Consider the following 57,456-nt stretch of genomic DNA (forward strand, 5'->3'; position numbering starts at 1 on the left):
CGCTGTCCAGCGCGCAGCTGGACATGGCGCGCGCGCTGCAGTCCGAGACAGTGCGCATGAGCGCGCTGGTGGCGAACCTGCTGGACATGGCGCGCATCGAAAGCGGCCAGGTGCGCCTGAACCTGCAATGGCAGGCGCTGGAAGAGGTGGTCGGCAGCGCGCTGCGCGCCAGCGGCCCGCAATTGCAGGCCCACCGCGTGCAGACGCAGCTGGCGCCGGACTTGCCGCTGGTGCGCTACGACGCCGTGCTGATCGAGCGCGTGCTGTGCAACCTGCTGGAAAACGCGACCAAGTACACGCCGCCTGGAAGCAGCATCGTCATCGTTGGCCGGGTACATGGGCAGTTCCTGCAGGTGACGGTGGCCGACGATGGCCCGGGCTTGCCGCCCGGGCGCGAAGAAGCCATCTTCGAAAAATTCACGCGCGGCGAGCGCGAGTCGAACAAGCCGGGCGTGGGACTGGGGCTGGCCATCTGCCGCGCCATCGTCGAAGCGCACGGCGGCACCATCCACGCGCAGCCAGCCGCGTCGGCACAGGGCGCGGCCATGGTCTTTACCTTGCCGCTGGGCACGCCGCCGGCGCCGCCCGCGCCGGAGCCGGACGATGCAAACGATTTTGAAACAGGACAACCATCATGAACGAACCTTCCGCCACCGCCTTGCTGGTCGAGGATGAACCGCAAATCCGCCGTTTCGTGCGCTCCGCGCTGGAGGACGAGGGCTGGCAGATTTTCGAGTCGGCCACCATGCAGCGGGGTCTGATCGACGCGGGCACGCGCCGCCCCGACCTGATCGTGCTGGATCTGGGTCTGCCCGACGGTGATGGCATCGACTTCATCGCCGACATCCGCAAATGGTCGGCCGTGCCCATCATCGTGCTGTCGGCGCGGGTCGACGAGCAGGACAAGATACGCGCGCTCGATGCGGGCGCGGACGATTACCTGACCAAGCCGTTCGGCGTGGGCGAGCTGCTGGCGCGCGTGCGCGCCACCTTGCGCCGCCAGCGCCAGCCCGCCGCCAGCGATGACGGCGTGGTGCAGTTCGGCGACGTGCGCGTCGACCTGAAGGACCGCCTGGTGACGCGCAACAAGCAGCTGGTGCACATGACGCCGACGGAATTCCGTTTGCTGTCGGTGCTGGTGAAAAACGCGGGCAGGGTCGTCACCAATCCGCAACTGCTGCGCGAAGTGTGGGGGCCGTCGAACAGTGAAAACGGCCACTACCTGCGCATCTACATGGGGCATTTGCGGCAGAAGCTGGAAGCCGACCCGGCCCAGCCGCAGTACCTGCTGACGGAAACGGCCGTCGGCTACCGCTTGCTGCTGCCTCTCTAAACCGCTTAAACCGCTTTTCATCCCCTGTCTGAAAACAGGCGCCGCGCGCGCCAGGGGGACGCTTTACCCGAATTTTTGCAGCGGCGGGCCAGCTGCGCCATGTTGGCAAAGGCCCATACCACCCATGAAGAAGAAAAACCATGAATAAAATGTTACTTGCACTCGCCGTCGCCACCGCCTTTACCGGCAGCCTGGCCCACGCCGACGAGGCCAAGCCGGACAACGAGCTGAGTTTCAACGTGGCCGGCGTGTCCGACTACCGCTACCGCGGCATTTCGCAGACGCGCTTGAAGCCCGCGCTGCAGGGCGGCTTTGATTACGTCAACAATCCCACCGGCCTGTATGCGGGCGCGTGGGCCTCGACCATCAAGTGGACCAAGGACGCGGGCGGCAGCGGCGACGTGGAAGTGGACCTGTATGCGGGCAAGCGCGGGCAGTTGAACGCCGATATCGGCTACGACGTGGGCGTGCTCGCATATGTGTACGCGGACAATGGCTTGAAGCACGTCGCCGGCCTGGCCAACGCGGATACGCAGGAAGTCTACGGCCAGCTGTCGTATGGCCCGGCCTACATCAAGTACTCGCATGCCGTCTCCAACCTGTTCGGCATCGTCAACAGCAAGAACAGCGGCTACCTCGATATCGGCGCGAATATCGACCTGACGAATGGCTGGACCGGCAACCTGCATGCGGGCCATCAGAAGGTCAAAAACAATGATGCATCGAGCTACACGGACTGGAAAGTGGGCGTGACGCGCGACTTCGGTTTTGTTTCGGGCGCGCTGGCCGTGATCGGCACGAATGCCGGCAAGGCCGCCTATGCCTCGCCGGTCAACGGCAAGTTCATGGGCAAGACGGCGCTGTTGCTGACGGTCAGCAAGACGTTTTAATTGAAGGGAGGAGAGGCGGCGGCGTCGCCTTTCGCGTGCTGAAAATGGGGCCGGACCCGGCGGGTCTGGCCCCAGCCGTCGTTGCTATGCCGCGCGGTGGCTGCAGTCGAACACGGCGCAATACAGCTGTCCCAGGCCGACCACGCGGGCTGCCGGGATCCGCGCGGCCAGGGTGTGGGCGGCCGACGCTTGCGTGTCCGTTGCCAGCAAGACGCATAGACCGGGATTGAAGCTGCGCGCATGCGCGATGCGGCGCGTCAGGCCTGCCTGCGCGGCGGCGTCGATGCCGCCGTCCAGCGGCACCACCAGCACGCGCGCAGCGATCAGGGCCGAGCGGCTGCCCATGGAATCGCGGCCTTCGCTGTCGATGACGATGTCGTGGTAGCAGGTCACCAGGTGCTCGAGTTCCGGCTGCAGGCCCTTGGCGCTGATGGCGCGCGCCATCAGGCGCGGCCGCGTCACGCTGTTTTGCGTGACGCCGTCGTGCATGATCCTGGCCTGCGCCAGGGCTCCCTGGCGCGGATCGGCATCGAGCAGCAATACCTTGCGTCCGGCCAGCGCGCGCGAGGCAGCCAGGCGTCCGGCGACGATGGATTTTTCCATCCCGCCGCGTTCATCCGTGATGGCGATGATCATCGTGGCGTACCGCGGGCATGATGTTGGCAGGGGAGACCAGCTGCAGCAGGCAGCTTTCGCGCGCGGCCTGCCTTTCATCGGCCGTCCATGCGGGCAGCTCCATCAGCTGCTCCAGCGCATCGGCCAGCGCGGCCTGGCCGGCCTGGGACATGGGTGTCATCGGCAAGCGCAGCTCGTCGCGCACCTTGCCCTGCATGGCCAGCGCCGCCTTCACGGGGCCGGGGTTGGGTTCGGAAAACAGCAGGCGGATGACGGGCAGCATGGCCTTGAACAGGGCGCCTGCCGCGCCGTGGCGGCCCTGCTTGACGAGGTGGAACAGCTGCGCATACAGGTCGGGACGTACCTGGGCGGCGGCCGACATGGCGCCGTGGCCGCCCATGGACAGGCTGGCCAGCAGCAGCGCATCGTCGCCGCACAGCACGTCCAGGCGCGTGTCGAGCAGCAATTCGCCGAGCTGCTGCAGCGTGCCGCCCGCTTCCTTGATGGCGACGAAATGGGAGTCGCGCGCCAGCAGGGCAGCCGTCTGCGGCGCGATATTCACGCCCGTGCGGGCCGGCACGTTGTACAGCACGATGGACTGGTCGGTGGCGGCGGCGATGGCCTGGAAGTGGCGCACGATGCCGTCCTGCGACGGGCGCACATAGGCGGGGGCGGAGATCAGCAGGCCGGCCAGCGGATGGTCGTTATAGCGCTGCACGCTGGCGATGACGCCGTGCGTGTCGCTGCCGCCCACGCCCATCACGACGGGAAAGCGCGGACCGACGGCTTCGAGCACGCTATCTAGCAGCATGGTCTGTTCGGCGGCGCTCAGCATGGCCGCCTCGCCCGTGGTGCCGCACGCGACCAGACCGTCGATGCCGCTGGCGGCCAGCTCGCTGGCCAGCTGCTGCGCGGCGTCGACGTCGATCTGGCCATCGCGGAACGGCGTGACCATCGGCACCCAGATGCCCTGGAAGTGCGCGGTGATGCGGGAGGTGGACATCGCCTGCTCGCAGGCATACTGGTTCATAGCGATTTCCCCTGGCTGATGCGGCCAAATTCCGCCGCCGGCAGCAGGCGCATGACGGCATCCATCGTCAGGCGCAGGGCCGGCTCCGTCACGCATAGCCAGACTTTCATGCGCTCGGCATGGTCGACCGCTTCGACGCGCATGAACGAGAGCATGCCGCCGCAGGTCTTGACGACCAGCTGGCGCAGCTCGGCCAGGCAGGATTTGTCGACCGTGATGTGCATGAGGAAGGTGGGCAGGCGGGGATGGCGGTGGGGCAGCGCTTGATGCGCTGGAGGCATAGAGTGGCGTGAATGGGGATCCATGGCGGCTTTGCAGCGGTGGTTGAGGTACGTTCAAGATTAGCAGCGGGGCCGTAAAGATTCTCTAAAAAGCGGGGCCGCCGGCGTAAACGCGGCGTATGCGTTGGGTGCGCTCCTGTTGCGCGGATGCGCCGCACGTATGCTTTTGTTACAAAATTGAATCGTGCTTTCGGAGGCGGGGGTTTATATTGAAACCGTCCCCGCTTTGAGTCAGCCTTGCCATGTCAGACGAAAAAGATCCCCAGCAGCCCCCTTCCACCGATCCTGCACCGCCATCCCGGCCCGACCGGGTTGGCCGGGCATCCGACGACGAGCACCGCGCACGCGACGCCGCGCCGCGCTACCTGAAGGACAATGACACGCCGCTGGCGCTGGCCTGGCGGGTGATCTCGTCGCGCTACCGTTCCATGCGCGACAAGGCGAGCCGCGATTTCATGCGGCGCACCTTGCGCATCGGCATCTCGGCGCGCATCTTCCATCCCGAGCCGGGCGCCACGGGCCTGCGCAGCAAGAACCTGCAATACCTGGAAGAGTCGATCGCGCAGTGGGTCATGTCGCGCGACGTGCTGGTGTTCATGATTCCCACGGTCAATACCAGCGGCCTGCTACACCCGAGCAACATCACCTTGCGCCACTATGCGCGCCACCTGGACGGCCTGGTGCTGCAGGGCGGCGCCGACGTCTCGCCGCAGACCTATTCGGAGACGGCCACGCGGCCCGAATGGAGCGGCGACCGCGCGCGCGACCTGTACGAGCTGGAGCTGCTGCACGAATTCGTCGACGCGGGCAAGCCCGTGCTGGGCATTTGCCGTGGTTGTCAATTGATTAATGTCGGTTTCGGCGGCACGCTGTACCAGGACATCGCCTCGGACGTGGAAGGCGCCACCTCGCACGTCAACGACCTGTATGACCGCCACCGCCACAGCATCGTCTTCCCGAAAGGTTCGTCACTGGCCGGCCTGTTCCCGAAGACGGGCGAGGCGCTGGTCAACTCCATCCACCACCAGTCGGTCAAGGACCTGGGGCGCGACATCACGGTGGAAGCGTATTCGCAGGGAGACAATATCGTCGAGGCCATCCGCTACCAGCGGGCGCGCTTTGTCATGGGTCTGCAGTGGCACCCGGAATTCCATTCGGCGGGCGGCGTCGAGCTGCTCGACTGCACGCCCATCCTCGACAACTTCCTGCGCGCGGCGCGGGAAACGCGGTTTTGACGCCCATCCTGATGCGCCGCCGCGCCGTGCTGGCCGGCTTGCTGGCGCTGCCCCTGGCGCAGCTGCGCGCGGCGCCGCGCCCGCACGAGGCAGCGCTGCCGTTTGCCCTGACGTCGGCCGAGCGCGCCCGCACGCTGAAGGTGCGCGTGGCCCCTGCCGTTGCCGAACAGGTGCTCAAGGCGGCGCGCAAGGATGCGGCGCGGCCCGTGCATTTGATGGCGCAAGTGCGCACGGGCGGCTTGCTGAAGGGCGAGGGCGGGCGCGAACACAGCCAGCAGGCGCAGGAAGACTGGCGCCAGGCGCGCCTGCAGGCGCTGGCCTGGCGGCTGTCGGGCGACATGGCGCATTTCGAGAGCGCGCGCCGGCTGGTGCTGGCCTGGAGCAGTGGCTATCAGCCGTCGTTCAGTCCCGTCGACGAGACGGAGCTGGCCAGCCTCCTGATGGGCTTTGATTTGCTGCAGGAGCGCCTGAATGGCGTCGAGCGCGAGCAGGTGCAGGCATTTTTCCGCACCCTGGCGCACGGGTATCTGAGCGATCCGATCAAGGTGGGCGGGCCGTCGACGGCGCGCAACAACTGGCATAGCCACCGCATCAAGATCGGCACGGCCGCCGCTTACCTCACGGGCGAGGCGCTGCTGATCGCGCGCGCGAAAGAGCGTTTCCTGGCCCATGTGCCGCGCAATATCGGCGCCGGCGGCGTGCCGTTCGACTTCGAGCAGCGCGACGCCCTGCATTACACCACCTACAGCCTGGAACCGTTGCTGGCGACGGCGCTGATGGCGCAAGCCCATGGCGACGACTGGTATGGCGCGCCGCCGGCGCGGCGCCTGGCCGAGGCGCTGGCCTGGCTGGCACCGTATGCGCAGGGAAAAAAGACGCACGAGGAATTCGCGAAAAGCGCCGTGCCGTTCGACCGCAAGCGCGTGGCGGCCGGCGAAAAGGGCTTCACGGGGAACTGGGAACCCAAGGGCGCCGCCAATGTGTACCTGCTGGCGGCGCGCTTCGATCCCGCTTATCTGCCGCTGGCGCTGGAATTGCGCCCGCCGGCATGGGCGCTGGCGTTGTACGGCACTTAGTTGGAACTTCGCGTTAAAACTTCGTGCGCACGGTGAACATCACGCTGCGCGGTTCGCCGTAAAAGCCCGTCTGGAACAGGCCCAAACCCGTCATGTATTTCTTGTCCAGCAGGTTGTTCACGTTGAGGCTGGCCGTGACGTTCTTGCTGATTTCATAGCGGGCCAGCAGGTTGACCAGTGCGTAGCTGCCCTGCTTGATGCGCGAATAATCGTTGATGGCGGGATTCCAGATATTGCCGTAGTAGCTGCTTTGCCAGTTGATGCCGCCGCCGACGGTCAGCTTGTCCAGGCTTGCCGGCAGGCGCCACGTGCCCTGCACGCGCACCAGGTGGGCCGACTGCGTGGTTTGCAGCATGGTGGAAAACACGTCCTTGCCCTCCGCGTCGCGCACATGCGCATAGGTATAGCCGGCGCTCAGCTTCAAATCCCTGGCCACTTCGCCCGTCACTTCCATTTCCACGCCGCGGCTGGTGACGCCGTCGATGGCTCGATACGCTTCTTCGCCGTTGACTTCACCCACAGAGCTGGCCACGTTGCTTTGGCGGATCTGGAACAGGGACGCGCTGGCATTGACCTTGCCGTCAAGGTACTCCGCCTTCACGCCCGCTTCGAAACCCTTGCCGCGCACGGGGGCGAGGAAGTTGCGGTTGACGTCGCGGTTGCTCTGCGGCGCGAAGATGCTGGTGTAGCTGCCGAACACGGAATATGTCTTGTCGAGGTCATACACGATGCCCGCATACGGCGTGATGACCTTGTTTTCCTCGATGCGCGACTGGATGCGCGCCGTGCCGCTGTCGAAGAAGGTACGGTCCTGTTCCTGCCTGTAGTCGCTGACGCGCGCGCCGACGATGACGGACAGCGCGTCGACAGGATGCAGGCGCACGGCGCCATACAGGCCGCTCTGGCGCGTGCTGTCGTTGTCGTTGCCCAGGCGCTTGAAGGCCGGTTCCGCGTACTGGCCGCGCCAGTCGAAATAGCTGCCTTCGACTGGCGGATAGATGGATTCGTAGACGGGGCCATCCTGCTTCGCCGTCGATGAAGAATAGCCGACCATGGCTTCGTGCCGGCGGCCGAAGGCCGTGAACGGGCCGCTGGCGTCGACGTTGACGGTGGTCTGGCGGCGGTCGCCCTTGTATTTCCCCATGAAGAAATAGGCGCCTTCGCCCGTGGCGGGGTCGGGATTGCCGCCGCTGGCCGAGCCGAGCACGCTGTCATGCTTGCTGCGCAGCTGGTTGGCGCTCAATTTCACCTTCCACTCGTTGGCGAAGCTATGCTCCAGCGACGTAAACAACGTGGTGTTCTGCATGTCGCGGCGGCTCCAATCCGTGGCCGGGTTCCACGCGGTGGGGAAATCCGTGCGCGAGCCATCCGAGAACAGCACGGGAAAACCGGTCCAGGTCGAGCCGCGCGGCTTGTAATCCTGGTGCGTGAAACCGGCCGTCAGCAGGGTGACAGGCGTCAGGTCCGCCTCGATGATGCCGTAGGCGACCGATTTTTGCTGTTTATAGCGGTCCAGGTAGGAGTGTTTGTCCTGGTAGGCGCCCACCAGCCGGCCGCGCACCGTGCGGCTGTCGTTCAGGGGGCCGGAGACATCGACTTCGCCACGGTAGTTGTCCCACGAGCCGGCGCCCAGGGTGGCCGAGCCCTCGAAGCTGGCGGTGGGGCGCTTGCGCACCATGTTGACGGTGGCGGACGGGTCGCCCGAGCCGCTCATCAGGCCCGTCGCGCCTTTCAGCACTTCGATGCGGTCGTAGATGGCCATGTCGCTGTTCGTCGTGCCCCAGTCGTACACGCCGTCATAGATGGCCGATACGCCGTCGTACTGGAAATTGGTGACGGCGAAGCCGCGCGCCTGGAAGCTCCAGCGGTCGCTGTCATAGTTCTGCACGCTCACGCCATTGACGTTCTTCATGACGTCGGAGACGGCGTTGCTGTTCTGGTCATCCATCTGCTGGCGCGTGACGATGGTCAGCGATTGCGGCGTTTCGCGCTGCGTCAGGACCAGGCCCGTGGCGCCGCTGGCGGGGCCGCCCGTATAGCTGCCCGTGCCGGCCGTCACGGCGCTGCGTTCGGCCGCTGCCACCACGGTGACGCCGCTCATGACGGCCACGCCGCGGCTGTCCGCCGAAGGGGCGCCGGCGCTGGCGGGGATTTTCTGCAACAGGTAGCCGCCATTCGCCTGCGGCACGGCTTGCAGGCCGCTGCCGGCCAGCAGCGCGCGGAAACCGTCCTGCAGGCTGTAGCGGCCTTGCAGGCCGGCGCTGCGCAAGCCTTGCGTGGCCTCGCTGGAGAACGACAGCAGGATGGCGCTGTCGCTGCCGAAGCGCGTCAAGACATCGCCCAGCGAGCCTGCGGGAATGCTGTAGCTGCGCACTTGCTGCGTTTGCGCCTGGGCTGACGCCGGCAGGGCCAGGGCCATGCCGATCTGCGACAGGGCGCAGGCCAGTACGGTGCGGGTAAGGAGGGAACGCGAAGCGTGATGCATGTGAAAAAACCTTTCGTGGATGCGCAAGATGGGGACTGCCTACCTTCCAAGTCACGCGACCACGGCGAAACAGCTCAAATTCAAGAGAATATTTTTTAGCGTGCCGCCAGTTCGATGCGCACGACCTGATGGCCCCAGAAGCGCGTGACGGTATTGCGGCGCAACTGCAGGCTGGCGCAGACGGCGTCGAGGATGGCGTCCGTGTCGGCCAGCGGGTAGGAGCCGGAGACGCGCAAGCTGGCGATGCCGGGCGCACAGCTCAGCGGCTGCTCGCAGTAGCGCGTCAGCTCGGCGAGGAAATCGGCCAGGCGCATGTCGCGCGCCACCAGCATGCCACCGAGCCAGGCCCCGCCATAGGGAGCCAGCGCCTGGCGGTGGTATCCCGCGCTGTCGAAGTGGGCGCCCTCGCCGGGACGCAGCACCAGGCGCTGGCCGCCATCGTCGGCCAGCACGGCGACGGCCCCTTCGAGCACGCCGGCGCTGGCGTAGGCATCGTGCAGGCGCACCGTGAAACGCGTGCCCAGCGCCTGCAGGCCGCCATGCGGTGTGCTGACGAAGAACGGCCGTTGTGCCGCGTCCTTGCCGGTGGCGATGAAGATCTCGCCGGCCAGCAGCACGATGCGCCGCTGTTCGCCGCTGTAATCGATGTTGACGGCGCTGCTGGTGTTGAGGGTGAGCTGGGTGCCATCGCTCAGGGTCACGACGCGGCGCCGGTTGACGCCCGTGCGGTAGTCGGCCGTCCAGCTGCGCCATGGCGCATGGCGTTCGAATGCGTACAGCGAAGCGCCGCAGGCCAGCAGCAGGGCCAGGGTCTTGACGGCGTGGCGGCGCGGCGCATTCGCCTGCACGCAGGCGCGCAGCAGGGTCGCCTGCATGGCCGGCGGCAGATGCTCGTGCTGCAGTTGCAGCTGCTGCCACGCGTGCGTGGCGCTGCCGGCGCGCTGCAGGTGGCGTTTCACCGTGGCCAGCGAGATGCCGAGCTGGCGCGCGATGTCTTCCTGCGGCAGGTCGTCGAGCTGGCGCAGCAGGAAAGCGCGCTTGACGGGCGCCGGCAAGCCGTCGAGCATGCGGTCAAGTTCGAATACGGTGGCCAGCAGCAGTGCCCGTTCTTCGGGCGACGGTGCATGCAAAGGCGGCAGCTGTGCCAGCACGTCGAGGTAGGCCAGTTCCAGTTTCTGGCGCCGGTAGTGGTTGAACAGCACGCGCTGGGCAACGGTGGCGAGAAAGGCGCGCGGCTCGCGCGCGGCGACGGCGTCCTCCCGGTCGAGCAGGCGCATGAATGTGTCATGCGCCACGTCGGCCGCGCAGGCGGTGCTGCCCAGCTTCTTGCGCAGCCATCCCTGCAGCCAGCCGTGATGGTCGGCGTACAGTGTCGCGATGTCCTGGCGTTGTAGCGGCTCTGCCAGCGGCATCGCGTTCCCCTTGCATGGCCGGCCCGGCTGGATCGGTGGATTAAACAATAATAAGAATCATTCTCACTTATTGTAACAAGCGGGGCCGGCTGCTGTAAATGACGGGGACGCGGGGTGTGGTTTTTTGGCTTTGCGTGGTTGGGCGGGAAGTCAAAATGCCTGGCAACACCGTCGCGCGCGGAAGGGGGCGGGCAGGTCGGATTAGTCCGCAGTACGTCATCCGACAACATTGTTGGCGACGCCAGTCGGATTGCGCGGCGTGCCGCCGCTGATCCGAGCTACGTTTCCATGCTGGCCGGCGTCAGTAGTTCATGGGCTCGCCGCGAAAACATCTGATGGCCGAATCGACCATGCCCTCGGCGCTGCCCTGCAGGCTGTGCTGCTTGCGCAGGTATTGCGCATCGCTCCACTGCTTGGCCACGTCCGACAGGTGTTTCAGGGCTGGCGTGCTGCCCAGCGCCTCGGCGTGCGGTTCCATCTTGCGCAGGGTGGTCATGATGTCCTCGCGCAGCGACATCGTCTCATAGGTTTTCGGATGCGTGATGGCGCCGTCGAGGCCGAAGCGGCAGGCCTGGAAGCGGTTGTAGTTATACACGAGGTAATCGTCTTCCACCGGCGGCGTCTCGCGGCGTTCGAGCAGGTAGCGGCACAGCGCCTGCAGGTAGGCGGCCAGCGCGGCGGCCCGCTCCACCGTCAGCGGCGTGTCGCACACGCGCAGCTCGATGGTGCCGAATTCCGGCTTGGGGCGGATATCCCAGTAAAAGTCCTTCATGCTCTTGATGATGCCCGTGTTCTCCATCTTGGCGAAATACTCGTTGGAGAACTGGTCCCAGCTCAGGGTGAATGGCGCGCGTCCGCTCATGGGGAAGGCGAACACGGAGTTCAGGCGTGCCGAATCGAACAGCGTGTCGCGTCCCTGCACGTAGGGCGAGGAGGCCGACAGGGCGATGAAGTGTGGGATGTAGCGGTTCAGCGAGTGCAGCAAAAACATGGCGTCGTCGCCCGAGGCGCAGCCGATATGCACGTGCTGGCCGAAGATGGTGAACTGCTTGGCCAGGTAGCCGTACAGTTCCGAAATTTCCTGGAAGCGCGGCTTGGAAAAGATCTTTTGCGACGACCATTGCTGGAACGGGTGCGTGCCGCCGCCCGCGATGCCGATATTGAGCTTGTCGCCGGCCGTGATCAGCGTGTCGCGGATTTCCTGCAGCTGCTCCAGAAGGGGGCCATGATGCGTGTGCACGCTCGAGTTGATCTCGATCATGCTCTCGGTGATTTCCGGCGTGACGTTGCCGGGAAACGGTTTTTTATTCAGCAGGTGCAGCAGGTCGGGGCTGGCGGCCGTCAGGTCGTAGTCCGACAGGTTCACCAGCTGCAGTTCGAGTTCGACGCCGAAAGTCAGCGCGGCCGATTGGCCAAAGGGTTCCAGCGGCATTTAGCGCTCCTTGATTTCGTGGGTTTCTTTTGCCAGCATCAGCACGCGCTGCACGAGCACGGGGCCGACCAGTTCCAGGCCCAGGGTGACGGCGGCCAGGGCATTCAATTCGTCGCCGAAGTTCACGCCGTGCTGGCGCGCGTGTTCGAGCAGCAGGATGATGAAGACGGAGACGGGCGTCAGCGCCACGCCTGTCAGGATGCCCTTGCGCCAGGAAATGCCGCTGACATGCGAGAACGCGGCCACGCCGACGACTTTCGTCAGCAGGCGGCCGCCGACGACGGCCAGGGCCAGGCCGGCGCCGGCCGTCACGCTGCCCCATTCCAGGGTCGAGGCGGCATACACGAACAGCAGCACCGTCAGCAGTTCGCCCAGCGCGCCGAAATTGCGCTGCGCCTGGCTGAAGGCGACGCGGCGGTGGCGCGCCACCAGGCCGAAGGTCAGGGTGGCCAGCAGCGGCGACAGGCTGGTGGTGTAGGTCAGGGCGACGAGCAGCATCACGGACAGGGCGAAAGCCACCGTGGCATCCTGCGCCATGTTGCCCAGGCGGCGCAGCATGGCGGGCACGATGATGCCGAAGACGGTGCCGGCGGCCACGGAGGCGGCCAGCACGGCGGCGCTGCTGCTGGTCGCCTCGATCAGGTCGGTGGAGCTCTGGAACATCCAGAAACCGATGATGATGTTGAAGGTGAAGACGGCCAGCACGCAGTTGAGCGCCGTCAGGTGGACGATGCGTTCCGTGACCTGGCCCGAGCTGCGCTCCTCGTTGATGACGCGCATGATGGTGGCCGGCGAGGTGGACATGGCCAGCGACGCCAGCAGCAGCGCCGTCATCGATGTGGTGCCGAACTCGATGCCGATGAAGTACACGACGGCAAAGGTCAGCAGGGACTCGACGAGGCCCGTGACGGCGATCCACGGGTTGTTTTTCAGCCAGCGCAGGTTGATGCGGTAGCCGACTTCGAACAGGATCAGGCCGAAGGCCACGTCGGCCAGCACCAGCATGGGACCGGCGTCCGTCTGCGGCAGGATGCCGACCTGCGTCTGCGCCAGGATGAAGCCGATCACGCCGTAAAAACTGATGCGCGGCAGGCCCGTCCAGCGGTGGCCGAATTCGCCGACGACCCAGGCCAGGGTAATGGCGAACGGCCAGGACAGGTCGGCGGCGATCGAGATTAGACTTTGCATGCTCATTCCTTTGAAGTGTCGCTGGCACCGGCCGGCAGCATGGAGACTGGCGCGGCAACAGCATGGTGCAGCTTTGGTGCATTGTTTGCGCAGAGCGTTGCGCCGATTCTACCGGAGCAGAAGGCGCGCACGATGTGCGCAATCGAACAGTGCCGTGGTCATGGCGGCCACGCACGGGATGCGGCAGGGGCGGGGCATGGCAATGCCTATGGCGCGCCGCCCGCGGCGGAGAGGCTCCGCACGGTTGTTTCTACCGCAGTGTACGACATGGCGGCGGCATGCCGCCATGGACTTTTTGTTGCACGCTTTTATTTACTGAGCAAGCGCATGCCCCGTTCCAGTCCGTCGATCGATAGCGGGAACATGCGGTTGTTCATCAATTGCCGCATCACGCCGATGGACTGGCGGTACTGCCACAGGCCTTCCGACTCGGGATTGAGCCAGATGAATTTCGGGAAGGCGGCGGTAAAACGCGCCAGCCATGTCGATCCCGCTTCCTCGTTGTTGTATTCGACCGAGCCGCCCGGCTGCAGTATTTCATAGGGGCTCATGGTGGCGTCGCCGACAAAAATCAGCTTGGTGTCGGGCGGGTACTTGCGCAGCACGTCCCAGGTGGGGAAACGCTCGGCGTTGCGGCGCCGGTTGTTCTTCCACAGGTAGTCGTAGACGCAGTTATGGAAGTAAAAGAATTCCATGTTCTTGAATTCCGTCTTCGCCGCCGAGAACAGTTCCTCGGTACGCTCGATATGGTCGTCCATGCTGCCGCCCACGTCGAGCAGCATCAGCACCTTGATGCGGTTCTTGCGCTCGGGCCGCATCCTGATGTCGAGGTAGCCCGCGTTGTTGGCGGTGGCGGCGATGGTGGCGTCGAGCGCCAGCTCGTCTTCCGCGCCTTCGCGCGCGAACTTGCGCAGGCGGCGCAGCGCCACCTTGATGTTGCGCGTGCCCAGCTCGCGCTCGCCGTCGTAATCCTTGTAGCTGCGCGCTTCCCACACCTTCACGGCCGTGCGATTGCCGCCCTTGCCGCCGATGCGGATGCCCTCCGGGTTCGTGCCGCCGTTGCCGAACGGCGAGGTGCCGCCCGTGCCTATCCACTTGCTGCCGCCTTCGTGGCGTTCCTTCTGTTCCTTCAGCAGCTCGTTCAGGCGGTCCATCAGCTTGTCGTAGCCGAATTTTTCCAGCTGCGCCTTCTGCTCTTCGGACAATTCGCGCTGCATGCGTTTCAGCAGCCAGTCGAGCGGAATCGTCGCATTCGTCTCGAAGGCCGCATTGACGCCCTTGAAGTACTGCGCGAACGCGCGGTCGAACTTGTCGAAATGCGCTTCATCCTTGACCAGGGTCAGGCGCGACAGATAGTAGAAATCGTCCATCGAGGCGCCGATGACGTTCTTTTGCAGCGCCTCGAGCAGCGTCAGGAATTCCTTGATGGAGACGGGAATCTTTGCATCCTTGAGCGTGAAGAAGAAATCGATCAGCATGGCGCGCTTTCGCCATCCGCGCCGCCGTCGGCCCTGGGCAGCGCCGCGATGGGACGCTGCGCCAGCTTGTAGCGCAGGTGGGCGGCGATTTCCGGCCACTCGCCGCGCGCGATGCTGTACATGACCGTGTCGCGCACGGTGCCGTCGCGGCGCAGCGCATGGTGGCGCAGCACGCCATCCTTTTTCGCGCCCAGGCGTTCGATGGCCGTCTGCGAGGCGTGGTTGAAGTTGTCGGTGCGCAGTCCCACCAGCGCGCAATCGAGAGTCTCGAAGGCGTGCGCCAGCAACAGCAGCTTGCAGGTGGTATTGACGTGGCTGCGCTGGCAGCGCTTCGCATACCAGGTGTAGCCGATTTCCAGGCGGCCGATGGCGGGTACCACGTCGTGGTAGCTGGTAGTGCCGATCACGTCGCCGCTGGCCACGTCGATGACGGCAAAGGCGAAGCGCGCAGGGCGCATCTCGATGGCCTTGAAGATGTACTGGTCGACCTGGTCCGGTTCCGGCACGGACGTCACGCGCAGGTTCCATAATTCGCCATCCATGGCCGCGGCGCGCAGGCCGGGCGCGTGATGGGGCGCCAGCGCCTCGAGGCGGATGCCGTGCAGCTCCAGCGGAACGAAGACGTTTTCCGTGCTGATGTCTTTCACCTGCGCTCCTTAGCGGTTGGTGCGCGACATGAACATCAGGCGCTCGAACAGGTGCACATCCTGTTCGTTTTTCAGCAGCGCCCCGTGCAGGGGCGGCACGACGGCCTTGTTGTCCTTGCTGCGCAATGCTTCGGCGGGGATGTCCTCGGCCAGCAGCAGCTTGAGCCAGTCGAGGAATTCCGACGTCGACGGTTTTTTCTTCAGGCCCGGCACGTCGCGCACTTCATAGAAGGTTTGCAGCGCCTGCGCCAGCAATTCCTGTTTCAGGTGCGGATAGTGGACGGCGACAATCTGCTCCATCGTGTCCTTGTCCGGGAATTTGATGTAGTGGAAGAAGCAGCGGCGCAAGAAGGCGTCCGGCAATTCCTTCTCGTTGTTCGAGGTGATGATGACGAGCGGGCGATGGCGCGCCGTGACCATTTCGCGCGTTTCGTAGACATAGAATTCCATGCGGTCGAGTTCGCGCAGCAAATCGTTCGGGAATTCGATGTCGGCCTTGTCGATCTCGTCGATCAGCAGCACCACCGGTTCGGGCGCCGTGAACGCCTGCCACAGCACGCCCTTGACGATGTAGTTCTGGATGTCGCGCACGCGCTCGTCGCCGAGCTGAGAATCGCGCAGGCGCGAGACGGCGTCGTACTCGTACAGGCCCTGCTGCGCCTTGGTGGTCGATTTGATATGCCATTGCATCAGCGGCATGTTCAGCGCCGCCGCCACTTCCTCGGCCAGCATGGTCTTGCCCGTGCCGGGCTCGCCCTTGATCAGCAGTGGCCGCTGCAAGGTCAGTGCCGCATTCACGGCCAGTTTCAGGTCGGCGGTGGCGACATAGCTGTCGGAACCTTCGAAGCGGTGGCCTTGCTGTGGGTGCTGTGCTTGCATGAGCGGTCTGCCAAAGTATTGAAAGGGTGAGTATAAACAGAACTGGGGCGTACTGCCACGCAGGCGGCCTGTGCCCGCCCGCATACACTGGTCTTTTTGTAGGTGGACTTGCAAGAACATCTTGGTTAGAATCGGCAAGTAGCAGCTTAATTGTCAACCTTAATTGTCAATACATAAGATCAATAAAAACCAGCTCTGGCGTTTCTCCGATTACCTTTGTTCACTTTGCCACTATGAAAAAAATATTTGCACTTCTCGTGCTTGCCGGCATCGCAAATGCCGTCACAGCGGCTGACATTGTAGGAAACGCCAAGGCAGCCACTGCCAAGGTGGAAATGTGTATCGGTTGCCACGGCATTCCCGGTTACAAGGCAACTTTCCCTGAAGTGTTCCAGGTGCCGATGATCGGCGGCCAGTCGGCAAAATACATCGAAAATGCGCTGCAAGCGTACAAGAAGGGCGATCGCAAGCACCCCAGCATGAAGGGCATCGCCAGTAGCCTGTCGGACCAGGATATCGCCGACGTCGCCGCCTACTATGCGCAACAAGCCAAGCCGAACTGAGGACCAGCCAGATGAAAACATTATTCGCCGCCCTCGTTTGCGCCACCGTCTCGTTTTCCGCCGTTGCCGCCGGCAATATCAACACGGGCAAGGTCCTGGCGGAGAAATACAGCTGCGCCACCTGCCACGGCAAGGATTATGGCTCGCCCATCGACCCGTCGTATCCGAAACTGGCGGGCCAGCACAGGGATTACCTGGAACACGCGATGACGGCGTACAAGCGGGGCGACAAGGCCAACGGCCGCAACAACGCCATCATGACGGGCCAGGTCAAGCCGCTGAGCAACCAGGATATCAAGGACCTGGCCGCCTACTTCCACAGCCTGCCCGGCACCCTGGTGACGCACCGCTGAGCGGTGTCGCCGGCTCAGGCTTTCAGCCCGACCCGGCGCGCCAGCTTGTGCAGATTGCTGGCGTCCAGCCCCAGCTGGCGCGCCGCGGCGGCCCAGTTGTCCTGATGCAGGGCTAGCGCCTGGCGGATGGCCTGGCGCTGGCTCGCTTCCACGATTTGATGCATGCTGAGCAAAGGCGCCGCTGCCGTCGCGCACGCTGCCGGCGCAGGGGTCAGCGCACCCGCCGGCGCCTCCAGCGCATCGAGATCGAGCATATCCGTTTCCAGGGTGACGATGTCCTTGCGGTCCGCGCCGCGGATCACGGCTTTCAGCGCGGCACGGCTGATCACGTGCTCGAGCTCGCGCACATTGCCGGGCCAGCGGTAGTGGCGTAGCGCCTCTTCCGCCGCCGCCGACAGGCGCAGGCTGCGCAGGCCCAGGCGTGCACGGTTGAGTTCCAGGAAACCGCCCGCCAGCAGCAGCACGTCATTGCCCCGCTCGCGTAGCGGCGGAATCGGCACGGGATACACGGATAAACGGTGGTACAGGTCGGCCCGGAACGTGCCGTCGCGCACATGCTCGCGCAGACTGCGGTTGGTGGCGGCGATCACGCGCACGTTGACCCGGCGCGGCCGGTCCGCGCCCAGGCGCTGGATTTCCCCATTTTGCAAGGTGCGCAGCAGCTTGGCCTGGATGGACAGCGGCAATTCCCCCACTTCATCGAGGAACAGGGTGCCCCCTTCGGCCGCCTCGAAACGGCCGGGCCGGTCGCTGACAGCGCCGGAAAACGCGCCGCGCACATGGCCGAACAGTTCGCTTTCGGCCAGGGACTCGGGCAGGGCCGCGCAATTGACATGGATCAAGGGCTTGCCGGCGCGGCGCGACAGCCGGTGCAGCCGGTGCGCGCACAGTTCCTTGCCCACCCCCGTTTCCCCCAGCAGCAGCACGGGCAGTTCCGAATCGGCCACCACCTGCAGTTCGTGCAGCAATTGCGTGATGGCGCCGCTCTGGCCGACGAAATCGTGTTCCTCGCGCGGCGCCTGCGCATTGGCCTGCATGGCGCCGCCCGACAGGCGCAGGCCGCGTATTTCGGCCTCCAGGCGGGTGACGCGCACGGCCGCCTCGATGGCGCACGCCAGTTCGCCCAGCTCGCGCTGCGCGCGGACATCGAAGGCGCCCACCTGCAGGGCGTCGAGCGTGATCACGCCCCAGCGTTCGCCTTCCAGGTCGAGCGCCATGCCCATGCAATCGTGCACGGGCAGCGGCTCGCCGGCCCGCTCGGCGATCAGGCCGTCGTACGGATCGGGCAGGGCACTGTCGTGATGGAAGCACAGCACGCCGCGCCGCTGCAGGATGGCGGCCAGGCGCGGATGGTCCGTGACGGCGAAACGGCGTCCCAGCGCATCGCTGGCCAGGCCGGCCATGGCCACGGGCCGCAGGTGCTCGCCATCGAGCTTGAGCAAGGCCACGGCCTCGCAGCCGAAGTGCGCGCGCAGGCTGCCCACCAGCCGTTGCAGGCGCACGGCCACGGGCAGGTCGGCGACCAGGTCGGTGAGTAGCAGAAGGTGCATGGCGGAGGTGGTCATCATGACCATGGAGGGTACAACGGACCCTGCCCAGGCAGGGTCATAACGACCCTGCAATTTTCAAATCGTTGATTTAAAACAAGTTTTTCCTGGCACACGGTTTGCCTAGGTAAGAGTGCCGAACCGGCAGACAAGACCAAGGAAAGCTTGATGAAAACCACTCCCTCCCTCGGCGCCATCGCCGCCGCCATCTGTGTCCTGGCGCTGCCCCAGTCCGTACAGGCGCAGGCCAGCCTGCCTGCCAGCGCCGCCGCCACTGCCGCCAAACCCGCCGCCGCGACGCTCAAGCGTTATGAACTGCAGACCAATATCGTCGATGGCAAGATGGTGTTCATCGACGCCAAGGGCCAGGTCAATCCCGTGCTGGCGGCAAACGTGGGCGACACGGTCGAACTCGTGCTGAAAAGCGGCGAGGGCGCCGAACATGATTTGCTGATACCCGAGCTGAACGTGGCGTCCGCCAAATTCAGCGCCAATACGGGCAAGACCAGCGTGCGCTTCAAGGTCACGCGCGCCGGCACGTTTACGTATTACTGCTCGATTCCCGGCCACCGGCAGATCGGCATGGAAGGCAAGCTGGAAGTGAGCGGCGCCTCGCTGGCAGAAGCCGGAGCACCGAAGGCGGCTGGCGTGGGCGCCGCCAGCGAATCGGGCCAGGCCGCCGCGCTGGCCCTGTACACGCCGGCGCCATCGCCGATGCGCGGACCCGATCCATCCGCCATCAGCGTGGCGGCCAACCCCGCCTCGGTGCCCGCCGCCATCGGCGCGCGCGCGCCGCAGACCCTGAAATACCGCATGGAGACGGTGGAACTGCCGGGCAAGCTCGATGACGGCACCAGCTTTACCTACTGGACCTTCAACCGCCAGGTGCCCGGTCCCATGCTGCGCGCGAAGGTGGGCGACACGGTGGAGCTGACCCTGTTCAATGCGAAGGACAGCAAGATGATCCACTCGATCGACCTGCATGCGGTGACGGGCGGCCATGGCGGCGGCCAGCACACGCAGGTGGCGCCGGGGCAGGAAAAAACCGTCACCTTCAAGGCGCTCAATCCCGGCCTGTATGTGTACCACTGCGCCACGCCGCTGGTGCCGCAGCATATCGCGGCAGGCATGTACGGCATGATCCTCGTCGAACCGGAAGGCGGCCTGTCGAAGGTGGACCGCGAGTATTACGTGATGCAGGGCGAGATGTACACGGGCCGTCCGCACGGCGCGCCCGTGCACCAGGAACCGAACCTGGAAAAGATGGCCAACGAGCTGCCCGACTACTACGTCTTCAACGGAGAAGTGGGCGCCCTGAGCAAGACGCACAAATTGCAGGCGACAGTCGGCGAGACGGTGCGCATCTACTTCGGCGTCGGTGGCCCGAACAAGATTTCATCGTTCCACATCATCGGCGAAATCTTCGACAAGGTGTACAGCGAAGGCTCGATCAGCAGCCCGAAACACGACGTGCAAACCACCTTGGTGGCCCCCGGCGGCGCGACCATCGTCGAACTCAAGGTGCAGCACCCGGGCAGCTACCTGCTGGTCGACCATGCCCTGTCGCGCGCCGGCAAGGGCGCCGTCGGCGTGCTGGAAGTCACGGGCGAGCCCGTGCCCGGTGTCTACCACGCGGGCGCCCGCCAATAAACCCTATTCATCCTCAAGGAACCATTATGGACATGATCGAGTTATCCCTGGGCCAGCTGGCCCGCCGCATCCCTGGCGCCACGCGCCTGTTCGATGCGCACCGCCTGGACTTTTGCTGCGGCGGCAACAAGACCCTGCGCGCGGCGGCCGAGGCGGCCGGCGTGGACGTCACCCCCATCGTCGAGGAGCTGCGGCTGCTGCAAGGGCGGACGGACGCCAGCGGCGAGCGTGACTGGCAGGAGGCTACGGCCACGGAGCTGGTGCAGCACATCCTGGCGCACTACCACGCCGTGCACCGCGAGCAGCTGCCCGAACTGATACGCCTGGCGCGCAAGGTCGAGCAGGTGCATGGCGAGCGCGCCGACTGTCCGCATGGGCTGGCGGAACACCTGTCGACCATGGCGCAGGAGCTGGAAAGCCATATGCGCAAGGAGGAGGACGTGCTGTTCCCCATGATCGTGCGCGGCCAGGGTCCGCGGGCCGGCGCACCGATCAACGTGATGCGCATGGAGCACGACGACCATGGCGTGGCCTTGCGCGCGATGGAGGCGATGACGAACGATATCAGCGCGCCGGCCGGCGCCTGCACCACCTGGCGCGCGCTGTACACGGGGCTGCGCACCTTCCGCGAGGACCTGATGGCGCACATCCATACCGAAAACAACATCCTGTTCGAGCGCTTCGCGCCGGCCGTGGTGCACTGACAAAGGAAAGACCGCATGGGTCCCTATAAAAAACTCTGGTTCACCCTGATCGGCGTGCTGATCGTGACCTTTTCGCTGCTTGGTTATTATGGCGTCGAAGTCTACCGACAGGCGCCGCCGATTCCCGCGCAAGTGCTGGCGCAGGATGGCCGGCAGCTGTTCGACCGCGAAGGCATCCTCGATGGCCAGACGGCCTGGCAATCCGTGGGCGGCATGCAGCTGGGCTCCATCTGGGGCCACGGCGCCTACCAGGCGCCCGACTGGACGGCCGACTGGCTGCACCGCGAACTGACGGCCTGGCTGGAGCTGGCGGCGCAAGAGCAGCACGGCAAGGCTTACGCGCTGCTGGACGGCCCCGCGCAGGCGGCCCTGCGCGAAGCGCTGAAGCTCGAGTACCGCGGCAACCGGGTCGACGATGCGCAGGTGCTGCGCCTGTCGCCGCGCCGCGTGCAGGCGCTTGCCCGCACGGCGCACTACTACGACCAGCTGTTTTCCGACGCGCCGGACCTGCAAAAGAGCCGCGAGCATTTCGCCATGAAGGAAAACACCTTGCCCAGCGCCGAACGGCGCGCGCAGATGACGCAGTTCTTCTTCTGGACGGCCTGGGCCGCCGCCACCGAGCGTCCGGGCCAGAAGGTCACGTACACGAACAACTGGCCGCACGAACCGCTGATCGGCAACCAGCCCAGCGGCGAGAACCTCGTCTGGTCGGTCGCCAGCGTGGTGGTACTGCTGGCCGGCGTCGGCTTCCTCGTCTGGGGCTGGGCCTTCCTGCGCGACCATGACGAAGCGCTGCCGGCGGCCGGTCCGCGCGATCCGCTGACCACTTTCGCCCTCACGCCTTCGCAGCGGGGACTGGGCAAATACCTGTTCCTCGTCGTCGCCCTGTTCATCTTCCAGGTCTTCATCGGCGGCTTTACCGCGCACTATACGGTGGAAGGGCAGCAATTCTATGGCGTCGACGTGTCGCGCTGGTTCCCGTATGCGCTCACGCGCACCTGGCATATCCAGGCCGCGCTGTTCTGGATCGCCACGGGCTTCCTGGCCGCCGGCCTGTTCCTCGCGCCGCTGATCAATGGCGGCCAGGATCCGAAGTGGCAGCGCCTCGGCGTCGACGTGCTGTTCTGGGCGCTGGTCGTCGTCGTCGTCGGCTCCTTCATCGGCAATTACCTGGCGATTGCGCAAGTGATGCCGCCCGAGTGGAATTTCTGGCTCGGCCACCAGGGCTACGAATACGTGGACCTGGGTCGTTTGTGGCAGATCGGCAAGTATGTGGGCATCCTGCTGTGGCTGTTACTGATGCTGCGCGGCGTCGTGCCGGCCCTGCGCCAGAAGGGCGGCGACAAGAACCTACTGGCGCTGCTGACGGCTTCCGTGGGCGCCATCGGCCTGTTTTACGGCGCCGGCCTGTTCTACGGCGAGCGCACGCATTTATCGGTGATGGAGTACTGGCGCTGGTGGGTGGTGCACCTGTGGGTGGAGGGTTTCTTCGAAGTCTTCGCCACCACGGCGCTGGCCTTCATCTTCGCGACCCTGGGCCTGGTGTCGGCGCGCATGGCCACCACGGCCAGCCTGGCGTCGGCGTCGCTGTTCATGCTGGGCGGCATACCGGGCACTTTCCACCACCTGTATTTTGCCGGCACGACCACGCCCGTGATGGCCATCGGCGCCAGCTTCAGCGCGCTGGAAGTGGTGCCGCTGATCGTGCTGGGCCACGAAGCGTGGGAAAACTGGCGGCTGAAGGAACGCGCGCCGTGGATGGAAAACCTGCGCTGGCCGCTGATGTGCTTTGTCGCCGTCGCCTTCTGGAACATGCTGGGCGCGGGCGTGCTGGGCTTCATGATCAACCCGCCCGTGGCGCTGTATTACATCCAGGGCTTGAACACGACTCCCGTGCATGCGCATGCGGCACTGTTTGGCGTGTACGGCTTCCTGGCGCTGGGCTTTACCTTGCTCGTGCTGCGCTATCTGCGGCCGCACTGCCAGTTCAGCCCGGCGCTGATGAAGACGGCGTTCTGGGGCTTGAACGGGGGCCTGGCGCTGATGATCTTTACCAGCTTGTTGCCAATTGGCATTATCCAGTTCCACGCCAGCGTGACGGAAGGCCTCTGGTATGCGCGCAGCGAGGCATTCATGCAGCAGCCGCTGCTGCAGACGCTGCGCTGGGTGCGCACCTTTGGCGACGTGGTCTTCATCGTGGGCGCCATCGCCATGGCGCTGCAGGTGGTGCTGGGATTGCTGGGCAAGGCGCCGAAAGCACCCGTACTGCAGCCGCAGGCAGGGGGCGGCGCGGCCGCCATGAAATAGCGTTGCCTAGCGGCGGCGCACGCAGTCGATATAGGCGTCCGTGTCCGGTGGCAAGCCCGAACGCTGCGACGCCCAGATCATCTGGCCCAGGCACTCCATCACTTCGTGCTGGGCTGCATGGGCCGAATCGAGGCGCTGCGTCAGCTGCTGCACGGCCGGGCGGATGCCGCGCGGCTGGTCGACCTGCACCTGTTCCGTGATCGACAGGTGCATGGACAGGTGCAGGAAGGGATTGGCCTGCCCGCCCTCGACGGAATAGTCGCGCGCCAGCGCCGCTTCAACGTCGCTCAGCTCGTTTTCATATTCGGGATGCTCGAGGATCCAGTCGAGCGCGATCGCTTCCATGGGCGTGAGGATGTCGTGGGCGCGGTGCTTGCGCAGGGTGTCGCAAAAGAAACGGCGCACATCGTCGGAAGAGGGGTTGAACATGGCTGGATAACTGTGGCTAAGGGCAGCCGGCATTGTACCGCGTACGTAAATTGTGTACGCTGTGCCAGCTGTTTTTGCCCTTCCACCGACCACCTGGAGAATGCCCGATGTTGAATGACGCCGCCCTCGATACCCTGTTCTACGCCGCCCGCACGCATAATGGCTGGCAAGACCGTCCCATCAGCGATGCGCTGCTCAAGCAGCTGTACGACACCTTGAAGTGGGCGCCCACTGCGGCCAATGGCTCGCCGATTCGCGTGGTCTTCGTCAAGTCGCCTGAAGCGAAGGCGACCCTGGTCGAGTGCATGTCGGCCGGCAACGCGGCCAAAGTGGCGCAGGCGCCCGTGACGGCCATCATCGGCATGGACATGGCGTTTTATGAACAGCTGCCCAAGCTGTCGCCCCACGTCGACGCGCGCGCCTGGTTCACGGGCAACCAGGCGCTGTCCGATGCGACGGCGTTCCGCAATTCTTCGCTGCAAGGCGGTTACCTGATCCTGGCCGCGCGCGCCCTGGGCCTCGATTGCGGCCCCATGTCCGGCTTCGACACCGAAAAACTCGACGCCGCCTTCTTCGCCGACACCACCGTCAAGGCCAATTTCGTCTGCAGCCTCGGCTATGGCGATCCCGACCGCGTGCGTCCCCGCGCGCCGCGCCTGTCCTTCGAGGAAGCGTGCCGCATTGTCTGAATGACTACTCCAGCGTAATTTCCAAGGGCATCGCGGATGCCCTTTTTTACGCCTCGCGACCGCGTTCATGAGCCGATAGTCACCGCAAATTAATACCTGGCAGTAAGTATTATCCACTAGCGCCGCGCCCCGGCAGCGCCAAATAACGGTGATAAAATCGCCGTTCTTGATATTTGCACTGGACACGACGGCGATTGTATTGCCGCTTTTTCAGCCGGCAACGACGGCCGTGCCGTTCCATTGCCCGCACCTTTGCCACCAAATCTTGCTTTGGGACTATCCCGTAGCGCGGCAGCATGCCTGACACCATCGACCTCCGCCTCTCCGGCTGCCTCGGCGTTCCGGATGGCGGGCTGTTTTTCGTTCGATCCTCGATCGATCGCTTGCGGTCGCGCTGGTGCCGCCGCGGTGGCGCACAAGAATCATCCTATTCATGAACGGAGTTACGTATGCGTAAATCGCTATTACTTTTAATGTCGTGCCTGATCCTGGCGGCATGTGACAAGACCCCGCCGGCTTCGTCGGAAAAACCGGTCGACGTGCTGCTGGTCGGCGCCGGCACCATGAGCGCCACCCTGGGCAGCATGCTCAAGGAACTCGACCCGTCGCTGACGATGGAAATGTACGAGCGCCTCGGTTCCGTGGCGGCCGAAAGCTCGGACGCGATGAATAACGCGGGCACGGGCCACTCGGCGTTTGCCGAGCTGAACTACACGCCGGAAGCGGCCGACGGCAGCATCGAAACCAAGAAAGCCGTCGATATCAACGAGCAATTCGAGATTTCCAAGCAGTTCTGGGCTTACCAGGTGGAAAAGAAGCACCTGGGCGCGCCGCAGACCTTCATCAACAACGTGCCGCACATGAGCTTTGTGTGGGGCGATGCGAATATCGCTTTCCTGCACAAGCGCTATGAAGCGATGCAAAAGCAAAACCTGTTCAAGGGCATGCTGTACTCGGAAGACCCGGCGCAGATCGCGCAATGGGCGCCGCTGGTCATGCAAGGCCGCGACAAGGGCCAGAAAGTGGCCGCAACGCGGATGGAGATCGGTACCGACGTCAATTTCGGCACCCTCACGCGCGGTCTGGTGAGCTACCTGACGGACAGCCATGGCATGGCACTGCATCTGCGCCATCAGGTGCAGGACATCAAGCGCGGCGCCGACGGCGTGTGGAACGTGACGGTGAAAAACCTGGCCGACGACACGGAAAAGACCGTGCGCGCCAAGTTCGTCTTCATCGGCGCGGGCGGCGGTTCGCTGCCGCTGCTGGAAAAATCGGGCATTCCTGAAGCCAGGGGCTACGGCGGCGTGCCGGTGGGCGGCCAATGGCTGGTCACCACGAATCCGGATCTCGTGGCGGCGCATGCGGCCAAGGTGTATGGCAAGGCGTCCGTCGGTTCGCCGCCGATGTCCGTGCCGCATCTGGACACGCGCATCATCGACGGCAAGAAAGCCTTGCTGTTTGGCCCGTTCGCCACCTTCTCGACCAAGTTCCTGAAAAACGGTTCGTGGATCGACTTGCCCGCCTCTATCGGCAGCGGCAACATCAAGCCCATGCTGCAAGCCGGCTACGACAATATTCCGCTGACCAAATACCTGGTCGAACAAGTGATGAATACGCCGGAAGACCGTTTGAAGACCCTGCGCGAATACTTGCCGAATGCCAAGATGGAAGACTGGACCCTGCAAAACGCGGGCCAGCGCGTGCAGATCGTCAAGGATGATCCGGTTAAAGGCGGCTTGCTGCAGTTCGGCACGGAAGTCGTCGGCGCCGCCGATGGCAGCATCGTTGCCCTGCTGGGCGCCTCGCCTGGCGCCTCCACCGCGCCGCCGATCATGATCAAGGTGCTGCAGACGGCGTTCAAAGCGCGCCTGGCGACGCCGGAATGGCAGGCGAAGATGGTGGAAATGGTGCCGTCGTATGGTCAAAAGCTGAACAACGACCCGGCCCTGGCCAACAAGATCCGCCAGCACAGCAGCGCGATCCTGGGCTTGAAAGCCATCACGCTCGACGTGCCAGCGGCAGCGCCGGCGGCAAATTAAGTGAGCCTGACCGGCAGGGAGGTTTCCTGCCGGAATGAAAAAAAGGGGCAGCCTGGTCAGGCTGCCCCTTTTGCGTGGGAGCGTGCGTTCATGTCTGGCCGGCTACTCCTTGCCCGGCAAAATCAGCTCGGGCGTGCGCCCTTCGGCGGCAGCGCCGTCGCAAGGCTTGGCCAGCGCGGCACCGTCCTGCGCCCGCGGCGCATGCGGCTGGCGCAGGTAGCGCGAGGTATGGCGGTGCGCTTGCTGCGCGTTGCCATGCACGGGCCAGGTCAGGAAGCGGGACAGCTCCTGCAAGGCGCGCTGGTACACATCGCGTTTAAATTCAATCACGACATCGAGCGGGACCCAGTACTCATGCCAGCGCCAGGCGTCGAACTCGGGATGGTCGGTCAGGCGCAGATTGACGTCGTTGTCGCGCGCGCACATTCTCAGCAGAAACCAAATCTGCTTCTGGCCACGGTAGTGGCCGCGAATCTCGCGCTTGATGAAGTGGTCTGGCACTTCATAGCGCAGCCAGTCGCGGGTGCGGCCGACAATTTTGACGTGTTCCTGTCTGAGTCCGATTTCCTCTTCAAGTTCGCGAAACATGGCTTGTTCCGGAGTTTCGCCATATTTGATACCGCCTTGCGGAAACTGCCATGAGTGCTCGCGCACCCGCTTGCCCCACCACACCTCGTTCTGGGCGTTTAGCAGGATGATGCCGACGTTGGGCCGAAACCCTTCACGGTCGAGCATAATGCACCTCAAACTTTCTGCGACAGCGCGTCTTTTTTTACATTTTTGCCCACAACTCCGCAAGCCGGTTGCCTTTTCGGGGTGCGAAAAGAGCCGGAATCGCACCAATTGAGCGCATTTGTGTAAAGTATGGACGCATCAGCCAGCTAATCCTTTAAAATTAGGTTGATTATAACCCTCTCTTTTTAAAAAGAATTCACCGTTATGCGCGCCTCCCGTTTTTTTATTTCCACACTTAAAGATGCACCTTCTGACGCGGAAATCGTCAGCCACCAATTGATGATGCGTGCAGGCATGATCAAACGCCTCGGTTCCGGCATCTATACCTACATGCCGATGGGCTTGCGCGTGATCCGCAAGGTGGAAGCCATCATCCGTGACGAGATGAACAAGGCCGCCGGCATCGAACTGCTGATGCCGCTCGTGCAGCCTGCCGAACTGTGGCAGGAGACGGGCCGCTGGACCAAGATGGGCGATGAACTGATGCGCGTGAAAGACCGCCATGGCCGCGAATACGCGATCCAGCCGACATCGGAAGAGGTCATCACGGACGTCGTGCGCACGGAAATCAAGTCCTATCGCCAGCTGCCGTTGAATTTTTACCATATCCAGACCAAGTTCCGCGACGAGCGCCGCCCACGCTTCGGCCTGATGCGCGGCCGCGAATTCACCATGAAGGACGCGTACTCGTTCGACCGCGACCTGGCCGGCATGCAAGCGTCGTACAAGGTCATGTTTGATGCCTACACCAGTATCTTCACCCGTTTCGGCCTGCAATTCCGCGCCGTGGCAGCCGACAACGGCGCCATCGGTGGTTCCGGTTCGCATGAATTCCACGTCATCGCCCACACGGGCGAGGACGCGCTCGTGTACTGCCCGACGTCCGACTACGCCGCCAACATGGAAGCGGCCGAAGCGCTGCCGCCGGCTGGCGAGCGCGCCGCCGCTACCCAGGCCTTGACCAAGACGGCCACGCCGGACACCGTCAAGTGCGAAACCGTGGCCACCCTGCTGGGCCTGGATCTGTCGCAGACCGTGAAAACCATCGCCCTGACGGTGGAAACGACGGGCAAGGACGAGAAAGTCACGAAACAGTTCTTCATGCTGCTGCTGCGCGGCGACCATGAGTTGAACGAGATCAAGGTAGGCAAGGTTGCCGGCCTGGCCGGCCACCGTTTCTCGACGGAAGCAGAAATCCTGGAAGTCTACGGCACGATTCCCGGCTACCTGGGCCCGATCGGCACCAAGGCACCGGTCACCGTGGTGGCGGACCGCACGGTTGCCCATATGGGCGATTTCGTCTGCGGCGCGAATGAGGCCGGTTTCCACTACACGGGCGCCAACTGGGGCCGCGACATGGCCGAGCCTGCCATCGTGGCCGATTTGCGCAATGTCGTCGCCGGCGACGCGTCGCCGGACGGCCAGGGCCTGCTGGCCATCGAGCGCGGCATCGAAGTGGGTCACGTGTTCCAGCTGGGGACGGCGTACTCGGAAAGCATGAAAGCCACCTTCCTCGACGAGAACGGCAAACCGGCGCCGCTGCAGATGGGTTGCTACGGCATCGGCGTGACGCGCATCCTGGGCGCCGCCATCGAACAGAACTTCGACGACAAGGGCATCATCTGGCCTGCGTCGATCGCGCCATTCGAGGTCGTGCTGTGCCCGATGGGCATGGACCGCAGCGAACTGGTCAAGGAAGAGACGGAGAAGCTGTACGCGGCCCTGCAAGGCGCCGGCGTCGATGTCATCGTCGATGACCGCGGCTTGCGCCCAGGCGCCATGTTTGCCGACTGGGAACTGATTGGCGTGCCGCACCGCATCGTCATCGGCGAGCGGGGCTTGAAAGAAGGCAAGCTGGAATACCAGGGCCGCCGCGACGCGGAAGCGACCGGCGTGGCACCGGACGAGATCGTTGCCTTCATCCAGGGCAAAATGGCGCAGTGAAGCGTCTATCCGTAAGTCAAGTGGCCGGCGCCCTCGCGCTGGCCGCCTGCCTGGCCTGCGCTTTCCCGGCGCAGGCCGGCAACCAGAAGGAAGAGGCGCTGGCCGACTCCGTCCGCCTGGCGCTGTCGCATGCGATCCGCGACGAACGCCCGCCGCAACCCAAATTTTCCACCCCCGCCGAGTTGCAGCGCTACCAGCAATGGCTGGCGCAGATGTCGCAACGCCTGCAGCGCAAGCTGCCGGACGCGCAGTTGCGCACGGAATTCCTGGAAACAGTATGGTATGAAGCGCGCCGCGCCGGCCTGGAACCGGCCCTGGTGCTGGGCCTGATCCAGGTCGAGTCGGCCTACCGCAAATATGCCGTCTCGCTGGCCGGCGCGCGCGGCTACATGCAGGTGATGCCGTTCTGGACGGGCGTCATCGGCGACAGCGACCGCAGCAAGCTGTTCCACATGCAGACGAATCTGCGCTATGGCTGCGCGATTTTGCGCATGTACCTGGACATGGAAAAGGGCGACCTGTACCTGGCCCTGGGCCGCTACAACGGCAGCCGGGGACGCGCCGAGTACCCGAATGCCGTGCTGGCCGCGTGGAAATTGTGGGAATTCAAGCCTGCCGCCTGAACGCAAGTCAAAAAAAATGCCCCGCTCGCTGATTCAGCGGCGGGGCACTCGCACGGCTGACGCAGCCGGCGCGTATCTGATCATTTCAAATGATCGGAGATCAGTTTCGTCATTTCAAACATGGAGACTTGGGCTTTGCCGCCGAAAACGGCTTTCAGCTTGTCGTCCGCATTGATCATGCGGCGGTTGGCCGGATCTTGCAGATCGAGTTTTTTGATGTAATCCCATACCTTTTTGGTCACTTCCGTGCGCGGCAGTGGTGCTGCGCCAACAACGGCGGCCAGTTCTTTCGATGGCGTCATTGCTTTCATGAATGCTGCGTTTGGCTTGCGTGGTGTTGCCGGTGCTGCCGCTTTCTTCGCCGCTGCTGGTTTAGCTGCTGCCTTGGCTGCGGGTGCTGCTTTCTTGGCGGCTGCAGGCTTGGCTGCTGCTGCTTTGGCTGGCGCTGCTACTGGGGTTTTTTTGGCTGTTGCCATCTTCGAGCCTCCTTAACAAACACATGGGAAATTGCGCAATTAATCGCACGGCTAATATTGGTGTGGATTTACCTAGTATGCAAGTGTTTTTCACGTTTTCACGAGGAAAAAGCAGGGAAATGACGCGCCTGTCGCCCGGGCGCACCGCTTGGGGGCGTGGAACGGCGTTTTTGCCCGTAAATGGCATGGTTGCTGGCTATGCGGGGAGGGGGACTGCGGAGGGAGGGAAGAGTGATGCCGGACACATGAAAATGCAATCCGGCATTATTTAGAACGATGTTTTTAGCCTGTCGCGTTTGCACACGCGGCTTAATGAAGGCCTTCAAAATCACAGCGAGCGGATGGTATTTGTGGCCGAGAAGCGCAACCGTACTGAAGTACGGTGAGCATCGCCGGCCGCAAAGACCACCGCGCAGCGGATTTTGAAGCCTTATCTCATCCCAGGCATCATGCCCTTCATGGAGCGCATCATCTTCATCATGCCGCCGCCCGACAATTTTTTCATCATCGTCTGCATTTGCTCGAATTGCGTCAGCATGCGGTTCACTTCCTGCACCTGCACGCCGGCGCCGGCGGCGATGCGGCGCTTGCGCGTGGCCTTGATCAATTCAGGCTTGGCGCGCTCCTGCGGCGTCATCGAATCGATGATGCCGCACATGCGGCGCACCTGTTTGTCGGCCTGGTCCATGTTCTTGCCGCCGGCCGCCTGCTGGAACTGGGCCGGCAGCTTGTCCATCAGGTTGGCCATGCCGCCCATTTTCTTCATCTGGCCCAGCTGCGCCTTGAAGTCGTTCATGTCGAACTTGCCACCTACCTTGATCTTTTGCGCCAGGTCCGCCGCCGCCTTGCTGTCGACGCCCTTGCGCGCCTCTTCCACCAGCGCGAGGATGTCGCCCATGCCGAGGATGCGGTTGGCCATGCGGGTCGGGTCGAACGCTTCCAGGCCGTCGAGTTTTTCCGAGACACCGGCAAACTTGATCGGCTTGCCCGTGATGTGGCGCACCGACAGGGCCGCGCCACCGCGCGCATCGCCATCGAGCTTGGTCAGCACGATGCCGGTCAGCGGCAGCGCATCGTTGAAGGCCTTGGCCGTGTTGATGGCGTCCTGGCCCAGCATGGCGTCGACGACAAACAGGGTCTCGATCGGCTTCACGGCGCCGTGGACGGCGGCGATTTCGCGCATCATCTCTTCGTCGATACCGAGACGGCCCGCCGTATCGATGATCAGCACGTCGTGGTAATGCTTTTTCGCCCAGTCCAGCGCGGCCAGCGCGATATCGACCGGCTTGTCCGTGCTGGTCGACGGGAAGAAGTCGGCGCCCACCTGGGCGGTGACCGATTGCAGCTGGGCGATCGCGGCAGGGCGATACACGTCGGCCGAGACGGTCAGCACTTTCTTTTTCTTTTCTTCCTTCAGGTATTTCGCCAGCTTGCCGACGGTGGTGGTCTTGCCCACACCCTGCAGACCGGCCATCAGGATGATGGCGGGCGGCTGCTGGGCAAAGCTGATCTGCGACGCTTCCGGGCCCAGGTCGGCGCCCATCAGGGCTGCCAGTTCGCGCTGCACCACGCCCACGAGGGCCTGGCCTGGCGTCAGCGAGGAAATGACATCCTCGCCCATGGCTTTTTCTTTGACTTTGGCGATGAATTCGCGCACGGCGGGCAGGGCGACGTCGGCTTCGAGCAGCGCCAGGCGCACTTCGCGCAGCATGTCGGCGGTATTCGCTTCGGTCAGGCGCGCCTCGCCGCGCATGGTCTTGACGACTTTGGCAAGCCGTTGGGTGAGATTATCTAGCATGATGAACCTGCAATGAAAAGCTTGGGAGTGGGCGGCGCAAGCCGGACGATGGGCGCCATTTTACCCCATCGCGTGGCCCTGGCGCGCCATTGCTGCACAGCCTGGCGGTTGGCCGGCTTTTGAATTAGTTGGTATTTCTGCCAATGCCGCGATTGCATGAAAGCTAAAATCGCGGTTAAAATGAGAATAATTCTTATTTACATTCGAGGGCGCCACGCGCCATACCGGAAAGGGGTGCCATGTCGGCCGCCGATTTTGCCCAGCAACAAGACCTGCACGCGCTCTACAGCAGCCATCACGGCTGGCTGCAGGGCTGGCTGCGGCATAAGCTGGGCAATGCGGGCGAGGCGGCCGACCTGGCGCAAGACACCTTCATCAGCGTGCTTGCCAACGGCATGGCGCCGCAAATCCGCGAGGCGCGCCCTTTTCTCGCCACCATCGCGCGGCGCCTGGTGGCGCACCGCTACCGCCGCCAGGTGCTGGAAGACGCCTACCTGGAGGCGCTGGCCTGCTTGCCGCCCGAGGCGGCGCCCGCGCCGGAAGCGCGCCTGCTGGCGCTCGAAGTCTTGCAGGAAATCGACACGGCCCTCGACGGCTTGCCCGCTCCCGTGCGCACGGCTTTCCTGCTGGCGCAGCTGGAAGGCCTCAGCTATGCCGAGATCGCCGCGCGCCTGAACGTGTCGGCCAGCTCGGTGAAGCAGTATCTGACGCGCGCCAACCGCCAGGTGTTTTTCTCCCTGCCGGCATGAGCACGGCGGGCGAAGCGGCGGCCCCGGCGGCCATCAGCGAGGACGTGCAGCTGCAGGCGGCCGAATGGCTGACGCTGCTGATGTCGGGCGATGTGGGCGAGGCGGAGCGGGCCGCCTGGCAGCGCTGGCGCCGCGCCGCGCCGGAACATGAACAGGCCTGGCAGCATATCGAGGCCGTCGCGCAGCGCCTGCAAGGCGTGTACCGCGACAGTGCGCAGCGCACGGCGGCCGCGCAGGCGCTGGCCAGCGCCGGCCCGCCCGCCAGCGGCAAGCGGCGCCAGCTGCTCGTCTGGCTGGGCGTGGCGACCGGTGGCGGCTTGCTGGCCGCGCAGACGGGCGCCTGGGATGGCGTGCGCGCCCTGCGCGCCGACTACCGCACGGCCACGGGCGAGCGGCGCGAAGTGGCGCTGGCCGATGGCAGCGTGCTCAGCTTGAATACGGAGTCGGCCGTGAATGTGCGCTTCGACGGCAGCCGCCGCCTGATCGAGCTGCTGGCCGGCGAAATCCTCGTCGTCAGCGGCCGGGGCGCCGGCAGCGACGCGCCGCTGGAAGTGGCCACGCGCGAAGGCCTGGTGCGCGCGCTGGGCACGCGCTTTTCCGTGCGCCAGCAGGATGGCTACAGCACGGTCGATGTCTTTGAAAGCGCCGTCGAGATTCGTCCGCGCGACGGCGACGGCGCACCGTTGCTGCTGGCGGCCGGGCGCGGCGTGACGTTTTCCCGTCACGCACCCGACGCGCCGCATGCCGTCGATGCGTATGCGGACGCCTGGTTGCGCGGGCAGATGATCGTCGATGACGTGACCCTGGGCGATTTCCTGGCCGAGCTGGCCCGCTATCGCCCCGGCGTGATCCATTGCGCGCCGGAAGTCGCCCAGCTGCGCCTGTCGGGCGTGTTCCCGCTGGCCGACACCCAGCGCATCCTGCACATGCTGCCCAACTCGCTGCCGGTGCAGGTGCGCAGCCGCACGGCGTACTGGGTGACGGTCGAACCCGCGCCATAGCCGCGGCATAAAGAATATTTATCGAGCGGACTGCCCGTTTGTCGTTTTCGCGGCACCTACAGAGTAGGGCGCCTATTGTTCACCGTCTCATGACGCCATTTCAGGATTTTTCATGCCGCACGCTTTGCAAATTGCCATTTCGACACCGCGTCTTTCCGCACTGCGCCCGCTGGCGCAAGCGGCAGCGACCCTGTGCCTGGCCGCCAGCCTGCCGGCCTTGGCCCAGCAGGCCGCGCCCGAGCAGACCATGGGCGGCGTGTCGGTGACGGCGGGACGCGATGCGGCGACGGAAGGCAGCGGCTCCTACACGACGGGCGTGAGCAATACGGCAACCAGGCTGAACATGTCGCTGCGCGAGACGCCGCAGTCGGTCAGCGTGCTGACGCGCCAGCAGATCGACGACCTGGGCATCACCACCCTCGATGACGCCGTGCAGTCGATCACGGGGCTGGTCATGCAAAAAGGTAACTTCACGGGCGATTCGGGCAGCTTCAGCGCGCGCGGCTTTCCCGTCGAGAACATCCTGTTCGATGGCTTGCCGACCAGCCTGGGCGCGAACGGCACCTTCAATGGCGACAATGACGACCTGGCCATCTACGACCGCATCGAGGTGGTGCGCGGCGCCACGGGCCTGACGACGGGCAGCGGTACGCCCAGCGCCGCCATCAATCTGGTGCGCAAGCGCCCGACGGCCACGCCGCAGGCGTCGTTCTCGGCCAGCGTGGGCAGCTGGAGCAACTACCGCCTGGAAGCCGACGCGGCCAACGCGCTCAACGAAGCGAAGACGCTGCGCGGGCGCGTCGTCGTGACGGTGCAGGACAAGCAGGACTACGTCGACGTGCTGCATGGCCATAATCACCAGCTGTACGGCGTCATCGAGGCCGACCTGCGCCCCGATACCACGTTGACTCTGGGCGCGCACTACCGCAAGACCGATAACGACGGCGTTGTGACGGGCGTGGTGACGGCCGCCGACGGCAGCTTCCTGCAGTTGCCCCGCTCCACCTACCTGGGCACCGACTTCGATGACTGGCGCCAGACGGACAAGACCCTCTTCGCCGAACTGGAACACCGCTTCGGCAACGGCTGGAAGGCCAGGCTGGCGGCCACGCGCAAGACGCCCGAGATCGACACGACGTTTTCCGGCATCAACCGCCGCGGCGATACCCTGCGCTTCAATTCGCAGAGCTACCGCGCCGAGCTGGCCAACACCAGCTACGAAGCGTATGCCAGCGGCAGTTACAGCCTGTTCGGCCGCCAGCACGAGCTGACGGTCGGCGCCAGCCACCGCCGCTCGTCGAAAAACAGCTATGGCGGCTGGGCGCCGTACAGCTGGGGTGCGGCGGCGCCCGTGATCGACCCGTTCAACTGGGACACGGGCAGCGTGCCGCGCCCCGTCATCAACTACGCGCAGTGGCGCACGGCCAGCATCACCGAGCAAAGCGGCGTGTATGCCGGCACGCGCATGCGCCTGGCCGATCCGCTGTCGCTGGTGCTGGGCGGTCGCCTGAGCTGGTACAAAGACGACGCCGGCTACTCGGTGGCGCGCGAATTCACGCCGTACGCCGGTGTCGTGTATGACCTCGACAAGCAGCACTCCGTGTACGCCAGCTGGACCGAGATCTTCCAGCCGCAGGCGTCCACGGACGCCAACGCGCAGCCATTGAAGCCGATCAGCGGCACCAACTACGAAGCCGGCGTGAAGGGCGAATACTTCGGCGGCGCCCTCAATGCCAGCGCGGCCGTGTTCCAGATCCGCCAGCAGAATCGCGGCGTGGACGACCTCAATGGTCCCAATCCCTGCCCCGGCAGCACCTGGGGCTATTGCCAGCGCGCGTCGGGCGAAGTGCGCAGCGAAGGCGTGGAACTGGACGTGGCGGGTGCGCTGACGCCCGACTGGCAGCTGTCGGCCGGCTATACCTATGTGAAGGCGCAATTTACGCGCGACAGCGATCCGGCCAATATCGGCAAGGATTTCAACAGCCGCTATCCGCGCCAGCAGCTCAAGCTGGCCACCAGCTACCGCCTGTCGGGCGCGGCGCAGGGCTGGCGCGTCGGCGCCTCCGTGTACGGGCAGGGCGCGACGGAATCGAGCGACGGCAGCTATCACCTGCGCCAGGGCCGCTACGCGATCCTGGGTCTGAACGCGGCCTGGCAGGTCGACAGCCGCGCCGAGCTGCGCCTGAACGTCAACAATGCGCTCGACAAGCATTATTACCAGAGCATTTATTCCGATGTCTTCGGCAACCTGCCCGGCGCGCCGCGCAACGTGATGCTGACGCTCAATTACAAGCTGTAACTTAATAACTTTGAATGACCTATCTTGATGAAGGATGCATGGCTTATGGATGTGCAGTTGAATGTGGCCCGCGCCCGCGATGGCGTGAACCAGCGTATGCTACAAGGAGCGCCGCGATGATGAAATCGGCCAACATGATGTTGTTTTCGCGCGTGCTGGCCGCCATTTTCGGCGGCTACGCGCTCACGTCCGGCGTGGCCGTGCTGCTGTCGGCCGTGCTGCCGCTGTCGCGCGCCGAAGCCGTGCTGACGGCCACCCTGAGCGCTTTTATCGTGTACACCGGCGCCGTGATCTGGGTCTTTGCCGTGCAGGACCTGCGCCGCGCCTGGATCGGCATGCTGCTGCCGGCCATCCTGTGCGGCGGCATCGGCATGCTGTTGTCGCGGGGTGCCGCATGAACGCCGTCAAGGTGGACAAGGTGGCGAAGACGCCACAGCAGGGCGGCTTGCGCCAGGCCATGGCCTGGCTGCATACGTGGAGCGGCCTGTGGATTTCCTGGCTGCTGTTCGCCATCTTCATGACCGGTACCCTGGCCGTCTTCGACGACCCGATCGGCCACTGGATGACGCCCGAACACGCGCTGGAAGAGGCGGCGCACGCGAACGATCCGCCGCTGCCGAAGGTCACGGACCGCGGACACCGTCTGGAGCTGGCCCTGGACTTCATGGCGAAAGAGCATCCGAAGGCGGACATGTGGGAAATCTGGCCCGTGCAGCGTCCGGGCCATGGCCTGTCCGCCTACTGGTTCCAGCCCAGCGGCGGCTATGGTTCGGCGGATCTCGATCCGCTGACGGGCGCTGTCGTCGAGCATGCGCGCGAGGCGACCGAGCGCGAAACCATCGGCGGCCACCATTTCGTCGATTTCCACTACGAGCTGCACGCGGGCCGCATCGGTGTCTGGATCGTCGGCATCACCACCATGATCATGCTGGTGGCGCTGGTCAGCGGCGTCATCACGCACAAGCGCATCTTCAAGGATTTCTTCACCTTCCGTCCGGCGAAAGGGCAGCGCTCGTGGCTCGACGCGCACAACGCGGTGGCCGTGCTGACCCTGCCGTTCCAGTTCATGATCGCCTATACGGGCCTGGCCTTCTTCAGCGACGACTATGTGCCTGCCCCCGTGGTGGCCCAATATGGCATGGAAAACGGCAAGCGCGCCTTCCTGGCCGACTGGAACGATGCGGGCAAGCCCGAGCGGTCGGGCCAGCCGCTGGCCATTCCCGCGCTGGAGTCGTTCGCGCAGCGCGCCGAGCAGGCCATCGGCCAGGAAATCCGCGCCGTGGTGCTGGACAACCCGAACGACGCCTCCATGCGCGTGTGCATGTACGGCTGGAATGAGGACACGGAACTGCTCACGCGCCTCAGCGCCAACACGGGCAGGGCCTGCTATGCGCTGGCCACGGGCGAGCAGACCGCCTTGCGCCTGCCGGGCAAGTCGGACACGGGCGGCGCAGGCCTGACGCGCACCGTCATGTCGAACCTGCACATGGTCGGCTTCGGCGGCACGCCGATGCGCTGGCTGTACTTCTTCTGCGGCCTGGCCGGCACGGCCATGATGGGCACCGGCGCCATCCTGTTCATGGTCAAGCGCCGCCAGCGCTCCGGCGGCGAATTCGGCGCCTATACGCAGCGCGTGTACCGCGTCATCGAATGCCTGAACGTGGCGGCGATCGCCGGCCTGGCCATCGCCTGCGTGGGCTTCCTGTGGGCCAACCGCCTGATCCCCGTCGGCATCGAGCAGCGCGCCGGCTGGGAAGTGCGCGCCTTCTTCGGCGTGTGGTTCGTGATGCTCGTGCATGCCTGCCTGCGCGCGGAAAAGCGCGCGTGGATCGAACAACTGTGCCTGCTGGCCGCCCTGTGCCTGCTGCTGCCCGTGCTGAATGTGCTCACGACAGGCGACAGCCTGGTGGCGCAGATCGCGCGCGGCGACTGGGAAAGCGCCGGCGTGGAACTGTGCAGCATGGCGTTCGGCCTGCTGGCCGCCTGGGGCGCGTGGAAAGTCCACAAGCGCAAGGAAAAAGCGGCCAGGAAGGCCGCCGGCAAGGAAAGCCAGGCGCCATCGGCCAGCCTGCAAGTCACTACGGAAGGACAGTCATGATCAACACCATACTCTGCGCGCTGGGCCTGTCGTATGCGGGCATGGCCAGCCTCTCGCTGGCGATGGACCGCCATCACGGCCAGGTCTGGGGGCGCGACGCCGCGCCGAATGTGCGGCGTGCGCTGCAACTGGCGGGCGCCATCCTGCTGGCGCTGGCCATCTGGCCCTGCGTGGCTGGCTGGAGCGCCACCGTCGGCGTGGTCGCCTGGCTGGGCTTCCTGTCGGCCGGCGCGCTGCTGGTGGCCCTGCTACTGCCGTATGCACCCAAAGTACTGTTTCGTAGTTCCCTGCTGGCAGCCGTCGCCGCGCTGGCAGGGCTTGTGACGTTCCTGCAGTAATGTTGACTGCCATTTTCAAGGATAGACTGATGCAATTTTCACGCCTGGCGACACCGTTCGATGTTTTAACTGTATTGAAAGTGGCTTCCTGATGGCGGCCCGCCTGTCTTCCCGCCGCGCGCGCATCCTCGGCGGCGCGGTCTTGCTGGCGCTGTTCGGCGCCGGCGCCCTGTGGGCCACGCGCGGCCCGAAAACCGTGTTCGACACGGCCCCCGTCAAGCGCGGCAACATCGAGGCCAGCGTCACGGCCATCGGTACCCTGCAACCGCAAACCTATGTCGACGTGGGCGCCCAGGTGTCGGGCCAGATCACGCGCCTGCACGTGCAGCCCGGCAGCGCCGTGGAAAAAGGCCAGTTGCTGGCCGAGATCGACCCCAGCGTGCAGCAAGCCACGGTCGACGCGGGCCGCGCCGCCCTGGCGGGATTGCGCGCGCAGCTGGCCGACCAGCAGGCGCAGCACCGCCTGGCGGGCCAGCAGCATGGGCGCCAGAAGCAGATGGCCAAGTTCGATTCCACGCCGCTGGCCGACCTGGAAACAGCCGAAGCCACCCTGGCCTCGGCCGCCGCCAAGATCGACCACCTGAAGGCGCAGATCGACCAGACCCAGGCGAGCCTGAAGGCCGACGAGGCGCGCCTCGGCTATACGCGCATCTACGCGCCGATGGCCGGCAGCGTGGTGGGCCTGGATGCGAAGGAAGGGCAAACCCTGAACGCGACGTACCAGACGCCGAACATCCTGCGCATCGCCGATTTGTCGGCCATGACGGTGTGGACGGAAGTGTCGGAGGCGGACGTGCGCCGCGTGCGTCCGGACATGCCCGTGTATTTCACCACCCTGGGCGGCGACCAGCGGCGCTGGAGCGGCAAGGTGCGGCAGGTGCTGCCGGCGCCGCCGGTGCCCGGTGGCTCTGCCGCCGGCACGGCCCTGGCGCCGTCGACCAGCAAGGTGATTCTGTATACCGTGCTGTTCGACGTGGATAACGCCGATGGCGAATTGATGCCGCAAATGACGGCGCAGGTGGTGTTTGTCACGGCGGCGGCGAAAAATGTGCTGGCCGTGCCCCTGCCGGCCCTGAAACCGTCGACCGAGGAAGGCGCGAAGCCGGGGCAGTTCACGGCCCGCGTGATGGATGCCGAGGGCAAGGTCGATACGCGCGCCGTCACCGTGGGCGTGCGCAACCGCCTCAATGCGGAAGTGCTGCAAGGCTTGCGCGAAGGCGAATTGCTGGTGACGGGCGAGCAGCCGGCCGGCAGCGGCGCCAGCAGGTTCCAGCTATGAGTGCGATGAGCGAGGCCGCGTCGCTGGGGCAACCGGGACAGCCGGCGCCGTCGGCGCCGTTGATTGAACTGCAAGGCATCCGCAAGCGCTATGGCGGACATGACGGCGCGCCGGCCGTGGAAGTGCTGCGCGGCGTCACGCTGTCGATCGGCGCCGGCGAATTCGTCGCCATCGTCGGGGCGTCCGGTTCCGGCAAGTCGACCCTGATGCACCTGCTGGGCTGTCTCGACCGGCCCAGCGACGGCAGCTACCGCTTTGCCGGCCAGGACGTGGCCAGCCTGAATCCCGATGAACTGGCGTGGCTGCGGCGCGAAGCGTTCGGCTTCGTCTTCCAGGGCTACCATTTGATCGCCACCGAATCGGCGCGCGAGAACGTGGAGGTGCCGGCCCTGTACGCGGGCATGCCGGCGGCCGCCCGCCATGCCCGCTCCGAGGCGCTGCTCAAGCGCCTGGGGCTGGGCGAGCGGCTCGACCACCGGCCGAACCAGTTGTCGGGCGGGCAGCAGCAGCGCGTGTCGATCGCGCGCGCGCTGATGAATGGCGGGCGCATCATCCTCGCCGATGAGCCGACGGGGGCGCTGGACAGCACCAGCGGCGCCGAAGTCATGGCCCTGCTGGGCGAACTGGCCGACGCCGGCCACACCATCATCCTGATCACGCATGACCGCAAGGTGGCGGCCCAGGCGCGCCGCGTGATCGAGATCAGCGACGGCGAGATCGTCGAAGACTCGGGCGCCATCGCCATTCCCGCCACGGCGACGGCCCTGCCGCCGCTGGACATGTCGCGCGCCGCGCACGATACGGGCGCCTCGCTGGGCACGGAACTGCTCGACGCGGCGCGCGCCGCCTGGCGCGTGATGTGGATCAACCGCTTCCGCACGGGCCTGACCTTGCTCGGCATCATCATCGGCGTCGCTTCCGTGATCGTCATGCTGGCCATCGGCCTGGGCACGCGCCAGCAAGTGATGGCGCAGCTGGGCGCCTTCGGCTCGAACCTCTTATATATGTCGTCGATCGGCGAAAGCTCGCGCATCCCCGGGCGCAGCATCACGCTGGCCGACCTCGAGGCGCTCGAGGAAGTGCCCGGCATTTCCCACGTGCTGCCGAATGTCACCGGCAACAAGGTGATTCGCCATGGCAACCTCGACGTGCAGACGTATGTGCGCGGCACGGGCGCGGCGCTGCCGCAGATCCAGACCTGGCCGCTGGCCTATGGCGGCTTCTTCACGCAGCAGGATGAGCGCGAGATGGCCACCGTCGCCGTGCTGGGCTGGCGCCTGGCGCACAAGCTGATGCCCGACATCGCCAATCCCGTCGGACAGAATATCCTGATCGGCAACGTGCCGTTCCAGGTGATCGGCGTGATGAGCGAGAAGGGCGCGCTGACGGGCGACAAGGACGAGGACGACGTGCTGCTGCTGCCGTTTTCCACGGCCGGCATCCGCGTCTTCGGCCAGCGCGAGCCCACGTATATCGTGCTGGCGGCCGACGACGTGAAACGCATCGCCGAGACGGAAAAAGCCGTCGACGCCGTCATGTTCGAGCGCCACCGCATCCGCGACTACGGCATCAGCAACGCGGCCGCCTCGATCGCCGCCGAGGCGCGCACGCAGGACAACATGACCATGATGCTCAGCCTGATCGCCGCCGTCTCGCTGGTGGTGGGCGGCATCGGCGTCATGAACGTGATGCTGATGACGGTGCGCGAACGCACGCGCGAGATCGGCATCCGCATGGCGACGGGCGCGCGCCGGCGCGACATTCTGCGCCAGTTCCTCACGGAAGCCGTGCTGGTGTCGGTGGTGGGCGGCGTGGCCGGCATCGTCGTCGGCGTGAGCTTTGCCGCCGTGCTGCTGGTGTGGGAAGTGCCGGTGATCTTTTCGCTGAGCGCCATCGGCGGCGCCTTTGCCTGCGCCGTGGTGACGGGGCTGGTATTTGGCTTCATGCCGGCGCGCAAGGCGTCCGGGCTCGATCCTGTCGTGGCGCTGGCCGGACAGTAGCTATTGTGGCAACGCCGGCAGCATGGCTGCCGGCAAAAAAATGTTGCCCTGGCTCTAACACGCGGTACTATCTCCCCATAATAAAAAAGCCGTGTTTCGCGTAGTTTTGCCCTTGCGGGCACACACCAACCACCACAGGAGAACCCGATGCGTAAGAAATTAACCTTGAAGGCCGGTATCACCGCCGCCCTCATGCTGGCTTTCAGCGTGGGCGCGGTCCAGGCCCAGGCGCAGGAAGTCGTGCGTCTTGGTAACTTGAAATTTGCCCATTACGGCGCCGTGTCGTACATCAAGGAAATCGCGCCCAAGTGCGGCATCAAGGTGGAAGAGCATATCTTCGCCAAGGGCCTCGACGTGATGCAGGCCATCATCGCGGGCGAGCTGGACGTGGGAGCGACGGCCTCCGAAGCCGCCATTTCCGGCCGCGCGGGCGGCGCGCCCATCTATGTGGTGGCCGGCTTTGCCAAGGGCGGCGCGCGCCTGGTGGGCGGAGCGGGGCAAAAGATCGCCAGCGTCAAGGAATTGAAGGGCAAGCGCGTGGGCGTGACGCGCGGCGGCATCCAGGAAGTGCTGCTGCTGGCCGAACTGGCGCAAGCGGGCCTGACGTATTCCGAAACCAAGGGCAAGGACGTGCAGCTGGTGTTCCTTGCCTACGCGGACTTGAACCAGGCGCTGATGGGCAAGAATATCGATGCCATGATGCAATCGGAACCGCAATCGTCGCAGGCGATCAACAAAGGTTTCGGCACGGAAATCCTGAAACCGTACGACACGCCGATCGGCGAGCCCGTGCGCACCATGGTGATGACGGAAAAGTTTTACAAGGAACGCCGTCCCGTGGCGGAAAAGTTCATGCGCTGCTTCGTCGAAGCGACGAAGACCTTTATCGACAACAAGGCGACGGCGGAAAAATACGTGCGCGAAGTGGTGTTCCGTGGCCAGATCACGAAGGATGACTTCGACGATGCGATCAGCAATTCGCCGTATTCCTACGACATCACGCCCGAGCATATCCAGGTGACCACCGATGTGATGGTGAAGACGGGCGTGGGACGCATGGCGAAGCCGCCCGTGGCCAAGGACTGGGTCAAGACGGATTTGCTGGAACAGGCGAAGAAGAGCCTGAACGTCAAGTAAACCGGATACCGGCAGTGCCCGATGGCCCGCTTAAGCGGGCCATCATTTTTTTGCGGCACACTAATATATATAGGCAGGCGGCGAGGCAGGCGGCGGGCAGCGGCGCGAAAGATTGTTGAATTCTTGAGGGTGCGCCACCCCGTCACGCCTCAGGCGCGATATCATGGCAGGCTTGCGGTGTCGGCTGGCGGCGTAGTGCCCATAGCCCATACTGTCGCTTGAATCGCGCTTGCCGGCTATGGTGTAAACTTAAACTATGCAGACTTATTTCTTTCTCATCGCCGCCCTGGGGTATGTGGTGTGCGCGGTGCTTCCCTCGTCCCGGGCCCGGCTGATTGCCGGCCTGACGGGCGTGGCCTGGCTGGCGCACGGCGCCACCCTGTGGTTCGACCTGATGGCGCCAGGCACCTTGCGCTTCGGTTTTTCCGCCATGCTGTCGGCCGCGCTGTGGGTATCGGTGGGCGCCTACTGGATAGAAAACCGCAATTTCAGCCTCGATGGGCTGCGCCGGATGGTCATGCCCAGCGCCGTCATCGCCATCGGCCTGGCATGGGCCTTTCCCGGCAGCCAGGTCAGCATGGAAGGCAAGTCGGCCGTCTTCGGCTGGCATATCGCCGTGGCCGTGCTTGCCTACAGCACCCTGACGATCGCCGCCTTCCACGCCGTGTTGATGGCGTTGCAGGAATCGCGCCTGCATACGCGCAGCGAAAGCCGCGGTTTCATCGGCAGCGCGCTGGACCAGCTGCCGGCCCTGCTGACGATGGAAAAGTTGCTGTTTCGCATGATCGGCCTGGGCTTCATCCTGCTCAGTCTGACCGTCCTGTCGGGCATTGTGTTTTCCGAACAATTGTTTGGCAAGGCATTGAACTGGGATCACAAGTCAGTGTTTACCATGCTGTCGTGGCTGTTATTCGCCGCCTTGCTGGCCGGTCGCCGCTTCCGCGGCTGGCGCGGCAAGACGGCCTTGAGCTTTACACTGGCCGGTTTCGCTACCTTGCTACTGGCCTATGTCGGCAGCCGTTTTGTACTTGAAGTGGTTTTACACCGAGGATTCGCATGACACGTGTTTTATTCTGGCTGGCGCTGGTGTTCCTGGTGCTGTTCGCTATCCGCAGCAAGATCCGCGGCATGCAGCAGCGCGCCCGCGCGCAGCAGCAACAGCCGCCGCATCCGTTTGCACCGCCCGGCCGGCCGCAGGAATTGCCCGATGCCGAGCTGATGCTGTGCTGCGCCCATTGCGGCGTGTACTACCCGGCTTCCGAAAACGTGCAGGCCAAGGGCCACGATTACTGCAGTCACGCGCACGCCACCCTGTAGTGTCGGCCGGCGGGCAGGTAGGCCGCCGCCTCCCGCATTGCTCATCCGTATCGTAACGTCCCCCACCGCCAGTCTGGCGTAGCATCTGCAGGAAGCGACCCGTAGCGCCATCGCAGAAAGGCCAGTCCATGTCCCGCCTCAGCCCGCGTACCGTGGCCGCCATCGGCATGCCGCCGGCACCGCAATTGAGTGGCAACTCGGCCGCCATGCAGGCGCTGCGCGCGCAGATCGGCCGCATCGCCTGCTGCGGCGCGCCGGTGGCCATCCGCGGCGAGTCGGGCAGCGGCAAGGAGTTGGCGGCGCGCGCCATCCATGCGCAGGGCGCGCGCGCCCCTTTTCCGTTTATCGCCGTCAATTGCGGGGCGATACCCGAAGCGCTGATGGAGGCGGAATTCTTTGGCTGCCGCCAGGGCGCCTATACGGGCGCGCTGCATGAACGGCAGGGCCTGTTCCAGGCCGCGCACGGCGGCAGCCTGCTGCTCGATGAAGTCGACGACCTGCCGCTGGCCATGCAGGTAAAGCTGTTGCGCGCCCTGCAGGAGCGCCGCGTGCGCAAGCTGGGCGGCAGCACCGACGAAGCCGTCGATGTGCGCATCCTGTGCGCCAGCCAGCATGGCCTGGCGCGCGGCGTGGCGGCCGGCACCTTTCGCCGCGATCTGTATTACCGGCTCAATGTGATCGAGCTGGCCGTGCCGCCGTTGCGGGAACGGCTCGGCGATCTGCAGGTATTATGTGAGGCGATACTGGCGCGCCTGGCGCCAAGGCAGACCGTGCGGCTGGCGCCGCCGGTGCTGGCGGCACTGGGCAATTATGCGTTTCCAGGCAATGTGCGCGAGCTGGAAAACCTGCTGGAACGGGCGCTGGCTTTTGCCGACGGCGGCGTGATCGCGCTCGACGGCCTGGGCTTGCCGCCAGCCGTTCCGGTCCCGGCTGCGGTCCCGATGCGCGCTGCAGCTGGCGCCGTGCCCTTGGAAGCGGCGGTGCCCGGACTGGAGCGGCAACTGTCGCTGCCCGGCATGGCGGCGCGCGGCGAGGTGGCCGTCCTGCCATTGGCGGCGTATCTGTGCCGGGCCGAGCGCGACATGATCGTGCTGGCGCTGGAGCGGGAACGCTATCACCGCGGGCGGGCGGCGCGGCAACTGGGGCTCAGCGTGCGCCAGTTGCGTTACAGAATGCAAAAATTGACGATATAGGAGCCCCGGCTTGATGACGGCATGGAAGATAGATGAAGACGGCTGGTGCGATGGCGCCGTGCGCTACGAATCGCCGTACTGGGATGCGCGGCCCGATGGCGCGCAAATCGACTTGCTGGTGATCCATAACATCAGTTTGCCGGGTGGCCACTTTGGCGGGCCGCATGTGTCGGACTTGTTTACCGGCCGGGTAGATTATAATGCCGATCCTTCTTTCGCCGACCTGCGTGGCTTGCAGGTGTCGGCGCACTTTTTTGTGCGGCGCGATGGTGCGTTGTTGCAATATGTTTCGGCTGACCAGCGCGCCTGGCATGCCGGCACGTCCTCGTTCGAGGGACGCCCGCAGTGCAATGGATATTCGATCGGTATCGAAATGGAAGGCTCGGACTGCGTGCCCTTCCAGCCGCGGCAATACCATGTCCTGGCGGCATTGACGGCGGCGCTGGTGGCGCGCTACGGGCTGAGCCAGGTGCGTGGACATGAACATATTGCGCCGGGCAGGAAGACGGATCCGGGGCCATTTTTCGACTGGCATTTTTATCAAGTATGCTGGCTGGAAACCCTGGCGCGGCAAGCTGCGTTAGCGCTTACTTCGCGGGCATTGGGCTTCCCGCCGCTGCCCTGAAAAGTCAACCGAAATCGTATAAGAAAGTACAAAAAATTACGCTGGCGGATGCCGGAAAACTATTGCATCCCATTTCGATGGGCACTACAATTAGTGCAGAACTTGGATTTAAAGACTATATGTAGTGCCATCTCAGACGTTTTCAGAATTATTGTCAAAGCTACCCTGCTTGCCGGTATGGCAACGGGAACTGGCGGTTTATCACCCTTGATCGTGTTTCGCGCCAGCCCGGCAGTACGGTTTGGCAATATGGATTCTGACCCTGTTTGCGCATTATGAATTTATTATTTAGCAACAATATTACCTGAAGAAACCCTGAGCATCGGGCGTTCTATTCAACAACACACGCGGCAGCAAAACTGCAGGCTGACTTTAGCTGACAACGGGAGCTTCAATGCAATCACCTCAAGATATTTCCATCAATCCAACGCCAGCATCGCCAGCGCCCAGCGCGGCCCACAGCGTGGCAAGTACCGGCGCAGCCTTGGGCGACTATCGCATCATCCGCCGCAACGGTGCGGTGGTGGCATTTGAGCCTTCGAAGATCGCCATCGCCATGACCAAGGCGTTTTTGGCCGTTAACGGCGGCCAGGGCGCGGCGTCGGCACGCATCCGCGAACTGGTGGAACAATTGACTGACGGTGTCGTGGCCGCGCTGGTGCGCCGCCATCCGGGCGGCGGCACCTTCCATATCGAAGACGTGCAAGACCAGGTGGAATTGTCGCTGATGCGTTCGGGCGAGCATGACGTGGCGCGTGCCTACGTGCTGTACCGCGCCAAGCACATGGAAGAGCGCCGCCTGCAGAAGGAAGCGCAAGGCGCTTCCGCGCAAGTCACGGCGCCCCAGCTGAACGTCACCGACAACGGCGTGCGCCGCCTGCTGGACATGCAGGAAGTGCGCGACCTGATCAACGCCGCTTGCGCCGGCCTGGAAAAGCACGTCGATGCCGACGCCATCCTGGCCGAGACCGTGAAAAACCTGTACGACGGCGTGCCCGTCGAAGAGCTGCACAAGTCGGCCATCCTGGCGGCGCGCGCGCTGATGGAAAAAGATCCGGCCTACAGCCAGGTCACGGCCCGCATCCTGCTGCACACGGTGCGCAAGGAAGTGTTCGGCAAGGAAGTGCCGCAAGCGGCCGCTGCCGCCGAATACCTGACGTATTTCCCCGCATATATTGCCAAGGGCATCGCCAACGACCTGCTGAATCCGGTACTGGCCAGCTTCGACCTGGAACGCCTGGCGAAAGCCATCGTCGCCGACCGCGACTTGCAATTCGGTTACATCGGCCTGCAAACCCTGTATGACCGCTACTTCCTGCACATCCATGACGTGCGCATCGAAATGCCGCAGGCCTTCTACATGCGCGTGGCCATGGGCCTGTCGCTGAACGAAGCGGACCGCGAAGCGCGCGCCATCGAGTTCTACAAGCTGCTGTCCTCGTTCGACTTCATGAGCTCGACCCCGACCCTGTTCAACTCGGGCACCCTGCGCTCGCAGCTGTCGTCGTGCTACCTGAGCACCGTGTCGGATGACCTCGAAGGCATCTACGACGCCATCAAGGACAACGCGCTGCTGGCCAAGTACGCAGGCGGCCTGGGCAACGACTGGACGCCAGTGCGCGCCCTGGGCGCCCACATCAAGGGCACCAACGGCAAGTCGCAAGGCGTGGTGCCGTTCCTGAAAGTGGTCAACGACACGGCCGTGGCAGTCAACCAGGGCGGCAAGCGCAAGGGCGCCGTCTGCGCCTACCTGGAAACCTGGCACATGGACATCGAGGAATTCCTCGACCTGCGCAAGAACACGGGCGACGACCGCCGCCGCACGCACGACATGAACACGGCGAACTGGATTCCCGACATGTTCATGAAGCGCGTCATGGAAAAAGGCGAGTGGACCCTGTTCTCGCCATCCGAAACGCCGGACTTGCACGACCTGGTCGGCAAGGCCTTTGAAAAGGCGTACCTGGGCTACGAAGCCAAGGCCGCCGCCGGCGAAATGCGTTCGTTCAAGAAGATCGCCGCGCTGGACCTGTGGCGCAAGATGCTGTCGATGCTGTTTGAAACGGGCCACCCATGGATCACCTTCAAGGATCCGTGCAACATCCGCAGCCCGCAGTCGCACGTCGGCGTCGTCCACAGCTCGAACCTGTGCACGGAAATCACGCTGAACACGGGTCCTGACGAAATCGCCGTCTGCAACCTCGGTTCCGTGAACATGCCGGCGCACATGAAAGAAGGCAAGCTCGATCACGTCAAGCTGGCCAAGACCATCCGCACCGCCATGCGCATGCTCGACAACGTCATCGACATCAACTACTACGCCGTCGACAAGGCGCGCAATTCGAACATGCGCCACCGTCCGGTCGGCATGGGCGTGATGGGCTTCCAGGACTGCCTGCACATGATGCGCGTGCCGTTCGCCTCGGATGCCGCCGTGTCGTTTGCCGACACCTCGATGGAAGCCGTCTGCTACTACGCCTACCTGGCGTCGACGGAACTGGCCGAAGAGCGCGGCCGCTATGAATCGTACGCCGGCTCGCTGTGGGACCGCGGCATCCTGCCGCAAGACTCGGTCAAACTGCTGGCCGAAGAGCGCGGCGGCTACCTGGAAGTCGATTCCTCGTCGGCCATGGACTGGACCCCGGTGCGCGAGCGCATCGCCAAGTTCGGCATGCGCAACTCGAATTGCGTGGCGATCGCCCCGACGGCGACGATCTCGAACATCATCGGCGTATCGGCCTGTATCGAGCCGACGTTCCAGAACCTGTACGTGAAATCGAACCTGTCGGGCGAATTCACCGAGATCAACGGCTACCTGGTGCGCGACCTGAAGGCGCGCGACCTGTGGGATGAAGTCATGATCTCGGACCTGAAGTACTTCGACGGCTCGCTGGTGAAGATCGACCGCATCCCGCAAGACCTGCGCGACATCTATGCGACGGCCTTTGAAGTATCGCCAAGCTGGCTGGTGGAAGCGGCTTCGCGTCGCCAGAAGTGGATCGACCAGGCGCAGTCGCTGAACATCTACATGGCGGGTGCTTCCGGCAAGAAGCTGGACGAAACCTACAAGCTGGCATGGCTGCGTGGCCTGAAAACCACTTACTACCTGCGCACCATCGCCGCCACCCACATGGAGAAATCGACCTCCAAGACGGGCGCCCTGAATGCCGTGGCAGTCGACGGCGGCATGTCGGCCAGCGCACAGAGCGCCCAGGCAGCCGTGGTGGCTGCAGCAGCGGTGGCCGTGGCGCCAGCAGTGGCAGCGGCAGCGGACGACGCCGATGGCGAAGCCTGCTACCTGCGTCCAGGCGACGATGGCTTTGAAGAATGCGAAGCCTGCCAGTAAAACCCGGCGCGCAGCCCGCTTTCTGAAGTGCGGCTGCGCCACTTGCCCGGTATCGGGCTTGCGTGCGACGGTTTTTAGTATAAATTTTAGTTGTCAGCCCGGTACGGCCGGGTTGATTCAATGTTGTTAATGTCTGTATTGCCCGGTACAACGGGCCTGTTGCAGACGCCGGTGAACCGGCATGGAAAGGAAGAAGATTATGTCGTTGTCTTGGGATGATGAAACCACGTCGGCAGCTGCGCCGCGTCCGGCGCAGCAAGCGCCACTGGGAAATACCGAATTGAACCTGCCAGCGGGCGCCGAGCCGTCCGAAGCGAACGCCGAGCAAGTGGCGCGCCGCGTGAATGCCGATGACAAGCGTATCATCAACGGCAAGACGGACGTCAACCAGCTGGTGCCGTTCAAGTACAAGTGGGCGTGGGACAAATACCTGGCCGGTTGCGCCAACCACTGGATGCCGCAGGAAGTGAACATGCAGCGCGATATCGAGCTGTGGAAGAACCCGAACGGCCTGACGGACGACGAGCGCCGCCTGGTCAAGCGCAACCTGGGCTTCTTCGTGACCGCCGACTCGCTGGCCGCCAACAACATCGTGCTGGGCACCTACCGCCACATCACGGCGCCGGAATGCCGCCAGTACCTGCTGCGCCAGGCGTTCGAGGAAGCGATCCACACGCACGCCTACCAGTACATCGTCGAATCCCTGGGCCTGGACGAAGGCGAGATCTTCAACGCCTACAACGAAGTCAAGTCGATCCGCGACAAGGATGAATTCCTGATCCCGTTCATCAACACCCTGACCGACCCTGCGTTTGTCACCGGCACGGTGGAAAACGACCAGAAGCTGCTGAAGTCCCTGATCGTCTTCGCCTGCCTGATGGAAGGCCTGTTCTTCTACGTCGGCTTCACGCAGATCCTGGCGCTGGGCCGCCAGAACAAGATGATGGGCGCGGCCGAGCAGTACCAGTACATCCTGCGCGACGAATCGATGCACTGCAACTTCGGCATCGACTTGATCAACACGATCAAGATGGAAAACCCGCAGCTGTGGACAGCCGCCTTCCGCGAAGAGATCAAGGACCTGTTCATGAAAGCCGTGGAACTGGAATATGCGTACGCGGAAGACACCATGCCACGCGGCGTGCTGGGTCTGAACGCGCCGATGTTCAAGGGTTACCTGCGCTTCATCGCCAACCGCCGCGCGCAGCAGATCGGCATCGAGCCGCTGTTCGCGCAAGAGGAAAATCCATTCCCATGGATGAGCGAGATGATCGACATGAAGAAGGAACGCAACTTCTTCGAGACGCGCGTGACCGAGTACCAGACCGGCGGTGCGCTGAACTGGGAATAAGCTTTCGCTCTTCAAAGCCAGAAGCGCCGTCCTCGTGACGGCGCTTTTTTTTCGTGCGCGGCGCTGAAAAATGCCGCCGCCAGAGGACACAAGAAAGCGCCATCGGCACGACATGAAAATGCATGCGGAGCGGGCGCCGCGAAGAGACTGGCGCCGGTTTTTTCGCAGCCCGCGCGCGGCCGCATCGCAGGCTGAAAATATCGTTTCCGCATACGCTGGCGGCGGCATTTGGCGCGCGATTGTGCGATAGCACGCGTATCGTGCAAAAAAGCGGGCGAAAACGTGTCGTGCCGGTTGCGCATTGACAAGGTTTTCGTGTACTTTATGAGATTGCAAATGCGAGCGTTAGAATGCGGGGTTTTTTAACCAGCGCGGTAGCGAAAAAACCTCGCAAAACAGGGATACAGATTTACACGGATATGCACAAAACCACACCGTTTTCGTCTGCCGCCGTGCCCGAATTTTTTCAGGCATGGCGGTTTTTTATTTGACGCATGGGTGTTGTAGCGAGCGCGATGCGAGGAGCGAAAAAACGCACGGCATCGAAAACGAATGACCGAATTCAGACTTTGCCACCAGCTGCGAGATAAAGCAGGGTGGCACCGACGATGGCTGAAGTGCTGCAAACGTGAGGAGTTGCAGCAGTTCAGCTGGTGCCGAATTCATTAGCGCAAACGACCGTTTGTGCCGATGAATAATTCGCCTGGCCTATCCCTGTGGTGGGTCGGACGGGTTTAAATCTTGTAGCTTAAATTTCTCATCTCAGATGAAGGAGAGACAAATGGCAACAGCCGCTAAGAAATCAGAAGTAAAGAAACCAGCCGCCAAGGCTGCTCCTGCCGCGAAGAAGCCGGCAGCCGCAGCGAAGACGGTTGCCGCTAAACCAGCTGCCAAAGCCGCAGCGAAACCAGCCGCCAAACCAGTCGCCAAAACCGCAGCCAAGCCTGCGGCAAAAGTGGCTGCCAAGCCGGCAGCAAAACCAGTAGCGAAAGCCGCCGCGAAACCAGCGGCCAAGGCCGCAGTAAAACCGGCCGCCAAGCCGGCAGCGAAAGCCACAGCGAAACCTGCCGCGAAGGCAGCAGCCAAGCCTGTAGCGAAAAAAGCCGCCGCCAAACCGGCAGCCAAGCCGGCAGCGAAAGCCGCAGCGAAACCTGCCGCCAAGGCAGCAGCCAAGCCAGCGGTGAAAAAAGCCGCAGCGAAACCTGCGGCCAAGGCAGCAGCCAAACCTGTCGCCAAGGCAGCAGCCAAGCCAGCGGCGAAAAAAGTCGTTGCCAAGGCAGCAGCAAAGCCAGCAGCAAAAGCTGCAGCCAAGCCAGCGGCCAAGGTAGCAGCGAAGCCAGCAGCGAAAGCTGCCGCCAAGCCAGCAGCAAAAGCTGCGGCGAAGCCAGCGGTGAAAAAAGCCGCAGCGAAACCTGCGGCCAAGGCAGCAGCGAAGCCGGCCGCCAAAGCGGTAGCCAAGCCAGCAGCGAAAAAAGTCGTCGCCAAGGCAGCAGCCAAGCCGGCCGCCAAAGCAGCAGCCAAGCCAGCAGCAAAAGCTGCAGCGAAGCCAGCAGCCAAGGTAGCAGCGAAGCCAGCAGCAAAAACCGCAGCGAAGCCAGCAGCAAAAGCTGCAGCCAAGCCAGCGGCCAAGGTAGCAGCGAAGCCAGCAGCAAAAGCTGCAGCCAAGCCAGCCGCCAAAGTTGCCGCGAAGCCAGCGGCCAAGCCGGCAGCCAAGGTCGCAGCGAAACCTGCCGCCAAGGTAGCCGCAAAACCGGTAGCGAAGCCAGCGGCCAAGGTAGCAGCGAAGCCGGCAGCAAAAGCTGCAGCCAAGCCAGCCGCCAAGCCGGCAGCGAAAGCCGCAGCGAAACCTGCTGCCAAGCCAGCTGCAGCGCCAGTCGTGGCAGCAGCACCGGCCGCAGCAGCGCCGGCAGCGGCAGCTCCAGCGGCACCAGCCGCCGTGGCCGCCAAGCCAGCCGCCAAGAAGGCCGCGCCTAAAAAGGCCGCGCCGAAGAAGGCAGCTCCTGCCGCCAAGCCATCGGCACCTATCGCACCTGTAGCAAAAACCGTGTTGGCACCGGCTGCAGCCTGGCCATTCCCAACCAGCACCCGCCCATCGTAATTTCCACGATACGGATGCCTGGATGAGGCAACACGCCGCTGTGTGACTCAATCACACAGCGGTTTTTTTTTGGAGAATTTGTCGTGCTGATCGTTATCCTTACATTGATCGTTGATACCATTGCCACTCTGCTGGGCGGGGTCTTGCTGCTGCGCTTCTGGATGCAGGCGGTACGCGTGCGGCCGCCGTCGTCCGTGGCGCAATTCACCTTTCAATTGTCCGACTGGCTGGTGCGTCCCCTGCGCCGCGTGGTGCCGGGCGTGGGCGGATATGACTGGGCCAGCCTGATCGGCGCCTTCCTGATTGTGTTGCTGGCCAGTACGGTCCTGTTTATTTCCGGTTACCCGGTCGAAGCGGTGCTGCTCAAATCGCTGCAACGCTTCCTGCAATGGATACTCTACGGTTTCATGGCCTTGCTGATCATCGAAGCCATCTTCAGCTGGGTCAACCCGCATGCGCCGCTGGCGCCCTTCGTACGGGCCCTGAACGAGCCGCTGCTGCGTCCGATCCGCAAGGTGGTGCCGCTGGTCGGCAGCCTGGACCTGTCGCTGTTGGTGGCCCTGATTCTGCTGCAGATCGCGCAAGTGCTGGTGGGGATGATTTTTGTGGTGCGATGACGGTGAGGTGGTGGCGTAGGCCGGGTTAGCGTAGCGTAACCCGACATCACCACTTGTCATGCTAACGATGTTGTCGGATTACGCGCGGTTTTACCGCGCTAATCCGACCTACAGATTAATAGCGGTAGCCGAACGCCGCTTCGAACTGGTCGGCGATGCTGGCTGGCGTAAACACGTGGTTTTGCGCGCCCTGGGTGGCGATCTTGATGGCGCCCAGCAGGCTGGCCAGGCGGCCGCTGGTTTCCCAGCCCAGGTCGTTGGTGATGCCGAACAGCAAGCCGGCGCGGTAGGCATCGCCGCAGCCGGTGGGATCCAGCACTTCCTTGGCGGCAACGACAGGGATGTCGATGCGCTTGCCGTCCGTATAGATTTCCGAACCCTTTTCGCCGCGCGTGACGATCAGCGCTTCCAGGCGGCTGGCGATTTCCGGCAGGGTCAGACCTGTGCGTTCCATCAACATTTCCATTTCATAGTCGTTGGCCGACACATACGTGGCTTTGTTGATGAAGTCGATCAACTGCTCGCCGTTAAAACGCGGCAACTGCTGACCTGGATCAAACATGAAAGGGATGCCCAGCTCGGCCAGGTCGGCGGCGTGCTTGAGCATGCCAAGGTCGCCGTCCGGCGAAATGATGGCGACCTTGGCCGGGCCCGCATTGGCGATCGGGTTTTCATGCGCGAACGACATGGCGCCCGGATGGAAGGCGTTGATCTGGTTATTGTCCGCATCGGCGGTGACGAAGCACTGCGCGTTGTAGCTGTCGGCCTTGATCAGGATGTTGGCGGTGGAAATGCCCAGCTTTTGCAGGCGTTCCAGGTAGGCGGCGCTGTCCTGGCCCATGACGCCGACGATGCGCGGCTCGCCGCCCAGCATTTTCAGGCTGTAGGCGATATTGCCCGAGCAGCCGCCAAACTCGGTGCGCATGGTGGGCACGAGGAAGGACACGTTTACCTTGTGCAGCTGGTCGGCCAGCAGCGATTCGCCGAAGCGGCCGGGGAATTGCATGATGGTGTCGGTGGCAAGCGAGCCGCAGATCAACGATGTTTTAGTCATGATAGTGTGCTGTTAAGGGTAAAAGATGGCGATATGGTAGCCAGACGCCGTGAGCTGGTCTAATGCGAAATACACTTTGATGGTTTGTTCCGAGCGCGGCGCCAGGCCCTTGGCCACGTCGATATTCGCCGGCAGGTAGTCGCGCGGCGCGATGACGCGGCGCAACACGGGCTTGTCGTTGGCGTCATTGAGGGTCAGTTCGATGCTGGGCCACGCCTGCACGCTGCGGCTGTGGTTGCGCAGCAGGGAAACATAGGAAAAGGTCTGTTCCTTCAGGGTCTGCAGCTCGCCCTGTTCGATGGCCAGCGCCTCGATCTGCGCCGGCAAGTCCACCTGGCAGCCGCTCAGCGAGCAGAGCGCGGCCAGGGTTGGCTTCCACTGCGGAAATTGTGCCGCCAGCGGATTGCGGAATGTGGTCATCACTTGCAGCACCAATATGAGCAGCAGCGCCAGCGAGCCAAGGGCCATGGCCACGCGCAAGGCCTTGCCGCTTTGTTCGCGGCGCCGGCCCTGGATGACAAAGGCCGGCTCGTCGTCCGCCGGCGCTGGCGCAGCCTCGGTTTCTTCCTCTGCCTCGGCGGTGCCGGCGTGCTCTGGCGCCGGCACTTCGTCGGGCGGCGGCGTGAACGGCTGTGCGGCCAGCGTGGGCTCCTGGCGCGCGCCGGCGGGAGCGGCGGGCGGCACGGCGGCCGGCACGGGCTTGTCGAGGCTGATTTTTTCCACGTCCGGCCCACTGGCGGGCGCACTGCCGTCGAGGTTCGGTTCGCGGCGGCTGTCGCGCAAATACGTGGCAAAGGCGGGCGCCTCATCGACCTGGCGGCGCTTGAACGGCGCCATCGGCCGGGGCAAGGGCGGTTCGGGCAGCTCTGCCGGTGCTGCTACAGCGATGTCGGCAGGCGCGGCGGCAGGCACGTCGGCCGGCAGGTCCACGTCGAGGTCCAGCTCGATATGCTCGGTATCGTCTTCGTCATCCTTGAGCTGTGCCGTTTCCGGCAGGATGCCGAACGGGTCGAACGAGGTGTCGAAATCGAGGGAATAGATGGGTTCGTCGTCCGTGGCGGACGGCAGGCTGTCTGCCAGCGGGGCAGCGCCGGACAGCGGCGGAGTGGCAGTGGCGGGATGCGATGTTAAAAACGGCGATGCCGCGGCTGGATCGACCAGCGCGGCATTGCCGTCAAAGACTTCCCTGCACGTGCCACAGCGCACGATGCCCCCACGTAACTTCAACTGGTCAGCAGCGACCCGAAATATCGTGTTGCAATGGGGGCATTTGGTGGCGAGGGCCATTGCTGTGCTTATGCACCTTCCGCGCGGGGCGCAGGGGCTTGTGTTGCACCCAGGCGGCCATGCAGCGCCACCCAGCCGTCTTGCTCGGCCCACACGCCCAGCTCGATGAACGGAGCGTAGGCAGCGGCTACTTCTTCCGCCTGGCGTGCCAGCACGCCGGACAGGATCAGGGCGCCGCCGTCGGCGACGCGGCCCGACAGCATCGGCGCCATCAGCTTCAATGGGCTCGACAGGATATTCGCGACAACGATGTCAAACTTGGCCGTGGCGTGTGCCGAGGTGGCAAACGTGTCTGGCAAGAAATATTCGATCTCGCACTGGTTGCGTTCGGCATTGTCGCGCGCCGATTCGATCGCCTGCGGGTCGATATCCACGCCGGCCACCGTTTGCGCGCCCAGTTTCTTGGCCACCATGGCCAGGATGCCGGAGCCGCAACCATAGTCGAGCACGGTCTTGCCGGGCGCAGGGTGCGCTTCCAGCCATTCCATGCACAGGCGCGTGGTCGGATGGCTGCCCGTGCCGAAGGCCAGGCCCGGATCCAGTTCCAGGATCAGGCCGTCAGGATCCGGTGCCTCGTGCCAGCTGGGCACGACCCAGATGTTCTTGCCGATGTGAATCGGCGCGAACTGCGACTGGGTCAAACGCACCCAGTCCTGCTCTTCCACGGGGCGCACGGTAAAGGCGGGCACGTCCGCCATGCCGACCGCCTGGGCGGCGGCGGCCACGATGGCGGCCTGGTCGGCGTCGACGTCCGTCAGCGCCACCACGCGGCTGCGTTCCCACGCCGCTTCCTTCGGTTCCATGCCGGGTTCGCCAAACAAAGGCTGTTCGGCATCCGTGCCTTCGTCGGCGTCTTCCACCGACACCGACAGCGCGCCCGCTTCCATCAACGCGTCGGACATGGCTTCGGCGTTGTCGCGGGCGATTTCGATGACGATTTCAGTCCAGCTCATGCGTCCGCCTTGATTTCGGATTTCTTGGCGATGCTGGGGCTGCCGCCATGCAGGTTCTTGCCCAGGTCCGGCATGTCGGCCAGCTTCTGTTCCAGATAGTGAATGTTGGTGCCGCCTTCGATGAAGCGGGCGTCGATCATCAGCTCGCGATGCAGGGCGATGTTCGTATTGATGCCTTCGACCACCATTTCGGACAGGGCGATCTGCATGCGGCGAATCGCTTGCTCGCGCGTAGCGCCGTAAGCGATCACTTTGCCGATCATCGAGTCGTAGTGCGGCGGCACGTAATAGCCGGCGTAGGCGTGCGAATCGACGCGGATGCCGGGACCGCCCGGTGCATGCCACGAGACGATCTTGCCTGGCGATGGCGTGAACTTGAACGGATCTTCCGCATTGATGCGGCACTCGATGGCGTGGCCCGACAGCATGACGTCGCGCTGGCGGAAACGCAGTTTTTCGCCGGCGGCGATGCGGATCTGTTCTTGCACGATGTCGATGCCGGTGATCATTTCGGTGACCGGATGTTCGACTTGCACGCGGGTATTCATTTCAATGAAATAGAACTCGCCGTTTTCGTACAGGAACTCAAACGTGCCGGCGCCGCGGTAGCCGATCTTGCGGCAGGCTTCGGCGCAACGGTCGCCGATTTTTTCGATCAGCTTGCGCGGGATGCCCGGCGCCGGCGCTTCTTCGATCACTTTCTGGTGGCGGCGCTGCATGGAGCAGTCGCGCTCGCCCAGCCAGACGGCGTTTTTGTGTTCGTCGGCGAGGATCTGGATTTCCACGTGGCGCGGATTTTCCAGGTACTTCTCCATATACACTTCAGGGTTGCCGAAAGCCGTGCCGGCTTCCGTCTTGGTCATCGCCACGGCG

At 64.1% G+C, this 57,456-nt stretch carries 50 protein-coding genes and 1 pseudogene (2 of these 51 running past the window's edge); 30 read left to right on the forward strand and 21 right to left on the reverse strand.

Annotated elements, in window-relative coordinates; genetic code table 11:
• From YQ44_RS02220 to YQ44_RS02230, 3 genes are all read left to right on the forward strand, one after another.
• Positions 1-638: the 3' end of a DUF4118 domain-containing protein gene (locus tag YQ44_RS02220; protein ID WP_071321985.1), read on the forward strand. It extends 2,110 nt beyond the left edge of the window; only the last 638 of its 2,748 coding nucleotides appear in the window; its start codon lies beyond the left edge, outside the window; the stop codon is at positions 636-638.
• The gene (gene kdpE, locus YQ44_RS02225) at positions 635-1,333 is read left to right on the forward strand and encodes a two-component system response regulator KdpE (RefSeq protein ID WP_071321986.1); all 699 of its coding nucleotides are present in this window, start codon (positions 635-637) and stop codon (positions 1,331-1,333) included. Before YQ44_RS02220 ends, kdpE begins: the two co-directional genes overlap by 4 nt.
• A 140-nt stretch (positions 1,334-1,473) precedes the next feature.
• Positions 1,474-2,223 (forward strand): TorF family putative porin, encoded by a 750-nt coding sequence (locus YQ44_RS02230; protein ID WP_071321987.1) that lies wholly within the window; start codon positions 1,474-1,476, stop codon positions 2,221-2,223.
• 84 nt (positions 2,224-2,307) lie between these two features.
• Here YQ44_RS02230 and YQ44_RS02235 read toward each other — a convergent pair whose 3' ends face one another.
• Genes YQ44_RS02235 through YQ44_RS02245 form a run of 3 tightly spaced genes read right to left on the reverse strand, consistent with a single transcriptional unit; the run spans position 2,308 to position 4,149 of the window.
• The gene (locus YQ44_RS02235) at positions 2,308-2,859 is read right to left on the reverse strand and encodes an AAA family ATPase (protein WP_071321988.1); all 552 of its coding nucleotides are present in this window, start codon (positions 2,857-2,859) and stop codon (positions 2,308-2,310) included.
• Complete coding sequence (gene dapA, locus YQ44_RS02240; RefSeq protein WP_071321989.1) at positions 2,837-3,868, reverse strand: 4-hydroxy-tetrahydrodipicolinate synthase; 1,032 nt, start codon at positions 3,866-3,868, stop codon at positions 2,837-2,839. Before dapA ends, YQ44_RS02235 begins: the two co-directional genes overlap by 23 nt.
• Positions 3,865-4,149 carry a hypothetical protein gene (locus tag YQ44_RS02245; protein ID WP_232251033.1) on the reverse strand — a complete coding sequence of 95 codons (285 nt, stop codon included), beginning with the start codon at positions 4,147-4,149 and terminating at the stop codon, positions 3,865-3,867. Before YQ44_RS02245 ends, dapA begins: the two co-directional genes overlap by 4 nt.
• A gap of 242 nt (positions 4,150-4,391) precedes the next feature.
• Here YQ44_RS02245 and YQ44_RS02250 point away from each other — a divergent pair, with 242 nt between their 5' ends.
• Together YQ44_RS02250 and YQ44_RS02255 are read left to right on the forward strand one after the other, a co-directional pair.
• Positions 4,392-5,384 (forward strand): gamma-glutamyl-gamma-aminobutyrate hydrolase family protein, encoded by a 993-nt coding sequence (locus YQ44_RS02250; protein ID WP_071321990.1) that lies wholly within the window; start codon positions 4,392-4,394, stop codon positions 5,382-5,384.
• Complete coding sequence (locus YQ44_RS02255) at positions 5,381-6,460, forward strand: alginate lyase family protein (RefSeq protein WP_083411601.1); 1,080 nt, start codon at positions 5,381-5,383, stop codon at positions 6,458-6,460. The genes YQ44_RS02250 and YQ44_RS02255 overlap by 4 nt, the downstream gene beginning before the upstream one ends.
• A 13-nt stretch (positions 6,461-6,473) precedes the next feature.
• Here the strand turns inward: YQ44_RS02255 and YQ44_RS02260 are convergent, their stop codons facing one another.
• The 8 genes and pseudogenes from YQ44_RS02260 to YQ44_RS02290 form a co-directional block, all read right to left on the reverse strand.
• Positions 6,474-8,945: a TonB-dependent siderophore receptor gene (locus tag YQ44_RS02260; protein ID WP_071326206.1), complete on the reverse strand. Its 2,472-nt coding sequence runs from the start codon at positions 8,943-8,945 to the stop codon at positions 6,474-6,476.
• Positions 8,946-9,040: 95 nt separating this feature from the next.
• Positions 9,041-9,820, reverse strand: a complete 780-nt coding sequence (locus YQ44_RS29450) for a FecR family protein (RefSeq protein WP_232251294.1) — start codon at positions 9,818-9,820, stop codon at positions 9,041-9,043.
• A 54-nt stretch (positions 9,821-9,874) separates the two neighbouring features.
• A pseudogene (locus tag YQ44_RS29455) lies at positions 9,875-10,357 on the reverse strand (sigma-70 family RNA polymerase sigma factor); the annotation flags it as partial.
• 301 nt (positions 10,358-10,658) lie between these two features.
• Positions 10,659-11,789: a YbdK family carboxylate-amine ligase gene (locus YQ44_RS02270; RefSeq protein ID WP_034780287.1), complete on the reverse strand. Its 1,131-nt coding sequence runs from the start codon at positions 11,787-11,789 to the stop codon at positions 10,659-10,661.
• Positions 11,790-12,977: a cation:proton antiporter gene (locus tag YQ44_RS02275; protein ID WP_071326208.1), complete on the reverse strand. Its 1,188-nt coding sequence runs from the start codon at positions 12,975-12,977 to the stop codon at positions 11,790-11,792.
• Between the two features lie 308 nt (positions 12,978-13,285).
• On the reverse strand, positions 13,286-14,455 hold the full coding sequence (locus YQ44_RS02280; protein ID WP_071321991.1) for a vWA domain-containing protein: 1,170 nt from the start codon (positions 14,453-14,455) through the stop codon (positions 13,286-13,288).
• Positions 14,449-15,102 carry a GNAT family N-acetyltransferase gene (locus YQ44_RS02285; protein WP_071321992.1) on the reverse strand — a complete coding sequence of 218 codons (654 nt, stop codon included), beginning with the start codon at positions 15,100-15,102 and terminating at the stop codon, positions 14,449-14,451. The genes YQ44_RS02280 and YQ44_RS02285 overlap by 7 nt, the downstream gene beginning before the upstream one ends.
• A 9-nt stretch (positions 15,103-15,111) precedes the next feature.
• Positions 15,112-15,981, reverse strand: a complete 870-nt coding sequence (locus YQ44_RS02290; protein ID WP_071321993.1) for an AAA family ATPase — start codon at positions 15,979-15,981, stop codon at positions 15,112-15,114.
• Positions 15,982-16,214: 233 nt separating this feature from the next.
• Between YQ44_RS02290 and YQ44_RS02295 the strand changes: the two genes are divergently transcribed.
• Together YQ44_RS02295 and YQ44_RS02300 are read left to right on the forward strand one after the other, a co-directional pair.
• On the forward strand, positions 16,215-16,544 hold the full coding sequence (locus YQ44_RS02295; protein ID WP_071321994.1) for a c-type cytochrome: 330 nt from the start codon (positions 16,215-16,217) through the stop codon (positions 16,542-16,544).
• An 11-nt stretch (positions 16,545-16,555) separates the two neighbouring features.
• Positions 16,556-16,897, forward strand: a complete 342-nt coding sequence (locus YQ44_RS02300; protein ID WP_071321995.1) for a c-type cytochrome — start codon at positions 16,556-16,558, stop codon at positions 16,895-16,897.
• Positions 16,898-16,911: 14 nt separating this feature from the next.
• Here YQ44_RS02300 and norR read toward each other — a convergent pair whose 3' ends face one another.
• Complete coding sequence (norR, locus tag YQ44_RS02305) at positions 16,912-18,462, reverse strand: nitric oxide reductase transcriptional regulator NorR (RefSeq protein ID WP_071326209.1); 1,551 nt, start codon at positions 18,460-18,462, stop codon at positions 16,912-16,914.
• Between the two features lie 150 nt (positions 18,463-18,612).
• On the opposite strand from norR, the gene nirK reads away from it, so the two are divergent.
• From nirK to YQ44_RS02320, 3 genes are read left to right on the forward strand one after another with little or no spacing between them, the layout of a single operon-like run.
• Positions 18,613-20,094: a copper-containing nitrite reductase gene (gene nirK, locus YQ44_RS02310; protein WP_071321996.1), complete on the forward strand. Its 1,482-nt coding sequence runs from the start codon at positions 18,613-18,615 to the stop codon at positions 20,092-20,094.
• A gap of 26 nt (positions 20,095-20,120) precedes the next feature.
• Positions 20,121-20,798, forward strand: a complete 678-nt coding sequence (gene ytfE, locus YQ44_RS02315) for an iron-sulfur cluster repair protein YtfE (RefSeq protein WP_071321997.1) — start codon at positions 20,121-20,123, stop codon at positions 20,796-20,798.
• 15 nt (positions 20,799-20,813) lie between these two features.
• The gene (locus YQ44_RS02320) at positions 20,814-23,105 is read left to right on the forward strand and encodes a nitric-oxide reductase large subunit (protein WP_071321998.1); all 2,292 of its coding nucleotides are present in this window, start codon (positions 20,814-20,816) and stop codon (positions 23,103-23,105) included.
• Between the two features lie 6 nt (positions 23,106-23,111).
• Here the strand turns inward: YQ44_RS02320 and YQ44_RS02325 are convergent, their stop codons facing one another.
• Positions 23,112-23,534, reverse strand: a complete 423-nt coding sequence (locus YQ44_RS02325) for a DUF1841 family protein (RefSeq protein WP_071321999.1) — start codon at positions 23,532-23,534, stop codon at positions 23,112-23,114.
• A 107-nt stretch (positions 23,535-23,641) separates the two neighbouring features.
• Between YQ44_RS02325 and YQ44_RS02330 the strand changes: the two genes are divergently transcribed.
• Together YQ44_RS02330 and mqo are read left to right on the forward strand one after the other, a co-directional pair.
• Positions 23,642-24,223 (forward strand): malonic semialdehyde reductase, encoded by a 582-nt coding sequence (locus YQ44_RS02330; protein WP_071322000.1) that lies wholly within the window; start codon positions 23,642-23,644, stop codon positions 24,221-24,223.
• A 449-nt stretch (positions 24,224-24,672) separates the two neighbouring features.
• The gene (gene mqo, locus YQ44_RS02335) at positions 24,673-26,265 is read left to right on the forward strand and encodes a malate dehydrogenase (quinone) (protein ID WP_232251034.1); all 1,593 of its coding nucleotides are present in this window, start codon (positions 24,673-24,675) and stop codon (positions 26,263-26,265) included.
• Positions 26,266-26,367: 102 nt separating this feature from the next.
• Here the strand turns inward: mqo and YQ44_RS02340 are convergent, their stop codons facing one another.
• Positions 26,368-27,000 (reverse strand): RNA pyrophosphohydrolase, encoded by a 633-nt coding sequence (locus tag YQ44_RS02340; RefSeq protein WP_071322002.1) that lies wholly within the window; start codon positions 26,998-27,000, stop codon positions 26,368-26,370.
• A gap of 204 nt (positions 27,001-27,204) precedes the next feature.
• Between YQ44_RS02340 and YQ44_RS02345 the strand changes: the two genes are divergently transcribed.
• Together YQ44_RS02345 and YQ44_RS02350 are read left to right on the forward strand one after the other, a co-directional pair.
• Positions 27,205-28,944 carry a proline--tRNA ligase gene (locus YQ44_RS02345; RefSeq protein WP_071322003.1) on the forward strand — a complete coding sequence of 580 codons (1,740 nt, stop codon included), beginning with the start codon at positions 27,205-27,207 and terminating at the stop codon, positions 28,942-28,944.
• 20 nt (positions 28,945-28,964) lie between these two features.
• Positions 28,965-29,567, forward strand: coding sequence for a lytic transglycosylase domain-containing protein (locus YQ44_RS02350; protein ID WP_232251035.1), 603 nt, complete (start codon positions 28,965-28,967; stop codon positions 29,565-29,567).
• 80 nt (positions 29,568-29,647) lie between these two features.
• Here YQ44_RS02350 and YQ44_RS28005 read toward each other — a convergent pair whose 3' ends face one another.
• Entirely contained in the window at positions 29,648-30,043 is a 396-nt protein-coding gene (locus YQ44_RS28005) for an SWIB/MDM2 domain-containing protein (protein WP_071653383.1), read from the reverse strand.
• A 430-nt stretch (positions 30,044-30,473) separates the two neighbouring features.
• Positions 30,474-31,841, reverse strand: a complete 1,368-nt coding sequence (gene ffh, locus YQ44_RS02360; RefSeq protein ID WP_034746567.1) for a signal recognition particle protein — start codon at positions 31,839-31,841, stop codon at positions 30,474-30,476.
• 239 nt (positions 31,842-32,080) lie between these two features.
• Between ffh and YQ44_RS02365 the strand changes: the two genes are divergently transcribed.
• From YQ44_RS02365 to YQ44_RS02435, 15 genes are all read left to right on the forward strand, one after another.
• On the forward strand, positions 32,081-32,590 hold the full coding sequence (locus YQ44_RS02365; protein ID WP_071322005.1) for a sigma-70 family RNA polymerase sigma factor: 510 nt from the start codon (positions 32,081-32,083) through the stop codon (positions 32,588-32,590).
• Positions 32,587-33,591, forward strand: a complete 1,005-nt coding sequence (locus YQ44_RS02370; RefSeq protein WP_071322006.1) for a FecR domain-containing protein — start codon at positions 32,587-32,589, stop codon at positions 33,589-33,591. Before YQ44_RS02365 ends, YQ44_RS02370 begins: the two co-directional genes overlap by 4 nt.
• Positions 33,592-33,703: 112 nt before the next feature.
• Positions 33,704-35,890, forward strand: a complete 2,187-nt coding sequence (locus tag YQ44_RS02375; RefSeq protein ID WP_083411603.1) for a TonB-dependent siderophore receptor — start codon at positions 33,704-33,706, stop codon at positions 35,888-35,890.
• A gap of 116 nt (positions 35,891-36,006) precedes the next feature.
• Complete coding sequence (locus YQ44_RS02380; RefSeq protein WP_083411604.1) at positions 36,007-36,288, forward strand: hypothetical protein; 282 nt, start codon at positions 36,007-36,009, stop codon at positions 36,286-36,288.
• Positions 36,285-37,988, forward strand: a complete 1,704-nt coding sequence (locus YQ44_RS02385; protein WP_071322007.1) for a PepSY-associated TM helix domain-containing protein — start codon at positions 36,285-36,287, stop codon at positions 37,986-37,988. The genes YQ44_RS02380 and YQ44_RS02385 overlap by 4 nt, the downstream gene beginning before the upstream one ends.
• A complete protein-coding gene (locus YQ44_RS02390) occupies positions 37,985-38,326 on the forward strand; it encodes a DUF3325 domain-containing protein (protein WP_071322008.1) in 342 nt (113 codons plus the stop codon). Before YQ44_RS02385 ends, YQ44_RS02390 begins: the two co-directional genes overlap by 4 nt.
• A gap of 91 nt (positions 38,327-38,417) precedes the next feature.
• A complete protein-coding gene (locus tag YQ44_RS02395; protein ID WP_071322009.1) occupies positions 38,418-39,605 on the forward strand; it encodes an efflux RND transporter periplasmic adaptor subunit in 1,188 nt (395 codons plus the stop codon).
• A gap of 5 nt (positions 39,606-39,610) precedes the next feature.
• Positions 39,611-41,605: a MacB family efflux pump subunit gene (locus YQ44_RS02400; RefSeq protein WP_071322010.1), complete on the forward strand. Its 1,995-nt coding sequence runs from the start codon at positions 39,611-39,613 to the stop codon at positions 41,603-41,605.
• A gap of 147 nt (positions 41,606-41,752) precedes the next feature.
• Entirely contained in the window at positions 41,753-42,742 is a 990-nt protein-coding gene (locus YQ44_RS02405) for an ABC transporter substrate-binding protein (protein ID WP_071322011.1), read from the forward strand.
• Positions 42,743-42,998: 256 nt separating this feature from the next.
• Positions 42,999-43,802 carry a cytochrome C assembly family protein gene (locus YQ44_RS02410; protein WP_071322012.1) on the forward strand — a complete coding sequence of 268 codons (804 nt, stop codon included), beginning with the start codon at positions 42,999-43,001 and terminating at the stop codon, positions 43,800-43,802.
• Entirely contained in the window at positions 43,799-44,059 is a 261-nt protein-coding gene (locus tag YQ44_RS02415; protein ID WP_071322013.1) for a PP0621 family protein, read from the forward strand. Before YQ44_RS02410 ends, YQ44_RS02415 begins: the two co-directional genes overlap by 4 nt.
• A gap of 128 nt (positions 44,060-44,187) precedes the next feature.
• Complete coding sequence (locus tag YQ44_RS02420; protein WP_071322014.1) at positions 44,188-45,252, forward strand: sigma 54-interacting transcriptional regulator; 1,065 nt, start codon at positions 44,188-44,190, stop codon at positions 45,250-45,252.
• A 13-nt stretch (positions 45,253-45,265) separates the two neighbouring features.
• Entirely contained in the window at positions 45,266-45,877 is a 612-nt protein-coding gene (gene ampD / locus YQ44_RS02425) for a 1,6-anhydro-N-acetylmuramyl-L-alanine amidase AmpD (RefSeq protein WP_071322015.1), read from the forward strand.
• 394 nt (positions 45,878-46,271) lie between these two features.
• Positions 46,272-49,223 (forward strand): ribonucleoside-diphosphate reductase subunit alpha, encoded by a 2,952-nt coding sequence (locus YQ44_RS02430; RefSeq protein ID WP_071322016.1) that lies wholly within the window; start codon positions 46,272-46,274, stop codon positions 49,221-49,223.
• Between the two features lie 199 nt (positions 49,224-49,422).
• Positions 49,423-50,574 (forward strand): ribonucleotide-diphosphate reductase subunit beta, encoded by a 1,152-nt coding sequence (locus YQ44_RS02435; RefSeq protein ID WP_071322017.1) that lies wholly within the window; start codon positions 49,423-49,425, stop codon positions 50,572-50,574.
• Positions 50,575-51,452: 878 nt separating this feature from the next.
• On the opposite strand, the gene YQ44_RS29250 is transcribed toward YQ44_RS02435, so the two are convergent.
• On the reverse strand, positions 51,453-52,463 hold the full coding sequence (locus YQ44_RS29250) for a hypothetical protein (protein WP_198043861.1): 1,011 nt from the start codon (positions 52,461-52,463) through the stop codon (positions 51,453-51,455).
• A gap of 292 nt (positions 52,464-52,755) precedes the next feature.
• Here YQ44_RS29250 and YQ44_RS02445 point away from each other — a divergent pair, with 292 nt between their 5' ends.
• On the forward strand, positions 52,756-53,289 hold the full coding sequence (locus YQ44_RS02445) for a YggT family protein (RefSeq protein ID WP_232251036.1): 534 nt from the start codon (positions 52,756-52,758) through the stop codon (positions 53,287-53,289).
• A gap of 115 nt (positions 53,290-53,404) precedes the next feature.
• Here the strand turns inward: YQ44_RS02445 and YQ44_RS02450 are convergent, their stop codons facing one another.
• The 4 genes in view from YQ44_RS02450 to accC are tightly spaced (at most 12 nt apart) and all read right to left on the reverse strand, a layout consistent with a single transcriptional unit that may run on beyond the window.
• Positions 53,405-54,343, reverse strand: coding sequence for a carbohydrate kinase family protein (locus tag YQ44_RS02450; protein ID WP_071322020.1), 939 nt, complete (start codon positions 54,341-54,343; stop codon positions 53,405-53,407).
• A gap of 12 nt (positions 54,344-54,355) precedes the next feature.
• Complete coding sequence (locus YQ44_RS02455) at positions 54,356-55,630, reverse strand: DUF3426 domain-containing protein (RefSeq protein WP_071322021.1); 1,275 nt, start codon at positions 55,628-55,630, stop codon at positions 54,356-54,358.
• Positions 55,631-55,638: 8 nt separating this feature from the next.
• Positions 55,639-56,583, reverse strand: coding sequence for a 50S ribosomal protein L11 methyltransferase (gene prmA / locus YQ44_RS02460; protein WP_071322022.1), 945 nt, complete (start codon positions 56,581-56,583; stop codon positions 55,639-55,641).
• On the reverse strand, positions 56,580-57,456 hold the 3' portion of the coding sequence (gene accC / locus YQ44_RS02465; RefSeq protein ID WP_071322023.1) for an acetyl-CoA carboxylase biotin carboxylase subunit. Its footprint extends 539 nt past the window's final position; only the last 877 of its 1,416 coding nucleotides appear in the window; its start codon lies off the right edge, out of view — the gene reads right to left on this strand; the stop codon is at positions 56,580-56,582. Before accC ends, prmA begins: the two co-directional genes overlap by 4 nt.

The organism is Janthinobacterium sp. 1_2014MBL_MicDiv, assembly GCF_001865675.1.
Lineage (GTDB): Bacteria > Pseudomonadota > Gammaproteobacteria > Burkholderiales > Burkholderiaceae_D > Janthinobacterium.

Coding starts and splice junctions, on each gene's coding strand:
- kdpE (WP_071321986.1), top strand. CDS start 635: ATGAACGAACCTTCCGCCACCGCCTTGCTGGTCGAGGATGAACCGCAA.
- YQ44_RS02230 (WP_071321987.1), top strand. CDS start 1,474: ATGAATAAAATGTTACTTGCACTCGCCGTCGCCACCGCCTTTACCGGC.
- YQ44_RS02235 (WP_071321988.1), bottom strand. CDS start 2,859: ATGATCATCGCCATCACGGATGAACGCGGCGGGATGGAAAAATCCATC.
- dapA (WP_071321989.1), bottom strand. CDS start 3,868: ATGAACCAGTATGCCTGCGAGCAGGCGATGTCCACCTCCCGCATCACC.
- YQ44_RS02245 (WP_232251033.1), bottom strand. CDS start 4,149: ATGCCTCCAGCGCATCAAGCGCTGCCCCACCGCCATCCCCGCCTGCCC.
- YQ44_RS02250 (WP_071321990.1), top strand. CDS start 4,392: ATGTCAGACGAAAAAGATCCCCAGCAGCCCCCTTCCACCGATCCTGCA.
- YQ44_RS02260 (WP_071326206.1), bottom strand. CDS start 8,945: ATGCATCACGCTTCGCGTTCCCTCCTTACCCGCACCGTACTGGCCTGC.
- YQ44_RS29450 (WP_232251294.1), bottom strand. CDS start 9,820: ATGCAGGCGACCCTGCTGCGCGCCTGCGTGCAGGCGAATGCGCCGCGC.
- YQ44_RS02270 (WP_034780287.1), bottom strand. CDS start 11,789: ATGCCGCTGGAACCCTTTGGCCAATCGGCCGCGCTGACTTTCGGCGTC.
- YQ44_RS02275 (WP_071326208.1), bottom strand. CDS start 12,977: ATGCAAAGTCTAATCTCGATCGCCGCCGACCTGTCCTGGCCGTTCGCC.
- YQ44_RS02280 (WP_071321991.1), bottom strand. CDS start 14,455: ATGCTGATCGATTTCTTCTTCACGCTCAAGGATGCAAAGATTCCCGTC.
- YQ44_RS02290 (WP_071321993.1), bottom strand. CDS start 15,981: ATGCAAGCACAGCACCCACAGCAAGGCCACCGCTTCGAAGGTTCCGAC.
- YQ44_RS02295 (WP_071321994.1), top strand. CDS start 16,215: ATGAAAAAAATATTTGCACTTCTCGTGCTTGCCGGCATCGCAAATGCC.
- YQ44_RS02300 (WP_071321995.1), top strand. CDS start 16,556: ATGAAAACATTATTCGCCGCCCTCGTTTGCGCCACCGTCTCGTTTTCC.
- norR (WP_071326209.1), bottom strand. CDS start 18,462: ATGACCACCTCCGCCATGCACCTTCTGCTACTCACCGACCTGGTCGCC.
- nirK (WP_071321996.1), top strand. CDS start 18,613: ATGAAAACCACTCCCTCCCTCGGCGCCATCGCCGCCGCCATCTGTGTC.
- ytfE (WP_071321997.1), top strand. CDS start 20,121: ATGGACATGATCGAGTTATCCCTGGGCCAGCTGGCCCGCCGCATCCCT.
- YQ44_RS02320 (WP_071321998.1), top strand. CDS start 20,814: ATGGGTCCCTATAAAAAACTCTGGTTCACCCTGATCGGCGTGCTGATC.
- YQ44_RS02325 (WP_071321999.1), bottom strand. CDS start 23,534: ATGTTCAACCCCTCTTCCGACGATGTGCGCCGTTTCTTTTGCGACACC.
- YQ44_RS02330 (WP_071322000.1), top strand. CDS start 23,642: ATGTTGAATGACGCCGCCCTCGATACCCTGTTCTACGCCGCCCGCACG.
- mqo (WP_232251034.1), top strand. CDS start 24,673: ATGCGTAAATCGCTATTACTTTTAATGTCGTGCCTGATCCTGGCGGCA.
- YQ44_RS02340 (WP_071322002.1), bottom strand. CDS start 27,000: ATGCTCGACCGTGAAGGGTTTCGGCCCAACGTCGGCATCATCCTGCTA.
- YQ44_RS02345 (WP_071322003.1), top strand. CDS start 27,205: ATGCGCGCCTCCCGTTTTTTTATTTCCACACTTAAAGATGCACCTTCT.
- YQ44_RS28005 (WP_071653383.1), bottom strand. CDS start 30,043: ATGGCAACAGCCAAAAAAACCCCAGTAGCAGCGCCAGCCAAAGCAGCA.
- ffh (WP_034746567.1), bottom strand. CDS start 31,841: ATGCTAGATAATCTCACCCAACGGCTTGCCAAAGTCGTCAAGACCATG.
- YQ44_RS02365 (WP_071322005.1), top strand. CDS start 32,081: ATGTCGGCCGCCGATTTTGCCCAGCAACAAGACCTGCACGCGCTCTAC.
- YQ44_RS02370 (WP_071322006.1), top strand. CDS start 32,587: ATGAGCACGGCGGGCGAAGCGGCGGCCCCGGCGGCCATCAGCGAGGAC.
- YQ44_RS02375 (WP_083411603.1), top strand. CDS start 33,704: ATGCCGCACGCTTTGCAAATTGCCATTTCGACACCGCGTCTTTCCGCA.
- YQ44_RS02380 (WP_083411604.1), top strand. CDS start 36,007: ATGATGAAATCGGCCAACATGATGTTGTTTTCGCGCGTGCTGGCCGCC.
- YQ44_RS02385 (WP_071322007.1), top strand. CDS start 36,285: ATGAACGCCGTCAAGGTGGACAAGGTGGCGAAGACGCCACAGCAGGGC.
- YQ44_RS02390 (WP_071322008.1), top strand. CDS start 37,985: ATGATCAACACCATACTCTGCGCGCTGGGCCTGTCGTATGCGGGCATG.
- YQ44_RS02395 (WP_071322009.1), top strand. CDS start 38,418: ATGGCGGCCCGCCTGTCTTCCCGCCGCGCGCGCATCCTCGGCGGCGCG.
- YQ44_RS02400 (WP_071322010.1), top strand. CDS start 39,611: ATGAGCGAGGCCGCGTCGCTGGGGCAACCGGGACAGCCGGCGCCGTCG.
- YQ44_RS02405 (WP_071322011.1), top strand. CDS start 41,753: ATGCGTAAGAAATTAACCTTGAAGGCCGGTATCACCGCCGCCCTCATG.
- YQ44_RS02410 (WP_071322012.1), top strand. CDS start 42,999: ATGCAGACTTATTTCTTTCTCATCGCCGCCCTGGGGTATGTGGTGTGC.
- YQ44_RS02415 (WP_071322013.1), top strand. CDS start 43,799: ATGACACGTGTTTTATTCTGGCTGGCGCTGGTGTTCCTGGTGCTGTTC.
- YQ44_RS02420 (WP_071322014.1), top strand. CDS start 44,188: ATGTCCCGCCTCAGCCCGCGTACCGTGGCCGCCATCGGCATGCCGCCG.
- ampD (WP_071322015.1), top strand. CDS start 45,266: ATGACGGCATGGAAGATAGATGAAGACGGCTGGTGCGATGGCGCCGTG.
- YQ44_RS02430 (WP_071322016.1), top strand. CDS start 46,272: ATGCAATCACCTCAAGATATTTCCATCAATCCAACGCCAGCATCGCCA.
- YQ44_RS02435 (WP_071322017.1), top strand. CDS start 49,423: ATGTCGTTGTCTTGGGATGATGAAACCACGTCGGCAGCTGCGCCGCGT.
- YQ44_RS02450 (WP_071322020.1), bottom strand. CDS start 54,343: ATGACTAAAACATCGTTGATCTGCGGCTCGCTTGCCACCGACACCATC.
- YQ44_RS02455 (WP_071322021.1), bottom strand. CDS start 55,630: ATGGCCCTCGCCACCAAATGCCCCCATTGCAACACGATATTTCGGGTC.
- prmA (WP_071322022.1), bottom strand. CDS start 56,583: ATGAGCTGGACTGAAATCGTCATCGAAATCGCCCGCGACAACGCCGAA.